General features: G+C 73.8%; 24 protein-coding genes (1 of these 24 running past the window's edge). 18 read left to right on the plus strand and 6 right to left on the minus strand.

Annotation, left to right across the window (positions count from 1 at the left end; genetic code table 11):
* The first annotated feature begins 415 nt into the window (after positions 1–415).
* The 3 genes from ACFVS9_RS05895 to ACFVS9_RS05905 are packed head-to-tail and all read left to right on the plus strand — an operon-like array spanning position 416 to position 2,609.
* A complete protein-coding gene (locus ACFVS9_RS05895; RefSeq protein WP_383114462.1) occupies positions 416–868 on the plus strand; it encodes a hypothetical protein in 453 nt (150 codons plus the stop codon).
* Positions 865–2,256: a hypothetical protein gene (locus ACFVS9_RS05900; protein WP_383114461.1), complete on the plus strand. Its 1,392-nt coding sequence runs from the start codon at positions 865–867 to the stop codon at positions 2,254–2,256. The genes ACFVS9_RS05895 and ACFVS9_RS05900 overlap by 4 nt, the downstream gene beginning before the upstream one ends.
* A complete protein-coding gene (locus ACFVS9_RS05905) occupies positions 2,256–2,609 on the plus strand; it encodes a hypothetical protein (RefSeq protein WP_389930347.1) in 354 nt (117 codons plus the stop codon). The genes ACFVS9_RS05900 and ACFVS9_RS05905 overlap by 1 nt, the downstream gene beginning before the upstream one ends.
* Before the next feature lie 147 nt (positions 2,610–2,756).
* Here ACFVS9_RS05905 and ACFVS9_RS05910 read toward each other — a convergent pair whose 3' ends face one another.
* The 3 genes from ACFVS9_RS05910 to ACFVS9_RS05920 all read right to left on the minus strand — a co-directional run bounded on the left by ACFVS9_RS05910 (position 2,757) and on the right by ACFVS9_RS05920 (position 5,940).
* On the minus strand, positions 2,757–4,757 hold the full coding sequence (locus ACFVS9_RS05910) for a beta-N-acetylglucosaminidase domain-containing protein (protein ID WP_389930349.1): 2,001 nt from the start codon (positions 4,755–4,757) through the stop codon (positions 2,757–2,759).
* Positions 4,758–4,951: 194 nt separating this feature from the next.
* Positions 4,952–5,368 carry a nuclear transport factor 2 family protein gene (locus tag ACFVS9_RS05915; RefSeq protein WP_389930352.1) on the minus strand — a complete coding sequence of 139 codons (417 nt, stop codon included), beginning with the start codon at positions 5,366–5,368 and terminating at the stop codon, positions 4,952–4,954.
* A 140-nt stretch (positions 5,369–5,508) separates the two neighbouring features.
* On the minus strand, positions 5,509–5,940 hold the full coding sequence (locus ACFVS9_RS05920; RefSeq protein WP_389930354.1) for an Rrf2 family transcriptional regulator: 432 nt from the start codon (positions 5,938–5,940) through the stop codon (positions 5,509–5,511).
* Between the two features lie 176 nt (positions 5,941–6,116).
* Between ACFVS9_RS05920 and ACFVS9_RS05925 the strand changes: the two genes are divergently transcribed.
* Entirely contained in the window at positions 6,117–6,758 is a 642-nt protein-coding gene (locus tag ACFVS9_RS05925; RefSeq protein WP_389930357.1) for a TetR/AcrR family transcriptional regulator, read from the plus strand.
* A gap of 86 nt (positions 6,759–6,844) precedes the next feature.
* Here ACFVS9_RS05925 and ACFVS9_RS05930 read toward each other — a convergent pair whose 3' ends face one another.
* On the minus strand, positions 6,845–7,909 hold the full coding sequence (locus tag ACFVS9_RS05930; RefSeq protein WP_389930359.1) for a mannose-binding protein: 1,065 nt from the start codon (positions 7,907–7,909) through the stop codon (positions 6,845–6,847).
* 522 nt (positions 7,910–8,431) lie between these two features.
* On the opposite strand from ACFVS9_RS05930, the gene ACFVS9_RS05935 reads away from it, so the two are divergent.
* The 4 genes from ACFVS9_RS05935 (at position 8,432) to ACFVS9_RS05950 (ending at position 15,259) form a co-directional block, all read left to right on the plus strand.
* On the plus strand, positions 8,432–9,238 hold the full coding sequence (locus ACFVS9_RS05935; protein WP_389930362.1) for a type VII secretion system-associated protein: 807 nt from the start codon (positions 8,432–8,434) through the stop codon (positions 9,236–9,238).
* A complete protein-coding gene (locus ACFVS9_RS05940; protein WP_383114453.1) occupies positions 9,235–10,554 on the plus strand; it encodes a ricin-type beta-trefoil lectin domain protein in 1,320 nt (439 codons plus the stop codon). The genes ACFVS9_RS05935 and ACFVS9_RS05940 overlap by 4 nt, the downstream gene beginning before the upstream one ends.
* A 146-nt stretch (positions 10,555–10,700) precedes the next feature.
* A complete protein-coding gene (locus ACFVS9_RS05945) occupies positions 10,701–14,018 on the plus strand; it encodes a right-handed parallel beta-helix repeat-containing protein (RefSeq protein ID WP_383114452.1) in 3,318 nt (1,105 codons plus the stop codon).
* A complete protein-coding gene (locus tag ACFVS9_RS05950; RefSeq protein ID WP_389930365.1) occupies positions 14,015–15,259 on the plus strand; it encodes a S8 family serine peptidase in 1,245 nt (414 codons plus the stop codon). The genes ACFVS9_RS05945 and ACFVS9_RS05950 overlap by 4 nt, the downstream gene beginning before the upstream one ends.
* A 108-nt stretch (positions 15,260–15,367) precedes the next feature.
* Here ACFVS9_RS05950 and eccCa read toward each other — a convergent pair whose 3' ends face one another.
* Complete coding sequence (gene eccCa, locus ACFVS9_RS05955; RefSeq protein ID WP_383114450.1) at positions 15,368–19,372, minus strand: type VII secretion protein EccCa; 4,005 nt, start codon at positions 19,370–19,372, stop codon at positions 15,368–15,370.
* Positions 19,373–19,807: 435 nt separating this feature from the next.
* Here eccCa and eccD point away from each other — a divergent pair, with 435 nt between their 5' ends.
* From eccD to ACFVS9_RS06005, 10 genes are all read left to right on the plus strand, one after another.
* Positions 19,808–21,214, plus strand: a complete 1,407-nt coding sequence (gene eccD, locus ACFVS9_RS05960; protein ID WP_389930368.1) for a type VII secretion integral membrane protein EccD — start codon at positions 19,808–19,810, stop codon at positions 21,212–21,214.
* A gap of 48 nt (positions 21,215–21,262) precedes the next feature.
* Positions 21,263–22,843, plus strand: a complete 1,581-nt coding sequence (gene eccB, locus ACFVS9_RS05965) for a type VII secretion protein EccB (protein ID WP_383114448.1) — start codon at positions 21,263–21,265, stop codon at positions 22,841–22,843.
* A gap of 451 nt (positions 22,844–23,294) precedes the next feature.
* Positions 23,295–23,630, plus strand: coding sequence for a hypothetical protein (locus ACFVS9_RS05970; protein WP_383114447.1), 336 nt, complete (start codon positions 23,295–23,297; stop codon positions 23,628–23,630).
* 90 nt (positions 23,631–23,720) lie between these two features.
* Positions 23,721–24,029, plus strand: a complete 309-nt coding sequence (locus ACFVS9_RS05975) for a WXG100 family type VII secretion target (protein ID WP_383114446.1) — start codon at positions 23,721–23,723, stop codon at positions 24,027–24,029.
* Positions 24,030–24,169: 140 nt separating this feature from the next.
* A complete protein-coding gene (locus ACFVS9_RS05980) occupies positions 24,170–24,634 on the plus strand; it encodes a type VII secretion system-associated protein (protein ID WP_383115331.1) in 465 nt (154 codons plus the stop codon).
* Positions 24,635–24,756: 122 nt separating this feature from the next.
* Positions 24,757–28,269: an AAWKG family protein gene (locus tag ACFVS9_RS05985; protein ID WP_389930372.1), complete on the plus strand. Its 3,513-nt coding sequence runs from the start codon at positions 24,757–24,759 to the stop codon at positions 28,267–28,269.
* A gap of 171 nt (positions 28,270–28,440) precedes the next feature.
* Positions 28,441–28,893 (plus strand): YbaB/EbfC family nucleoid-associated protein, encoded by a 453-nt coding sequence (locus ACFVS9_RS05990; RefSeq protein WP_383115333.1) that lies wholly within the window; start codon positions 28,441–28,443, stop codon positions 28,891–28,893.
* A gap of 3 nt (positions 28,894–28,896) precedes the next feature.
* The gene (locus ACFVS9_RS05995; RefSeq protein WP_383115334.1) at positions 28,897–29,268 is read left to right on the plus strand and encodes a hypothetical protein; all 372 of its coding nucleotides are present in this window, start codon (positions 28,897–28,899) and stop codon (positions 29,266–29,268) included.
* A gap of 81 nt (positions 29,269–29,349) precedes the next feature.
* On the plus strand, positions 29,350–56,643 hold the full coding sequence (locus ACFVS9_RS06000; protein WP_389930375.1) for a lonely Cys domain-containing protein: 27,294 nt from the start codon (positions 29,350–29,352) through the stop codon (positions 56,641–56,643).
* Entirely contained in the window at positions 56,636–57,226 is a 591-nt protein-coding gene (locus ACFVS9_RS06005; protein ID WP_389930378.1) for a type VII secretion system-associated protein, read from the plus strand. Before ACFVS9_RS06000 ends, ACFVS9_RS06005 begins: the two co-directional genes overlap by 8 nt.
* A gap of 102 nt (positions 57,227–57,328) precedes the next feature.
* Here ACFVS9_RS06005 and ACFVS9_RS06010 read toward each other — a convergent pair whose 3' ends face one another.
* Positions 57,329–57,671, minus strand: partial view of an FAD-dependent oxidoreductase gene (locus ACFVS9_RS06010; protein ID WP_389930380.1) — the final stretch only. The gene runs 923 nt beyond the window's last position; 343 of the gene's 1,266 nt are visible here — the last part of the coding sequence; its start codon lies off the right edge, out of view; its stop codon occupies positions 57,329–57,331.

Genomic DNA, 57,671 nt, shown 5'->3' on the forward strand with positions numbered 1-57,671 from the left:
CGGGCCTCCGGCGGGGGGTGGGCCGCGGCGCGCGGGGGGCCGTCGGGGGGGGTTTCGCCTGGCCTCCGCCGGTTTTTCCCCCGGGGGGGGGGGGGGGGGGGGGGGGCGCGCCCCCGGGGGCCCCCCCCCCCCCGCCCGGCACGACGGGGCCGAAGCAGGGGGGTGCACGCGATGTCACGCCGCTCGGGGGCACTTCGGCCGGCCGCCGGGCGGTCCTCGAACGACCGGCGGACGGCGTGGGCCCTGCCCGGTGTGGGGCCGCGGCTCGCGGGGCATCGACGTGATGACGGCGAACGGCGGGTCGGGGCTGCTGTCGTGGCCGTGCCCTGCCGACGACCGACGCAGAACGGCCGGATCCCCTCGATACGGTCGTTCACCGCACCGTGCCAGGTCTCGGCAACCGCAGGGGGAACGCATGTCGTTCGACGAGGAATGGGCAGGTCTGAAGGCCGAAGCGCTGGAACGCCGCGCCACCGGTATGCGGCTCAACCAGCTCCCGGCCGACCCGGGCGGCGGCCCGGCGGGTGCGCCCGCCGGCGGCACGCTGGACTACAACAGCGACTCCATCAACGGGAACGCCAACCTGTTGATCGAGATCGCGGGCTTCCTGTACGAGGGACGGCCGGACGGTGACCTGTGCACCCTGGCGCGGGAACCACGGGCCCACGGCGACGTGGCCGCACAGGTCGAGCGCTTCGGCAGGTTCGCCGACGACCAGTACCAGGACGCGGTGGCGCTCTACGCCGCCCTCTCCACCCGGCTCAGGAGCACCGGCACGGACTTCGTCACCGTCGACGGGGGCCACGCCCGGGAGTTCCTGGAAACGGTCCTCCGCGACGGCGGTTACGTACCACCGGAGGCGAAGTGAGCGGGCTGAGCCACCGCACCGACGTCGAGTTCCTGGAGGGCTGCAACCCGGCCCTCGTGGAGCGGAACGCCGACGAGTTCGCCAGAATCCGCACCCTGCTGACCGAGGCCGACGAGCCGGCCGAGCGGGCTGAGAAGAAGACCCACTGGCACAGTGAGGGGAGCGCCCGCTACGAGGCCCGTGTCGCCGAGGCGCGCAAACTGGTGACCCATCTCGCCGAGGGGTACGGCAAGGCGGCCGGCGCGCTCCGCGCCTACGCCTACGCGCTGACGACCGCGAAGAGCCACTACTCCAACGGCAAGGCCAGTGAACAGGCTCTGGCCACGCTGATCGCCACCAAGGGCACGGCGATCACCCGCAAGGCCCAGGACGCCGAGCCCATGCGCCAGTGGGAGGACATGCGCGCGACGACGGGCGTACTCGACTTCTTCGCCGAGCTGACCATGGACGTGGACGACATCAAGGACGAGGCCAACCGGCTGCACGACGCCGCCGGGGGCGATTTCGACCTCGCCAGGACGACGGAGAAGGAAGCGCGCGACCTCTGCGTACACGGGATGAAGCAGGCCTACGACCTGCTTCCGGAGTTCCGGTTGCGCAACGTCCCGCGCGTGGACATCTTCTCCGCCATCGCCGCCATGCGGAGCGAGGCCCACGAGGCCAGCGGTAACCCGTTGACCCGTCTGCCCGGCAGCGGACCGAAGCAGGACTACCAGGCGCAGGTCGGCAGCGCTCCGGTCTCGCCGACGCTCCAGGACATCAGAGCGCGGCTCGCCGGCCTCCCCCGGGCCGAGGACAGCTACTGGATCCCTCCGTCCTCGGACGAGGAGAAGAAGGAGTGGATCGCGGCGAACAAGGAGATCATCCAGGCCGCCGCCCAGAACTCCGGACTGCCCCCCGACATGGTCGCCGGCATCGCGTGGAAGGAGATCGCGGGCCAGCCGGGATACGCGGACGACGTGGTCGACACGATCCGTGAGCAGGCCGACGCGCCCTGGGGGCTCAGTCCCGTCTCGCCGGAGAACCTTCCGGGCCGCCTCGGCGGCAGCCCCGACGAGACCTCGTTCGGCCCCATCGCGATCCAGGTCCGACGAGGTGCCGAAGTGCTCGGTTACGATCCCGACGACCTCACCGAACACCAGCGCGCCGTCGTGGAGGAATCCCTCCAGGACCCCGGTCAGAACATCTTCATCGCGTCCGGATACCTGGCCCAGCTCAAGGCGGAGAGCGCGTTCGCCGACGTTCCCGCCGGGGAGATGACGTCCGCCCAGTACCAGGAACTCGCCGCGCGGTACAACGGCGGTCCCTACTGGGAAGGGGACAAGGCCCAGGGGTACGGCCGGGATTTCGCCCACAACCTCGACAACGCCAGGGATGCTCTGAGCTGATGCCCCACCGTTCCGAGTCCGACCGGTCCGGCACCACGCCCGTGCCGCTGCCCCTGCCCCAGGACGACAGCGGCTGCCTCCGGTGGGTGATGGCCGTGCCGTTGACGATCCTCTACGCGATCGCCGCCTTCTGCTGCTATACGGCGCTGATCACCCGTCCCTCGGGGGTCTGGGACCAGGACGCCTACGGCGCGATCTCGCTGATGTGCGGGCTCGCCGTCGCGGCCTGTGTGCTCGGGCTGCTCGTCACGGTGGGCCCTCCCACCGTGCGGCGCGCGATGGGCCCCTGGTGGCTGGCGCCGCCGCTGCTCCTCAGCGTGCTCGCGACGGCGCGGTGGGTCCTGGGGACCTGAGGCGCCCGCCCGCCCACCGGTACGTGTCCGCTGCGGTCCGATGCGCGGCGGACACCTGCCGGGCGTCCCCACGGGGTGCGGCGCTGCCGGCGGCGGGGTGCGCGCCGGAGGCCCCGGGCGCCGGGATCCGGCGCCCGGGGCCGGTTGTCACATGGCCGGAGCCTGGGCGATGAACGTGTCCAGCACCCCGTCCGCGACCTTGACCGTGCCCTGCGGGCGGGTGGTGCCCGGGATCGTGGTGATCGCGGCGGCCTGCCGTGCCAGGCCGGCCGCCCTGGTGAAGTCCGCCTGGCCGCTGCCCGAGTGCAGCTGGGCCCGCAGGCCGTCCAGGGTGGCGTCCAGCGACTGGCCCCAGAGGTCGAGGGCGTCGAGCCAGGGCTTCGTCTGCGCCAGGAAGGCCGGGTCCCGTACGCCGGCGCGGATCTGCCCGGGAGCCCCGGCCAGTACGTCGGCGTAGGCGTCCAGTGTGCGCAGCGCGGCCTGGCGCCGGGGCCGGGAGCCGCTGTCCCACGCCTCGGTGAAGTCCGCCATCCGGGCCGCCAGTCCGGGTGCCTGCGGCTGCCAGTTCGTGTCGCCGAAGGTGGGAGCGAGGTGCTGGGTGTCGAAGAAGGCCAGCAGCGCCCGGGTGGTGGCGGGGTCACCGCCGGCCAGGTAGCCGGCCGCCGCGCGCCAGGTGCGGTCCGGGTCGTAGTCCTCGTCGTTCCAGGCGAACGACACCCCTCCGAAGAGCGCGACCTTGCTGGCCGCGGCCTGGTTCATCGGGTTCAGCACGATGCCGCTCAGCGCCTCGTGTAGTCCGGCCTCCCGCTTGTCGTACGGGGCCATCAGCAAGCGGCCGGTCGTCTGCCCGTAGTCGTTGACCGGGTAGTTGTCCCAGAGGAACACCTTGCGCCCCCACACCGTGGAGGCCGCCCGGGCGTCCGCCACGCTGATCGAGGGCGGCACGACGTCCGTGCCCGTCCACTGCACGACCACCTTCGGGTCCAGTTGCTCGCGCAGCACCGACTTGTACGCCGAGTCGGCCGTGTCGGAGTACTCCGTGGGCACGAACTGGAGCGGCTGAGCGTCCGGGTGGGTGTCGACGAAGTCGTGCTGCACCGCGTTGAGCAGGTCGCTCTGCGCCTGCCCCGCGCTGCCCCTGCCGGGCGCGCCGTACGTGTCCCGGTCGGCGTCGCAGTTCCACCGGGTGTAGCTGATGTCGTCCAGGGCCACGTAGAAACTGCGGGCGCCCTGGTCGTAGAGGGCCCCCAGCTTCGTCTTGAGGGCGTTCACGTCCCCGGGGTCGCTGTAGCAGACGGAGAGGCCGGGGGAGAGGGCGTAGGTGAAGCCGACGTGGTGGTCGGCGGCCTGCTGGATCAGTTCGCGCAGGTCGGCCAGTCGGTCCGCGGGGTAGGGCTCGCGCCACTCCTCCCGCAGGTACGGGTCGTCCTTCGGCGTGTAGATGTAGGTGTTGGCCTTGATGTCACCGTAGAAGGCGAGTTGGTCGAGCCGGTCGGCGTGCGACCAGGGGGCGCCGTAGAAACCTTCGATGCTGCCGCGGAGAGGCATGGCCGGGTGGTCGGTGACCGACACCGCCGCCAGGGTGTGCTTCCCGGTCACCAACTGGCGCAGGGTCTGGGCGGCGTAGTAGACGCCGTCCCCGTCGTTTCCGGCGAGCACGACGGTGCCGTCCCGGGACGCGAGGGAGTAGCCCTCCGCCACCAGGGTGGCGGGCACGGTCCCGCCGGCGGAGCGCAGGGCTCCGGCGACCGCCCGGTCCGTGATCGAACCGGCCACGACGGTCAGCTTCGCCTCGGGGGCGCGCGGCCCCGGGGCCGTGTCCCCGGCCGCGGCGGTGTCGATGTGACGGGCTCCGGCCGACGCCAGAGCCCGCTCGATGACCTCGGTGCTCGGGGCGTCGACGCCGTCACCGAGGACGAGGCGCACGCGTTCCGGCACACGCAGGTCCCGCCCCGCCGAGGTGATGTGACGCGGGGTCGGGGTGACGACGGGCAGAGCCGCCGACGGGCCCGCGCCGGGCGCGGCGGGGGGAGGTCCCCCGGCGGCCTGGGCGGGAACGGAGAGCGTACCGAGCGACAGAAGGACGGCGGCGCCGAGAAGCGGGAGCCGGGGCACGCGGGGCAGACGGTACGGATGACTTCTGGGCATACGGGTCACTGCACCTCCACGGAAGTGGACCATCACGTTCAGGTGGTGGAGTGGTCTAAACCACCACTCGTCGGCGCCGCTGTCAAGATCGCACCCCGGAACGGGTGGAACCGGCGGTGCAGCGCCCCGGGGGGCGACGGCCTCCTGCCGTGCGGTGGACCGCACCCGGGCCCGGCGCCCCGGATGCGGTCCGCTCAGGCGGCGCCGAACGCCTCCCCGACGGCCAGCGTGTCCTCGTACAGGTGCATGCGGACGATCCGGCTGTCCTCGACCGCCAGGTGCATGGCCGCCGGTGTCGTGAACTCCTTCCCGCCGGCCGCGACGGTGTGGGTGAAGACCGCCAGCAGCACCACGTCACCACCGTCGACGACGACGCGTTCCAGCACGACCTCGCTCCCGCCGGGCGCGAAGTGCGGCCACATCGTGGTGAAGTACGGCGCGACCTCCTCCCGGCGGGTGCGCCGCCCGGTCCAGGGCAGCGCGTCACTGCCGGGGACGTACCAGTCGATCTCCTCGGCGAACAGTTCCTGGATGCCTTCGGGGTCCTGCCTGCCGAGGGCGTCCACGAACTTCTGCGCCACGGTCCGCGAGGTCCGGGTGTCTGTTGCCATGGCCTTCGTCCTTGTCCTTGCTCATCGTCTTCATCGGTCGTCCCGAGGGTTCTTCGCCCGGTTGAAGTAACCGTTCTGGTTACGTCAATGGGTGGAAGGCGTTCCCCTGCCCTGCCGGGGGAGTGGCGGGCGGTCCGGGGTCAGGCGGCCTTCAGGACGTCTCTCAGTACGTCCTCCAGCGAGGTCCTGGCCAGCTCCCCGCGCAGGGCGGCCTCCACGTCGTCGTACACGGCGCTCATCGCCGGTCCGATGCCGTGGCCCACGACGCACTCGGGGTCCGGTGTCGCGGGGTGCAGGGCGAAGACCGGTCCCGGTTCGACCGCGCGGTAGACGTCGAGCAGGGTGATCGCCGACAGGTCCCGCGCGAGCCTCCAGCCCGCCCCCGCGCCCCGCCGTGAATCGGCCAGGCCCGCCTTGCTCAGCTTGGACAGCAGGCGGCGGATCACCACCGGGTTGGTGTTGACGCTCGTGGCGATCTGTTCGGAGGTGGCGACCTCGTGGCCGCGCCGCTGGTACAGCCCGATCCATGTCAGGGCGTGCGTGGCGATGGTCAGTCTGCTGTTGGCGCTCATCTCGTACTCCGCCCTCCTCGGTCCGGTCGTAACCATAATGGTTACATCTAGGTGCGGCAAGGGCCGCCGGGTCCGGTGGTGCGGGCCGGGTGTTCATTCACGGGCGTAAGCAATCGGCCGTAGGTCGCGTGGGCGCGAGGGCGGAATCCATAAGGTTCGCGTTGTAAGGTAACGGCATGGGAGACGACACACCGACGACACGCGCCCGCGTCCGCAACCGTCGCGGCGAGGGTGGCCGGCTGCGCGACGAGATCGTGGAGGCGGCGGTCGAGCTGCTCGACGAGAGCGGTGACGAGAGCGCCATCACCCTGCGCTCCGTCGCCCGTCGTGTGGGCATCGCGGCCCCTTCGATCTACCGTCACTTCCCCGACCAGCCCGCCATCATGCTCGCCGTGGTGCGCAGTGCCTTCGCCGAGCTGGACGAGCGGCTGAGCACCGCCGTGGACGCCGGGGGGGACGCGCCCCGTGGCCGGCTCATGGCGCTGTGCGAGAGCTACCTGCGGTTCGCCCAGGACCACCCCGGGCGCTACCGCACGATGTTCGGCGGGCTCTGGATGCCTGACCTGAGCGAGAGTTCCGTGACCGAGGAGGACATGGTCGCGCTGGGGCAGGTGAGCATGCGGCGGCTCGCCGAAGCACTCGAAGGGTGCGTGGCCGCCGGCTGTTCGAGCAGTACCGACGTGTCCGCCGACGCGGTCGCGTTGTGGCTCGGGTTGCACGGACTCGCCCATCAGCGGGCGGTCTCCCCGTCGTTCGCCTGGCCGCCGGGCATCGCCGCACGCGTGATCACCTCGCTCGCGCACCTCACGGAGGAGTGAGACGGCTGTCGCCGGGTGCCGGTCCGGCTGTCCGGACCGGCCCTCGCGTCCGCCCCGTCCCGCGAGCGGCCGCGCCCTGCCCGGTGTCACGTCGACCAGATGACCGTGCCCCTGTCCACGACGACCACCTTGGCGTCGGCGCGCAGGACCAGTTGGGCACCGGGGTGATCGTGGGTCTTGGAGGCCCAGATCGCCCGGTCGTCGCCGTTGTGGATGACGAGGTTGCCGTCGGGCTGGAAGATCGCCCGGTGGTTCTCGCCGAAGGTCATGGCCGCCCAGATCGGCTTGCCCTCCTCGTTCAGGACCACGAGGTTGCCGTCCGTCTGCATGACCATCTTGACGCGGTTGGTCGTCCAGGCCTGGTTGACCTCCAGCACGCTCGGCGCCGAGACGGTGACGGTGGTCCACTCCGGCTTCGGGGCCGGCTTGGGCTCGGGCTTCTTCGAGGGCGTGCTGCTCGGCCTCGGTTCCGGCGCGTGCGCCACCGGCTCGGGCGCGGTGGTCCTCGGGGGCTCCGGCTGCCGCGGCTTCTCCTTGCTGGGGGACGGACTGGGCTTCCCCGCCACGTAGTCACCGAGGTCCGCCGGGCCCGACCCCGGGTTGAGCACCGTGTCGGCGCTTGCCGCCGCCGGTCCGGTGGCCCGTTCGTCCCGCCTGTCGTCGTCCGCGCTCCCGACCAGCAGCAGGGGTATCGCGATCAGGGCGGCGCCCACGAAGGCGGCCCCCGCCAGGACGGGCGTACGGGGGCGTGTGCGGTCGACGCCGGTGACGGTCCTGGTCCCCGGTGCCGTCGCGACGGCCGCAGCCACGCCGACCGCCTCCTCGGGTGCCTCCGCCGCCTTGGTGGTGGACGGAGCCTCGGCCGTCCCCGGTGAGGATCCCTCGCCTGTTCCAACAGCAGCCCCCTCCACGCCCTCGGCAGACGCGGACGCAGGTGCGGACACGGTGCCGGAGGCCGGAGGCTGCGCCGTACCGGCCGTGGCGTTCGCGGCCGTTGCGGTGCCGGCTTCCGTCTTCGCCTCCGCCGTCGGGAGGGCGGCCGGCGCGGGCCCCTCCTCCGCCGGTGCGGAGGGCGCGGGTCCGGGCTCCCGCGGGTCGGGGACGGCCGCCGTCCTCGCGTTCGCGCCGGGGGTGGGGTGCTGGGGGGACATGCGGTCACTCCTCATGGGGGCGGAGCTGTCGGTGTGCAGGGGCCGAGCCGGACGAACACCGCTCAGCCCCTGGAGTGTCGGCGAGCGCCGCGTCGAGGCGGGCCCGGGACGGCCCGGTCCCCGTCGTGGGTTCCCGCTCGCTCCCGCACGGTGGCGCCGGCTGTGGATCCTGGCCCTGCCGGACCGCGACGTACCCGGTACGCCGCGCTTCGGATGGGAGGGCCGCAGGGTCCCCGTGCGCCGAAGGGGCCGATGGCGTACCCAACGTAGCCCGTCGTGGAGCCGTGCCCGCCCCCGCGCGCGGAAACGCCCCGGCGCTTTGTCCTCCCGCGCCTCACTCCTCCCGGAACGTTCTCCGTCCGGGCGGCCGACGGGCGCCGGGGAGCCTCATTCGGGCCGGTGGGCGGCGCCCACGGATGGGGCTGATGTGGCATCCTGTTGGCTCGGTTTGATCAATGTCGGCGTGCGCTCATATCGTTCGGCACTCAAGGATTCGTACGGAACCCAAGAGTTCAGGTGGAGATGCGGCCCGGAGAACGGCAAGAGGGCGGGCAGGGCGCTCTGTCCGCCGTTCCTGATGCCCCGGCAGCCGGTCCCGGCTCGCCGGGGACCGTCACGGACGCCGCCGCCGACCTCCCCGAGATACCCGAGGCCGTGAGGGACGCCGCCCGCCAGGCCCCCGGGCACTGGATCGGCGTGGTGGACCCGGAGTGGTCCGAGGAAGGCACGCCGCCGGAGTGGGCGGTGCTGGGCGAGTGGCAGTCGGACGAGCAGGGGGGCGTGGGGGAGTACCGCGCGAACCCCGCGTACCGTCCCTCGGCGCGGATGCTCGGCTGGCCGGAGCCCACCGATCCGGTGGACGCGGCGGCGCAGCGGGCCGCCACCGGGTACGGCTCGGTGGAGGCGGCGCTGACGGCGCTCGCGGCGGCGGACATCACCGTGGTGCGCGGTCCGGACGGCGGGCCGCTCCTGGCCGCCGGACGGGACGGGGCGCCCGTGGTGCTGTTGTTCACCTCACCGGTACACGCGTTCATGTCCGAGGCACTTCACCATGACACCCTGTCGGCAGGGGAACTGGCCCGCTCCCTGAGCGTTCCCGGCACCCTGCTGATGATCAACGCCGGGGCCGCGGCCCCTCTGCTCGTCCCGGCGGACCGTCTGGCCGGCCCCGTCCGCGAGGCGGACGACGGGAGGACGACCGCGCGGGAGGGGCCCGAAGGCCCCTCCGGTGCGGCGGACCGCACCGGTGTTCCGGCCGCGGCCCCCTCCGCGGACCTGGCCGGCAACCCCTTTGAACCCTGGCCCCACACCACAGGGAGAACCCCGTGACGCGTTCGGCTCAGCAACCTCCCGCCTCCTCGCGGGCTCGCGTGGAATCCGGTTCCGAGAGCGAGGAGACGGCCGCGGCCCCCCTTGCCGGGGCCGGGACCACCGCCGAGGCCGGATCCACCGGCAAGCCCGCTACCGGGCCCGATCCACAGCCCGGGTCCGCGGCCGTGTCCGAACCGGACCCGGCGAAGACCGGGGCCGGGGCGAAGACCGGAGCGAAGACCGCCGGCGAGGCCGGGAAGACGACCGGGTCCGCCGCGGCGGAGACGCCGGAGACCGCCGAGGCGGAGAAGACGCCCCAGGCTGCCGCCGAGACCGGTGAGGCCGCGAAGGCCGGAGCGGCGGCGACCGCGGGGGACGGTCCGGAGGCCGGTACCGGGACCTCCTCGGGGAGCCGGTCCGAGGCCGAGACCGACCCCGGCGCCGTGGCCGCAGCCCAGAGCCGGCTGCCCGGGCTCGTACGGACCATGACCGCGACCGCGATCGGAAAGCCCCAGCAGACCGGGCCGGTGGGACGACCGGGCAAGGCCGTGCTGGCCGGGGCCGCGGTCGCCGGAGCGCTGCTCGTGTCCGTGCCGTTCCTGGTGCTGGCCACGGACGACGACAAGAAGCCCGAGCAGCCCGCGGTGGCCGCCGGAACCGTGCTCACCGGGAACGGCCAGGAGGCGCCCGGGGAGTTCGCGGTGACCCCGCCCGAGTCCGATGCCCCGCAGGAGGCCACGAAGGGCCCCGTGACGTCCGAGAAGCCCGCGAAGCCCGTGCAGCCGGTGCGGCCCGCGCCGGACTCCGCCGCGGCTCCGGACGCGGACAAGGCCGCGGAGGCGGCGAAGAAGGCCGCGGCCGACAAGCCGGCCGCGGTGAAGAAGGAGACCACCGAGAAGAAGTCCGAGACCGTCAAGAACAGGACGGCCGCCGCTCCGGCCGTCACCCTCAGCGGCCCCGTCTCCTTCCGCAGCCACCTCTCGGGCCGTTGCATCGACGTACCGGGCCACGACTTCAGCGACGGCAAGGCGCTGCACATGTGGGACTGCAACAACGCCCCCGCGCAGAAGTGGCAGTTCGCGTCCGACGGCACCATCCGCATCCAGGGCCTGTGCCTGGACGTCGCCAACGCCAACTTCAGTGACGGCACCGTCATCCAGATCGCCCGGTGCAACGGCAACAACGCCCAGAAGTTCGCCCTGAACGGCGCACACGACCTGGTCAACACCGTCGTCGGCATGTGCGTCGACATCGCGGGCGCCAACCGGGAGAACCGGGCGGCCCTGCAACTGCTGAAATGCTCGGGCAACCCCGCCCAGAAGTGGAGCACCTGACCACGGCCCTCGGTCCCCGGAGCGGTGCTCCACGATCCGCACGCCCCGGGGGACCAGGCATGATGGCACCGTCGGCTCCCCGACACCCGGCCCCCGCCCCGCGGGGGCGTCCGCTGAAGACGTTGCCGTAGCAAGGAGGTTGGTGCGTGTCGCGCCAGGTACTGTCGGTCGGTCCCGATAGCAGGGACCGCTACCGGACGATCGGCGAGGCACTCGCCGCTGCCCGTACCGGTGCGCTCATCAGCGTCCGGCCCGGAACGTACGCGGAGAACCTCGTCATCCACACGCGGGTCACCCTCACCGCCGCCGAGGGACGCGGCACCGTGGAGATCCGGCCGCGTACGGGCAGCGTGGTCGCGCTGCGCGCCGACGCCGTGATGCTCTCCGAGCTGACCCTGCGCGGCGGTGACGCCGAGCTGCCGGCCGTGGACGTCCGGCGCGGTCAGGCCGCGTTCGACGGCTGCGAGGTGGTCGGGGCCGCGTGGACGGCGATGCTGGCCGGGGGCACGGGCTCCCTCGCGCTGCGCGACTGCCGGGTGAGCAACCCGCAGGGCGCCGGCATCGTGGTCACCTCGGCGGCGCCCACCACCGTGGAGTCCTGCACGTTCGAGCACCTGGGCACCAGCGGCCTGGTCCTCGCCGAGCAGGGGGAGGCACGCATCCGTGACTGCACGGTGCGCGGGGCCCGCGGCAACGGCCTGCTCGCCAACGGCGAGACCCGGGGCAGCGTCGAGGACTGCGACATCTCCTCGACCGACAAGCCCTCCATCGCCCTGGAGGAGAACTGCGCCGTCACCGTGGTGCGCACCGTGGTCCACGACACCAGCACCGGGGTCCACCTGAGCAGCGCGGGCCGTACGACGCTGGAGGACGTCCGTGTCACCGGCGCCTCCGGGAACGGGATCACCCTGGCGGGGGGCACCGACCCGGTGCTGCGCCGCTGCCGTGTCTCGCGGGCCCGCGGCCACGGCGTGCTGGTCACCGACCGGGCGCGCGGCACCTTCGAGGACTGCTGGGTGGACGGCGCGCAGGGCGCGGCCGTACGGGTCGCCGGGGCCGCCTCCCCGGCGCTCACCGGACTGACGGTCCGTGACTGCGAGGGCGCCGGACTGCTCCTGGAGGAGGACTCGGCGCCGGAACTGGACCGCCTGGAGGTGATCGGCGGTTCGCCCGCCGTCGCGGTGCTCGGCGGCGCCAACCCGCTGCTGCGCCGCGCCCGGCTGGTGGAGCCCGCGGGCGACGGCATCGCGGCCTCCCGGGACGCCCGGGGCCGAGCCGAGGACTGCGAGATCGTCAGACCCAAGGGGGCCGGCGTCCGCGTGGCCTCCGGCAGCACCCTCTACCTGGCCGGCGGCGGGGTCTCCGACACCGCCACCAGCGGCCTGGTCGTGGAGGACGGGGGCAACGTCACCGTCCGCGACTTCCGCGTCGAGATATCCGGCGAGGAGGGTGTGGTGGTCGCGGCGGGCGGCGAGCTCACCGCGAACCGCACCGCGGTGCACGCCGCCCAGGGGCACGGCTTCCTCCTCCGCGAGGGCGCGCTCGCCTCGCTCAGCGGCTGCGAGGCCACGGGCGGCACGCAGGACGGCTTCCGGGTGGAGTCCACCGCACCGGTCTCCCTCGTCAACTGCCTCGCCCGGGAGAACGAGGGCGGCGGCCTGGTGCAGACCGCGCCCGGCGAACGGCTCGCCGTGGACGGCCTGAACAGCGTCGGCAACGGCAAGCGGGACGCCTGGGGCACCGGCAGCGCCGAGAACACCGACCCGGCCGGTTCGGGCGCCGCGGACGCGCCCCCGCCGGACCGCGCGGACGGCCCGCTCGGCGCACTCAACGCGCTGATCGGCCTGGAGAACGTCAAGCAGCAGGTGGGCACCCTGGTCAACCTGACCCAGCTCGCCCAGCGCCGCGAACAACTCGGCATGCCCGCACCGCCGATGAGCAGACACCTGGTCTTCGCCGGCCCGCCCGGCACCGGTAAGACCACCGTCGCCCGCCTCTACGGGGCGATCCTGGCCGAGCTGGGTTCGCTGCGCAGCGGGCACCTGGTGGAGGTCTCACGCGCCGACCTGGTCGCGCAGATCGTCGGCGGAACCGCGATCAAGACCACCGAGACCTTCCAGCGGGCGCTCGGCGGCGTCCTGTTCATCGACGAGGCGTACACCCTCACCTCGGACAGCGGCAACGGCGGCGCCGACTTCGGCCGCGAGGCGGTCGACACCCTGCTCAAGCTGATGGAGGACCACCGCGACGACGTGGTGGTGGTCGCGGCCGGCTACTCCCGGGAGATGGACTCCTTCCTGGGCTCCAACCCGGGCCTGGCCTCCCGCTTCTCGCGGACCGTCGAGTTCGAGAACTACTCGGTGCCCGATCTCGTCGCGATCATGGAGAGCATGTGCGTCCAGCACCAGTACGAGCTGGGCGAGGGCACCGCCGAGGCGCTCGCCGCCCACTTCGGGGCGATGCCCAGGGACGCGGGCTTCGGCAACGGCCGTGCCGCACGCGGGGTGTTCGAGGAGATGGTGGACCGGCAGGCGGTCCGGCTCTCCACGCAGCAGCAGGTCGGCGAGCGTGACCTGCGGCTGCTGCTCCCGGAGGACGTGTCCGTCACCGCCGCGGCACAGGCGGGCGAGTCCACCGCACCGGACGACGACCCGCTGACCCGCCTGGGCGACATGATCGGCCTGGCCGAGGTGAAGCGCGAGGTCGCCGACCTGGTCAACCTCATCACCACGGCCCGGCACCGGGCGGCCGCCGGGCTCCCGGTGCCCTCGCTCAGCAACCACCTCGTCTTCACCGGCCCGCCCGGCACCGGCAAGACGACCGTCGCCCGTCTCTACGGCGAGGTCCTGACCCAGCTCGGCATCCTCGACCGGGGCCAGCTCGTCGAGGCCGCCCGCGCCGACCTGGTCGGCCGCTACATCGGGCACACCGCCCAGCTCACCCGCGAGGTCTTCGAACGGGCCCGTGGCGGTGTGCTGTTCATCGACGAGGCGTACACCCTCACCCCGCGCGGCAGCGGTGCCGACTTCGGCCAGGAAGCGGTGGACACCCTGCTGAAACTGATGGAGGACCACCGCGACGAGGTGGTCGTCATCGTCGCCGGCTACACCGACGAGATGGAGCGCTTCCTCGCCTCCAACCCGGGCCTGGCCTCGCGTTTCCCGCGACGGATCGCGTTCGCCGACTACTCCTCGGAGGAACTGGTCACGATCGTCCGCGCCCAGGCCGCGAACATGGGCTACGAGTGCGGACCCGGTACCGGCCCGCTGCTCAAGGAGTACTTCGACTCGCTGGTCCGGGACCGCTCCTTCGGCAACGCCCGCCTGGCCCGCCAGGTCGTCGAGTCGATGGTCACCCGGCAGGCGGGACGGCTCAGTTCGCTGGCCGCGCCCACCCTGGACGACCTGCGGATCCTGCGCCCCGAGGACGTCACGGCCGTGGCGCCGAAGGTGGCTCCCCGATGAGGCCGCCCGCCCGCGGGACCGCCCGCCTGCTGTCCGGTGCCGGCCTCGCCGCCGCCCTGCTGCTGCCCACGGCCGTACAGGCCCAGGCGGCGCCCCCCGCACGCGTACCGGCGGCCGACGGGGGGAAGGGCCAGGAACTGCCCGGGATGCCCTCCGCGCTCGATCCGAAGGCCGACCAGGCTAACTGCACGCCCGCTTCCCGGGAGAAGGCGAAGAAGCAGGACTGGTCGCGCCAGCGCCTCGACCTGAACCGGCTGCACGGGCACAGCACCGGTGAGGGCGTGACCGTCGCGCTGATCGACACCGGGGTCGCCAAGGATGCCGAGGGGCTCGACGGCCGGGTCTCGGCGGCGGGCGCGGCCGGTGACGACTGCGTGGGGCACGGCACCTTCCTGGCCGGGCTGATCGCCGGGACGGGCGGGGACGGCGCACATCTGGCCGGAGTCGCCCCGGACGCGAAGATCCTCGCCCTGCGCGGCACCGACCAGCGCGGACAGGCGAGCGCCGCCCTGGTGACCGAGGCGGTGCGTGAGGCGACCGCCGCCCGGGCCGACGTGATCGCGGTCGCGGTCGCCCTGCCGCGCCGGGACGCGGCGCTGACCCGTGCGGTCGCCGACGCCCGCCGCGCGGGCGCGGTGGTGGTGGCCGCGGCCACCCCGGACCCGCCCCGCAGCGGCACCGACGAGATCCCCTCCCGCGTCTACTGGCCCGCCGGTGAGCCCGGTGTCCTCTCGGTCGCCGACATGCTGCCCGCCGGTGTCCGCCCCGACAGCGCCCTGCCCACCGACGGCATCGACCTGGCCGCCCCCGGCGCCGGGGTCGTCTCCGGCGGTCCGCGCGGCGACGGCCACTACCTCGGTGCCGGCGCCTCCGTGGCCGCCGCCTACGCCGCCGGGGCCGTCGCGGTGGTCCGTTCCGCCTACCCGGGAGAGGCGCCCGAGGACGTCGTCCGCCGTCTGACCGCCACCGCCTACCCCGCCGACATCCCGCAGCTCGACCCCTACGCGGCCGTCACCACGGTCCTGGGAGCCCCCGCCTCCACGACCGGAGCCGGGCACGCCACGGACCCCGTGACCGTGCGCGACACCGCCGCCGCCGACCGGGCCACCGGCCGCGCGACCGTCCTCGTCCTGCTGGGCTCCGCCGCCGTCCTCGCCGTCCTGTGGGCGGGCTTCGCCCTCTCCCGGGGCCGCGCCCGCGGATGGCGTCCGGCGGGCGCGGGCGGCACGGCCGCGGAGTGAGCCGCGCGCACGGGGCCGACACCCCGCGTACGTAGGCCGGGGCACGAAGCACGACACCCTCCCGCGGTGTTCCGCGGGAGGGTGTTCTCGTTCGCCGTGCCGTCGGTCCTACGTCCCCTGGCCCTCCTCGACCAGTGCCGTCTGCATCAGCTGCGGCTTGCGGCGGGCGATGTGCAGGGCCCGGCCGGGCGGCAGGTTGAGGGGCTTCGCGTTGCCGAAGAGCCGGCCCTCCGTGGGCGGGCAGGAGAGCAGGACGGCGGGGTTGTTGGCCTCGTCGAGGCGGCGGATCAGAGCGTCGCTGAGGCCGCGCCCCGCACCCATCGCGCTGCGGGCGACGATCACGTGCAGGCCCATCTCGAAGCCGAGGGTCAGACTCTCGAAGAGCGGCTCGAAGGGGCTCTGGAAGGAGTTCCCGGAGACCATGTCGTAGTCGTCGACCAGGATGAAGAGCCGCGGACCCGTCCACCAGTCGCACTGGCGCATCCGGCCGGGGGCGATGTCGGCTCCCGGGACGCGGGTCTTCAGCGCGCGGGCGGCGCCGTCGATGGTGTCCTTCAGGTTGTCCAGCGAGATCACGTGCCCGATGCGGTACTCCTCCGGGACCGCGTCCACCAGGGTGCGCCGGTAGTCCACCGCGATGATCTTCGCCTCGTGCGGGGCGTAGCGTGCGGTGATGCCCTTGGTGACGAGGCGCAGCAGGTTGGTCTTGCCGCTCTCGGTGTCGCCGACCGCGATGAGGTGCGGCGTACGGCTGAAGTCGTGCCAGACCGGCTCCAGGGAGTCCTGGTCGATGCCGAGCGGGAGGCGCATGCCGCCGCCCTCGGTGGCCTCGGGCGCGGGGAGTTCGGCGAGCGGGAGCCGGTGCGGCAGCATCCTGACCTGCGGGGCGGGTGCGCCGGACCAGTGCCGGGAGACTTCGGCGACGAGGTGCGCGACACCTTCGCCGAGGTCCTCCAGGGAGCCGCTGCCGTCCAGCCGGGGCAGCCCGGCGAGGAAGTGCATCTTGCTGTCGGCGGTGATGCCCCGGCCGCCGCTGCGCGGCACCGAACGGGCCTTGCGGGTGTCGATCTCGGAGTCCATCGGGTCACCCATCCGCAGTTCGAGGCGGGTGGCGGCCTGGTCACGGACCTGGGCGGACAGCTCCACCCAGCGGGTGGTGGTGATGATCAGGTGGATGCCGTAGTTGAGCCCGCGGGCGGCGAGTTCGTTGAACTTCGGGATCAGGTCGTCGTAGTCCTGGCGGACCGTGGACCAGCCGTCGACCACCATGAACACGTCCCCGAAGGGCTCGTCGGGGAACTCCCCGGCGGCCCTGCGGCGGCGGTAGGACTGCATGGAGTCCAGGGTGTGGTCCACGAAGAACTGCTCACGGCGGGCGAGCAGCGTCATCACCTCGGCGACGGCCCGCTGCACCCGCTCCGGGTTGAGCCGTGCCGCGACCCCGCCGACGTGCGGGAGGGCGGCGAGCTGCGAGAGGCCGCCACCGCCGAAGTCCAGGCAGTAGAACTGGATCTCGGCGGGTGTGTGGGTCAGGGCGAGAGCCGTGATCAGGGTGCGGGTGAGGGTGGACTTGCCGCTCTGCGAACCACCCGCGACGGCCACGTGGCCGCCCGCTCCCGAGAGGTCCACGACCAGCGGGTCACGGCGCTGCTCGAAGGGCTTGTCGACGAGCCCGACCGGCACCCGCAGCTTGCCGTTGCCGGACCAGCCGGCCGCGCTGAGACCGCGCTCCGGGTCGGGGGCGATGCCCGACAGCAGGGCGTCCAGCGGAGAGGGCTCCCGCAGCGGCGGCAGCCACACCTGGTGGGCGGCGAGTCCGGAGTCGCGCAGCCGGTCCAGGGCCACGTCGAGCAGGGCCTCCTCGTCGCCGGTCTCCTCGGTCTCCGGCTCCGGCCCGGGGGCGGCCTCCAGGGTGCGCGGCACCACCCAGCCGCTGGTCCACGGCACCACCTGGCTTGCCACCCGGGCCTGCACCACCGCACCGGTGCGACGCCGGTACGTCCCGGAGGAGTAGGCGGCGCGGAACCGGGTCAGCGCCTCCACACCGGACTTCAGGTAGCCGCTGCCGGGCTGGGCCGGCAGTTCGTAGGCGTCCGGTACGCCGAGCACGCCGCGGCTCTCCATGGCGGAGAAGGTCCGCAGGCCGATGCGGTACGACAGATGGCTCTCCAGCTGGTGCATCCGCCCCTCGTCCAGGCGCTGCGAGGCGAGCAGCAGGTGCACCCCCAGGGAGCGGCCCAGACGGCCGATCATCACGAAGAGGTCCATGAACTCACGGTGTGCGGAAAGCAGTTCACTGAACTCGTCGACCACCACGAACAGGCTCGGCAGCGGGGCGAGGTCCGTCCCGGCGGCGCGGGCCCGCTCGTACTCCAGGGCGGAGGTGTAGTTGCCCGCGGAGCGCAGCAGTTCCTGACGGCGGATGAGTTCACCGTGCAGGGCGTCCTGCATGCGCTCCACCAGGGCGACCTCGTTGGCGAGGTTGGTGATGACGGCGGAGGTGTGCGGGAGTTCCTCCAGGCCGAGGAAGGTGGCGCCGCCCTTGAAGTCGACCAGGATGAAGTTGAGGGTCTCCGAGGAGTTGGTCAGGGCCAGCCCGAGCACGAGGGTGCGCAGCAGCTCGCTCTTGCCGGAACCGGTGGCCCCGATGAGCATGCCGTGCGGGCCCATGCCGCCCTGGGCGGACTCCTTGATGTCGAGCTCCACCGGACGGCCGTCCACGCCGACCGCGATCGGCACCCGCAGCCGTGCGGAGCCGCTGTGCTTGTTGAAGAGGGTGTGCGGATCGTGCCGGTGCAGGTCGGGGATGCCGAGCAGGGTGGTCAGCTCGACGTCGGTGTCCATCGGCTGCGCGATGTCGGCGCCCAGGCTCATGCGGCGCGAGGAGATCAGCCGGGCCAGGGCCTCCGCCCCGAGCGGGCCGAGCCGGTCCGGCCGGCCGAGGGGCACCGAACGCTCCTTGCGGCTGCGGTCGGTGCGCACCAGGTTCACCTGGCCGGGCCCGACGGTCAGCCGCAGCGTGTTGCGGCCGGGCCGCCAGCGCATCGCACCGGAGATGTCCAGGGCCAGCGCGTTGCGGTAGCCGTGGCCCTCCCAGCGGTGCCCCTCGGGCACGGCGACGCCGTCCAGGACGACGACCGTGTAGGGCTCGTCGCGGCCGGGGCGGGCGTCCGGGTCGAAGTCGGGGCGCTCGGCGAACTCGGCGCCGAGCAGGTCGTCCAGCTCGTTGAGGTCGGCGGTGATCCGGCGCACGTGGCCGGCGCCGTCCTCCTCGTGCGGGTCCAGCGCGTGCGGGAGCCACTTGACCCACTCCCAGTCGGCCCGCCGCTCGTCGCTGACGCAGAGGGCGATCCACAGTTCCTCGGGCGCGTGGAACACCGCGAGCTGCCCGAGCACCGCGCGCGCCAGGGCCCGTACCGCGTCGCCGTCGGGATCAGCGGTCCGACCGCCCTCCGTCCGCGGCGCGGCGGCCGTCCCGGCGGACTCCTCGGGTTCCTCGTCGGGGCGCACCAGGATGCGGGCCGAGGAGCGCAGGTAGAGGCCGAGGGGCTGCTCGGGGATGGTGGAGTAGGCGCGGATGAAGCGGCGCAGCGCGTGCGCGCAGAGGGGTTCCAGGTCCTCCACCGGGCGGGTGGAGACCGGGTCGAGGGTGAGCGCGAGCTGCTGTTCACCCACCGCGAGACGTACCTCGCCGAAGTCCTCGTCGGCCGGACGCCTCTCCCACAGCCGCGAGGTGCGGGCCAGCGAGCGGAGCGACCTGGGCTCCGGGTGGCGCCAGGCGAGCGCCCGCTGCTGCTCCGCGATCGTCGTCCGGACCCGCTTGCGGGTCTGCGCCAGGTAGCGGAGGTAGTCGCGGCGCTCGCCCTTCAGGCGCTGCTTGCGCTCGCTGGAGCGGCGCATCAGCTGACCCAGCAGCATGGCACCGGCGGAGAGCGCCATGACGCCCATCGCCAGATACATGAAGACGCCGTTCCCGCCGCCGGGCCGCAGGAACATCAGCATCATCGACACCGACATCAGCGCCATCGGCAAATAAGTCCATATGGCCGAGGTGTCCGGAACGGTCTCGGCGAGGACCGGCGGCTCCTGGAGAGTCAATTGCCCTTCGGGCATCTCCGGTCCGCGGCGGCGGGCCGGACGGCGAAACAGCACCACACTCAAGGAACAGAACCTCCGGTTTTACGGCTTTCCGGCCCGTACCGAATACCGGTGCACCCGGTAGTGGGAAAGACCGCACCGCGCTGATTCTCCGGGTCCCGCGTGCCGCGGTGAACGCCGGGTGAATGTTTCGGGCGGACAGTGGGGGAGGAGCAACTCCCTTGATGGCCAATTGCATACCGGATAGTGAGTCCGATCCGCAATACGACCCGGTGGTCGTAGGCAGTAGTCTGCATTCACGGAACGCGAACTGTCCACGCGGGAGCGGCCGTCGCGGCGCGCGCGGACGCAATTTCCCTGCCGTACGGACCTTCCGTACTCTTCGCACACCCCCTCTCCCGAGGGGGAGCGCCCCTGTCAAAGCCCCCACGGAAGCCGAGAGTTCAGCTGATGACCGACAGTGCGGTGGCCGAATCGTGCCGCCTGACCGTACGTGCGCCGAGCGTCACCGTTGATCTGGCGGTGCCCGCCGACGTCCCGGTCGCCGACCTCCTGCCCACCCTGCTCCGCTACGTCGGGGAGGAAGCCGAGGAAGCCGGGCTCGACCACGCCGGCTGGGTGCTCCAGCGGCTCGGTGACGCCCCGCTCGACGAGGAGACCACCCTGGCGGGCGCCGGTCTCTCCGACGGCGCCGTGCTCTACCTGCGTCCGCACACCTCGGCGCTGCCCGAGGCCCGGCTCGACGATCTCGTGGACGGCATAGCCGAGACCGCCGGCCGCCGGCTGCACACCTGGCATCCCGGGGCGGCCCGGGGGCTGCTGGTGGGCACCACGGTGGCGACCGTGGCGGTCGCTCTCGTCCTGGTGTTCTGGCCGGGGGTGAACAGCTCCGCCTCCGTCCGCGCCGCCTGCGCGGGCGTGGCCGGCCTGCTGCTCCTCGCCGGCGCCGGTTCCGCCAGCCGCGCGGTCGGTGACCGCCTCTCCGCGACCGCGCTCGGCCTGCTGGTCGCGCCGTGCCTGGCACTCGCCGGCTGGGTCCTGCCCGGTGGCGACGTGACCGGCCCGGACGCCGCGCAGGTCGTGGGCGCGCGGCTGCTCGCGGCGGGCGCCGCCGGTGCGGGCGGTGCGGTCATCGCGCTCGCCGCCACCGCGGTCGGCGCCCCGGCCCTGCTGGCCACCGCCGTGGTCTCCGTGGCCGCCGCCGTCGCCGGAGCCCTCATGGGGTACACCGGCCTGGGCGCGCCGGCCGCCGTGGCCCTGGTGGCGACGGTGGTGGCGCTGGCCGCCGGAACCGTCGCACCGTTCGCCTTCAAGCTGGCCGGCATGCGGATGCCGTCCCTGCCGTCCTCCGCGGGCCAGCTCCAGGAGGGCATCGATCCGTACGCGGGCGACGAGGTCGCCGAGCGCACCGAACTGGCCGGACGCTGGGTCGCCGCGCTCTTCGCCGCCACCGGCGTCATCGCCGCGGCCGCCCTGGTCGTCCTCGCCGAGCACCCGGACCTGGCCGAGGTGCTGACCGCGCTGGCCCTGAGCCTGCTCCTGCTCCTGCACTCCCGGGGCCTCGTGCACATCGGGCAGCGGCTGACCCTGGCGGTGCCGGGAATCTGGGGCCTGCTGCTGCTCGTCCGGGCCTGGGCGGTGGACAGCGACAGCACCGGACGCCTGGTGGTCTTCGCGGTGCTGCTGGCAGCCGCCGCCGGCCTCGTGACCGCGTCCTGGACGGTGCCCGGCCGCCGGATGCTGCCGTACTGGGGCCGGGCGGCCGAGCTGGCCCACACCCTCATCGCCGTCGCGCTGCTCCCCCTCAGCCTGTGGGTGGCGGGCCTCTTCGGCTGGCTTCGCGGCCTGTTCGGCTGAGTACACCCGCACGCCGGCACATGGGCAACGAGAAGTTGAGGAGAGGCAGTGCAGTCCAAGCGCGACCAGGTACAGGCCCACAGTTTCATGATGGGGAGGCTCAGTTCCGGTCTGCTGACGGCCGACCCGGACGCACCGGAGAGCCCGCTGGGGCGCACCACCCGAGGAGTGGTCTTCGGCCTGCTGGTGACCGTCCTGCTCGGTGCCGGCGCCACCGTCTTCGGGCTGCTGCGCCCGGGCGGGAACGACGGCTGGCGGGACGGCAAGCATCTGGTGGTCAACCGTGAGACCGGTGCCCGGTACCTGTGGACCGGAACCGACGGCGTACTGCACCCGGTGCGCAACTACGCCTCGGCGAGGCTGATCGGCGGTTCCGACCTGGCGACCTCCGACGTCGCCACCGCCTCGCTGGGCGGTGTCCCGGTGGGGGCACCGGCCGGAATCCCCGGCGCTCCTGACGCCGTGCCCGGACCGGGCGAGCTCGACGACGGGGCCTGGCACATGTGCGTCACGGGTCCGGACGGGGCGCTGCCCAGCACCTCCGGCGCCGTGGCGGACACCGGGGTGGACAAGCCGGGCGCCACCACCGTGGTCGCGGGGGCACCCCTGGACTCCCGGAACGTCGGCGGGGACCGGGGGGTGCTGGTCAGCGGCCCGGACGACAACGAGTACCTGGTGTGGCGGGGCAGCAGGCTGCCGCTGGACCGCGCCTCGGACGCCGCCAACGCCCTCGGCTACGGCTCGGAACGGGCGATGCCGGTCTCCGCGGCCTTCCTCGACGCGCTCGCCCCCGGCCCGGCCCTCAAGCCGCCCGCGGTTCCCGGGCGCGGTCAGGAGGGCCCGGACCTCGGCGGCGGGGCGAGCCGGATCGGCCAGGTGTTCAACGTCAGCGTGCCCGGCGGCGGCAGCACCTACCACCTGCTGCGGAAGGAGGGGCTGGTGCCGCTGACCCGGCTCGGCGCCGCCCTCGTGCTGGGCGACCCCGCGACGCAGAAGGAGGCCTACGCGGGGAAGTCGCCCGAGGCGCGCTCCGTGGGCGCGGACGCGCTGCGCACGCACGGGGCGAAGGACCCGGGCCCCGCCGTGTCGGCGGAGCTGCCGGACGCACCCCCGGCCCCGCAGCCGGCGCCCCGCGGCACCGCTCTCTGCGCCCAGGTGGACGGCGACGACGGCGGCACCCGGATCAGGTCGGTCCTGGTCCCGCTGACCGCGCTCGCCCCGGTCGTGGTCTCGGAGGGAACGGCGCAGCCGCTCAGCCCGGCCTGCGTCCGGACGGACGCCACGGTGGTACGGCCAGGGCGCGGAGCCCTCGTCAGGGCCCTGCACGCGAGCGGCGCCGCGCACGCCGGCACGACCTACCTGGTCGCGGAGAACGGCGTGAAGTACCGGGTTCCGGCCAAGGACGCGCTGGCGGCGCTCGGTTACGCGGCCGGAGACATCGGCTCGGTCCCGGCCCCCCTGCTCGCCGCCCTCCCGACCGGCGCGGACCTCGACCCGGCCGCCGCCTCCGGCATCGCGAAGCCCCGTGTCACGGCCCCGCGGTGCGAGGCCGAGGCGCCGAAGGAGAGCGGCGATACGGACAAGGCGGACGCAGGGGACGGTCCCGGCGCGGCCGACTCCGCGTCCTGATACAGGTGAAAACGCACATACGGCATCGAACAAAGGGAAAAGCGGCGGACGGATTGATTCGCACCGGCGGGCGGTGGATTTCCCGCGACCCGAACGCACGGGGAAACCTCAGATAAAGCTCAGATATTCGGGTCGCGGGCGGCCGTGAATCCCGTCGGTCCGTGCGGCGTGCCTGGAACGGGCCGCCCGGGTGACCGTTCGCCTTCTTCGGCTGCCCGTTTCCCGGCCGTATCCGCCGCCCGGCGGGCGGTTGCGGGTGCGGCCGGAGTGCGGCTCACGAGCGGCGGGTTCATCCCGAGGAAACATTGCGACAACTCCGTTGCCATGCAGGGATTCCGTCGACTGCCCTATGCTCAAATCTTCCCCACACGCGTTGCGCGGAACGCTGAGTTCTCTTTAGCCTCAGCGGGCAAGTGTGCAACGAGACCGGCCTGAACGAAGGGAGCGCGACATGGCGGACAGTGCCGCGAGGAAAGCGGATTATGCCAAGGGCTTGGGAGGTGTCTCCTCCCTGGAGTCGGCCCGTAGCTCTGTCGAGAAGATCCAGAACAACGTCGCGGAGATCGCGGCGCGTTCGGGCGTCGGCGGCGACGAGGGCCAGGCCCTGCTGAAGCTCTTCCGCAGCTGGAACGGCGAGGCGCAGAAGGTCGTCGTCCAGATCAGCAAGATGGTCGACGCGCTCCAGGAGAACGTGACCTCGGCCAACCGCCTGGCGAAGGAGAACCAGGACCTGACCGAGGTGCTCAACAGCAAGACCAGCCAAGGCGTCTTCGAAGCGCTGCGCTGACCCCCCACAAGCGGTGCCGGCTCCCTTCGGGGGGACCGTGCACAGAGAGCGGCCCGGGCCCTGGAGCCCGGCCACCCGAGAGGAGATGTCATGGCTGACGGCATCATCGACGTGCAGTACTCCACGGTCCGGAACGCGATCGAGGAGCTGAAGGGCCAGACCCAGCAGATCATCACCACCCTCAACAACCTGGAGGACGAGCTGAGGCCGCTCGTCGCCTCATGGGAGGGTGACGACCAGCAGATGTACCGCGGGGTCCAGGCGGAGTGGGACCAGGCCACCAAGAACATGGCGCTGCTCCTCGGGGACAGCGGTGAACTGGTGCAGAGCATCCACGACAACCACTCCCGTGACGAGCGCAAGAGCGCCGACAACTGGGGCAGCGTGCGGGCTCGCTGAGGTTCCTCCGTCCTGATCGTGCCGGGGCACGCGTGCCCCGGCACGATCAGGACGGCATCTCCTGGGCCCGGCCGGATCGCCCCCGTACGTCCGGCCTGCCCGTAACCCCGGTCCGGCACCGAACGGCAGGAGGACGTCCCATGGCCGCTGACAAGGCCGACGTCAAGCATTTCGACTTCAAGCAGATGGAGAACTTCCGCGACAACGAGGTGCACCCGGTGTACACCGCCGCGAAGAAGCACCGCGAGGACGGCAACGGATCCGATGTCCGGCCGCTCGGTGACCTCATCGACGGGCACACCACCGAGGACAACCTCGACCAGAGCCAGCAGCTCCTGCGCATCGGCAAGATGGCCACCGAGAAGCTGGTCTCGGGACCGACCCTGCTGGAGGACGTCCGCACGGCCGCCACGGCCATCGACAAGCTGCTCGGCGACCAGATGAAGCTCTTCAAGGAGCTGAAGGAAGCCCTCACCGAGACCATCGACGACGCGAACGAGACCAAGAACAAGAACCTCGACGCGATCGACGCCCAGACGCTGCTGCAGACCTTCGAAGAGGTCGACACGCTCACCAGCGGCTCGTCGGGCGAAAGCACCACCTGAGCCCGTACCGCACGGGCCGGCCGGCGCCTTCGCCGCCCGGCGTGTGAGAGACAGCGGTCCGCGCAGCCGCGCGGACGCGTGGTGTGCCCGTACGACAGACAACCGACCAGAAAGAGCGCCCGGTGGCAAAAGGGTACGATGAGCACTCCGGCGACCACGTCGCCGAGTACGCAGATGTCAAGGAAACGCCGGCCGACACCTGGGCCGCTCTGGTCACGCACATCACCGGCTATCCGGTGCCGGACCGCAGCACGATCTTCGACACCCTCCGCTCGGACCACGGCGGCAAGCTCTTCCGGATGGACATCCAGTCCAAGAGTCTCGACATGCTCACCAAGGACTCCGGGTTCCTGATGAACAAGGGCGAGGACTACGACATCTGGTTCTTCGACAGCGGCAAGAAGTACTCGATCCGGCAGGCCCGGATCGTCTTCGAGGGCCGCGTGAAGGCCGGTGACGAAGTCATCTTCGCCAGTCCCAACTCCGACAACGTCCACGACGCGCAGGTCCGGGGCGGCAACGAGTTCACGGACTACAACAAGGACAAGATGAGTACCGTGGCGCTCGCCCGGTACATGAACGGGCCCCGGGCGGCGCTCCTCGAACTGCTCACCGGCAACACCAAGAACGCCCGGTTCAGTGACCTGGGCGTCCCCGAGGCCGGGGTGGTGGACCTGACCTCCTTCAACAAGACGGGCGACTCGTTCGACTTCGCGGCCAAGTTCTTCACGGACCACGCGGGGGTGCTGAAGGACTGGGAGGACCGCTTCGGCGGGGACGGCGCGAGCTGGAAGGGCGAGGCCGCCGAGGTATTCCGCAGCCTGCTGAAGAAGATCCGTGAGAACTACGACAGTTACGTCGAGACCTTCAAGGCCACGTCCAGCACCGGCGACGAGGCGGTGGCCGGCAAGACGGTGTACTCACAGGCCCTGTCCCTGGGGCGCACCTACCTGGAGAACGCGGCCAACGACCTGCTGGACGCATGGCTGAAGTGGGCCAACTCCCCGTACTACGACCCGCACCAGGTGCTGCGCTACATCCTGGACGAGCTCGCACGGTGGGTGGACAAGGAGAACGTCGACCGGACGGAGATCCAGTCGTACACCTCGCAATACATCACGACCATCAGCCACAAGCCGAAGGAGGGGTTCACCCAGGTGCACCCCGAGTACGGCGACCTCACGGACATCGCGAACTGGGCGAAGGTCGGTGACGCGGCGGTCAAGCTCTGGTCCCAGGGAGTGGACGACTACCTGACCAAGCCCGCCGCGAAGGTGCAGTCCGCCCTGAACAACCACTTCCTCGACCTGGGCAAGGACTTCTCCGACAACATCCCCGAGCCGAAGTCGACGAGCACGGCCTCGGAGGAGTACGAGAAGAAGAAGCTCAAGGAGGAACAGGACGAGGCCAAGGCCCAGCGCGACAAGGACAAGGCCGACGCGGACAAGCTGCGGGACGAGGCGAACGCCCAGCGCGCGGAGGACAAGGCCGAGGCCGACAAGCTCCGGGCGGAGGCCGAGGCGCAGCGCGCGGAGGACAAGGCCTACGCCGACAAACTGCGGGCGGAGGCCGAGGCGCAGCGCGCGGAGGACAAGGCCGAGGCGGACAAGCTGCGGGACGAGGCGAACGCCCAGCGCGCGGAGGACAAGGCCTACGCGGAGAAACTGCGGGCGGAGCAGCAGGCGGAGGCGGACGAGGCCAAACGCCAGGCCGACGAGCAGGCCAAGGCGCTCGGCGACAGTCTCGGCGGTCTCAACGGCCCGGGCGGCGGCAACGAGGTGAACCTCGGCGGACTGGACGACCTGCTGAACGGGAACAAGCCGGTCACCGAGAGCCTGGGCAGCCTGGGGGACGTGAACAACCCGGGCGGCGACGGCAACGGTGCCGTCGGTGACGCGAACAAGGCGGTCTTCGAGAGCCTCGGCGCGCCGGGGGACCTGAACAGCCCGGGCGGCGTGGACGGCAACCAGCAAGGCCCCTCGGGGGGCCCGCTGCCGGTCAGTCAGAACCTGGGCGGTCTCGGAGCGGTCAACGGCGGCGCGGGCGGGACGAACAAGGCCGCGAACGACGCCATCACCCGGAACCTGGGCGGTCTCGGCGACCTGAACACCGGCGGCGGCTCGCCCCTCACCACCCCGACGGGTGGCAACACCCAGCTCGACGACGGCAGGCTCACCACGGAGTTCCCGGACGGCAGCCGCAGCACCTTCGATCCCGACAACGGGCTGCTCACCACCACCCACCCGGACTCCGGCGTCACCACGCAGAACCTCACCGACGGCATGAAGGTGACCAACCCGGACGGCTCGGTCACCTCGCTCGGTGACGACGGCAAGCTGACGACCACCTTCCCCGACGGCACGAGCCAGGTCGTCGACCCCGCGACGGGCCAGGCCGTCACCACCGACCCGGACGGCAGGACCACCACCCAGAACCTCGGCAGCCTCGGCAACCTGAACAGCCAGGACATCCTGGGCGGGCCGTCGGACACGGGGGGCCTCGGTGACCTCAACTCCGACCTGCCCACCGAATCGATCGGAGACCTGGGCGGCCTGGGGAACCTCAACTCCTCCCTGTCCGGACTGGAGACTCCGACCGGCGGCCACACCTCGCTGGTGAACGACGACTTCAGCACGCTGTTCCCGGACGGCAGCAAGGGGGTCTTCGACCCGAACAGCGGATCGTTCACCATGACCGGCCCGGACGGCTCGACCGTGACCACCGACCTCACCCACGGGGCGACGGTGAACAACCCGGACGGCTCCACCACCGCCCTGGACAACGGACAGCTGACCAACACCTTCCCCGACGGCAGCAAGCAGGTCATCGACCCCGACACCGGCATCGCCACCATCACCGACCCGCAGGGCCAGACCCGGACGGTGGACCTGCACGACCTCAACACGGGCGGCGGCAGGGACAGTTCCGGCCTCCTCGACGGCCTCGGCGGTCTCGGCGGCCTCAACGGGTCGAGCGGCCTCGACGGTCTCGGCGGTCTGAACGGGTCGGGCGGCCTCGACGGTCTCGGGGGCCTGAACGGGTCGGGCGGTCTCGGTGATCTCGGCGGTCTGAACGGGTCCGGCGGCCTCGGCTCGGGCGGTGGCACCACCACCACGGGGGACGTGCAGTTCTCCAACCTCGGCAGCGGCGGCGGTCAGACGGGCACCTCGGGGCTCGGCGGCGGCCTCTCCCCGGACGGGGCCGGCGGCTCGGTCGACCCGCTCTCGGACGGTGCCACGAGCGGCACGGGCAGCCCGCTCGCCGCATCCGCCCAGTCCGGCACCCCTGGCGCCCCGGGCACGCCCGGCAGCCCGGGCATGCCGATGGGCGGCGGTATGGGCGGCATGGGCGGAGGCGGCGACAAGGGCAACGGTGAGCGAGTGCGCGCCGTCCTGGTCGACGCCGCGGAGGAGAGCGAGCGACGCAACCGCCGCCGCCGCAGCCCGTGGAACCGTCAGGAGGACAGCGACACCTTCCTGGCGCCCGCTTCCCGGGTGGCGACCACCGGCGGCGAATCGCCCGAGGAGAAGGCGGAGCCGGGCCGCAAGGTCACGACGTCCGCCGACTACCTGGAGGAGGACGCCGATGTGTGGGGCACCGAGGAGGGCGGCACACCGTCCGTCATCGGCCGGTGAGCGGCGCCCGGTCGCCGCGTACCCCACCGGCGGGACGGACACAGCCCACCCCCGCCTTCCCGTGGCGGGCGCCGACCAGGCAAGATCGGCGGAGAAGCTGAGACAACGCGCAGGACCGTACGCCCCGGACGGGGCGTACGTGGGGACCGACGGAGAAGGAGGGGAACGAGCGTGACGGAACCGCTGGAGAAGCGCCTGGAGAAGGCCATGGCCGAACTGCAGGCGGCCCAGGAGGCGGTGGCGCGTACCGAGCGGGAACTGCGGACGGCGTCGTTCTCGTCGCTCTCCTCCGACCGCGCGGTCCGTGCCACCTCCGGCCCCCAGGGCGAGCTGGCCGGGATCGAGTTCCTGGAGAACAAGTACCGCGACATGTCCCCCCAGGAGTTGGCGGCCAGCGTCCTGGAGGCGGCGAGCGCGGCGCGCACGAAGATGAACCGGCACGTGATGAAGGCGATGGCGCCCTTCGCCGAGCCCAGCAGCGACGTGCCGGAACTGAAGGGCTTCGAGCTGGACTGGGAGCGCATCTTCGGTCCCGAGGTGCTGCGGGAGGACGAGGACACGGCACGCGGAGGCCGTGGGACCCCCGCATGGCGGGACGCACTCGGCGAAGAGGGAGGGGACTGAGGGATGGGACAGCGTTACTACGCGGACCCGCAGCGCATCGAGGCTCTGGCGAAGCAGCTGGAGGAGATCGGCACCCTGACCAGAAGCATGACCGAGGAGTTCCTCGACGAGCTGGCACCCACGGTGAACTGGCCCGGCACGGAAGGCGACTTCGCGGAGAAGGCCAAGCCGCAGGAGCAGAAGGAACGCCAGACCACCAAGGACACCATGCTGTCCATCCGTGATGCGCTGGTCGGCATCACCGACGCCACGGTCAGTCAGGTCCGGATGATGAAGGACACCCGCGACCACAACATCGAGCAGGTCGAGAAGGGCACCAGCCGTATCGAGACCGACGGGATCGGCGACAGCTCGGGCGGGCATGGCCGCCGCTGACCGCCGCTCCGCCGGCCGCTCCCGCACCGCACGGGGAGCGGCCGCTCCGTCCTGCCCGCACGGGCTCCAGGACGGCCCTCGATGAGCATCAAGGTATCGCCCGAGGTCAACGCGATGATCTTCATCCTCACCGGGGAGAAGCTCATGGACGCCGACGAGGACCTCGCCTTCGACAGCCGGCTGCCCTACTCCGGCCTGGGCCGCAAGCTCACCAGGCTGTCGTCGCTGATCGACAAGTCGATCCACGACATCGGCGAGTCCATGCCGGACGACCTGTCCAAGTCGTACGCCCAGGCCATGGGCATGCTCATCGACGACGGCGGTAAGAACTACCTCAAGGACTTCTCCGAGCAGCTCGACAAGATCGCCGAAGGCCGGCGCAAGACCTCCATGGACATCATGGAGTCGAAGTGGCAGGTCATCGCCGAGATCATCCGGCTGCTCATCGAGATCGCCATCTACCTGGCGATGTCCTTCTTCACCGGTGGCGCGTCGGCCAGCCAGATCATGATGGCCAAGCTCCGCAGCCGGTTCTTCATCCTCACCACGCTCAGCCACCTGCTCCAGCGGCTGCACCTGGCGCCCTCGCTGACCGAGGCGTTCGCCGAGGCGTTCACGACCTTCGCGGTGCGGCTCGCGATGATGAACTTCGCCCCGGACGGCCGCCGTCCCGACGGCTTCGACTGGAACGACATCCTCAAGTCCGCGGCCTTCGGCGCCGCGGCGGGATTCTTCACCAGCGTCTTCGACCATTTCGCGAAGAACATCGTCAACGCGTACAAGCACAACTTCCTGAAGAACGGCCCGGACCTCGAGTTCAAGAACAACCCCGACCTGAAGAACACCCCGGGCCCCGACCTCAAGAACAACGGCCCGAGCCCCAAGCCGGACCCCGTCCCCAGCCCGAAGCCCGACGGCCTCCCGTACGCACCCGGCAACCCCAAGCCGTACGGGAGCGGCCCCGATCCGTACACACCCAAGCCCAAGCCGTACGGGAACGGACCCGACCCGTACGCGGGCGGACCGAAGCCCTACGGGAACGGCCCCGATCCCTACGTGCCCGGGCCCAAGCCCTCGACCGGTCCGGGAGTCACCCCCAAACCGCCGGTGACCTTCCGGAACGATCCGCTCTCCTTCCAGAACAACCTCAGCCTGTGGCGCAACAGGACGATCCTGCGCGACAACGCCGACCGCCCGGGCGCCCTGACCGGGTACTACACGCTCAAGCTGACGAGCGACTTCCTGGCCTCCGGCTCCGGTGAGGCGGCCGGCGAGGTCCTGATCAAGGGTGCGTTCGACGGTGACTGGTCCACCAGCTGGACCACCTTCGTCGGCGCGGGCGTCAGCAACCGGGTCGAGGGCACGCTCACGGGCGCCGCGGTGAACAGCGGCGCCGAACTGCGCCACGCCATCGACAAGATGGGCAACCCGCCCACCGTCTCCGGTGGCATCAGCGACTCCGGCGGGTCCTCGCGCTCGGCCGACGCCAACGGCTCCGACAGCACGAACGGCTCCTCGCACAGGGACACCACGGGCGGCGGCGGGCCCGCGACGGACCCGTCCTCGCCCACCGGCGGGCAGGCCACCGGACAGGGCGGCGTCCCCGGCGAGGCGCCCCCGCCCTACGTCGCGGAGAGCCCGCCGTACACCGGCCAGACCCCACCGCCCTACACCACCGTGGACCCGCCGGCGTACTCCCCGGGACCGCTGCCGGTGACCGCCGCCGAGAACGAACTGTGGCAGCAGGTCCACACCGGCTCCGCCGAGGTGCGCGAGCAGGCTCTGAACGACCTCGCGACCCTGCGCGGCGCCCAGCCTCCGGGCAGTACGGAGATCGGCGTCCGCGACGGTCTGCGGGGCGACCTGTCCCAGGTGCCCGAGGTACGGGTGGTTCCGGCCGGGGACAGTCCCGCCGCCCACATCGACGCCGACGAGGTCCGGCGCGCCCTCGACGGCTTCGGCACCCCGGTCACCGTGGACCCCCCGCCCGCCGTATCCCCGGGCCCCGGTGCCGGTACACCGGCTCCGGCACCGGCCGACGCGGCCGGAGGCCCCGCCCGAGGGGACCTGCCGGGAGCCGCACCGGCGCCCGCACCCACCCCCGGACCGGCACCGGCTCCGGCGCCCGCACCGGCTCCGGCACCCGAAGTGGCGCCGGACAGCACGGCGGTTGACGTGCCGGAAGCCCTCGGCGGTACGTCGCCGGACGGCTCCGGCGTGGTGTCGCCGGACGGCTCCGGCGCTGCGCTGCCGGGGGACTCGGGTGCGGTGTCGCCCGAGGACCTGGGCGGTACGTCGCCGGAGGGTGCGGCTGTCGCGTCGCCGGAGGACCCCCGGAGTGTCGTCGAAGGTACCCCGAACGACTCGGCCGGGTCGGCCGGGCAGGGCGACCCCGCGGCCGCGCCGCCTGTCCAGGCGGGAGGCGCTCCCGTCTCCTCGGGCGGCCCCACGAGCGCCGCGCCCGGCGCGGGCAGCGCCGCCCGCCCCGGTGGCGTACCCGCCGCCGGAGGTACCCAGGCCCCGTCCGCCACGCCGCCCCAGGGCTCTCGGACCCCGGACGGCACCGTCACGGGTGAGGGCGCACCGACCGCCACCGGCGAGTCCGGACCGGCCGCTCCCGCCCCGGAGGCCACCGGCCCGAACGGGGCGGAGGTCACGCCGGGCCCGGGAGAGGGCGTCACGGCCCCCGACGGTGGGGTCATGACGGCCCCCGACGGTGGGGTCACGACCACGGACGCCGACACGGTCACGAACACGGGCCCCGGCACCTCCCCGGACGCCGACCCCGCCACCACTCCGCCGAAGGTGGGCACCGTCGGCTCGTTCACCGAGACGGGGGACACCGGCGCCGCCAGCAACGCCAGCAACGCCAGCAACACCAGCAATACCGGCAACCCCAGCAACACCGGTGACACGCGCGGTCCTGCCGGCACCACCGACGTGAAGTCCGGTGCCCTCAGCACCGGGAACCCCGGGGTCACCCAGGCGCCCCCGCTGACGATCGTGGTGTCGGACGCGCCGCCCCCCGGGGAGGGATCGCCGGAAGCGGCCGCGCTGCTGGACGGGGCCGGGACCGACCGGGCCGTCGTGCTGGGGCCCTCGGTAACTCCGGACGGGGCGGGGCGCCCGGTGCGTGCCGCCGTCGAGCTGACCCGCGAGGGGCCCGGTGCCCCGGTCCGGGTCCGGCCGCTCGCCGGCCCTGCGGCCGACGGCACCACGGCGGACACCGCGTTCCCCGGCGCCGACGTGCTGCTGCCGCTCGCCGACGCCCTCGGCCCGATGCCCCGTCCCGCCACACAGAGCGGTGTGACGACCGAAGGAGCCCCGCCCCTCGCCTCGAAGGCCACGGGCCCGACCGGGCTCCCGGACACGCCCCGCCCCGTGCCCGGTACCACCACGGGCCCGGACTCCACGGCCACCGGTGCGCCCGCCCCGGCCAAGCTCGCCACCTTGTCCCGTCCCTGGACCGAGACGGCCACCGACCTGCACCTGGAGTCCGCGCAGGGCGAGACCGACGGCCCGGGAACCGGCGGGCGGGGGCCCGGTACCGGCGGCGGGCGGGGGCCCGGCAGCGGTGGTACGCCGCCGCCGCTCACCACGACACAGGACACCCCCTCCGCCACACCCCCGCCCGTACTCCCGACGGGTGGACACATCGTCGTGCGCCCGGCGGACAGCGGCCCCGTCCCGGGCAACGGGAACGGCCCGGCACGGTCCTCGGGGCAGCCCGGCGTGACCACCCTGGACGGACGTACCGTGCCCGTCGCGCAGCTCCGGCGCTGGATGCCGGACGCCGCCGTGAAGCCACTCCCGGGCCGTGCCGTGCAGACCCTGACCGTCTCGCAGAGCCGGGCCGAGGACGGCACCGCCCGTGCCGAAGGGCGCCGGGGGCTGCTGGGGGAGGACACCTTCCGCGGCGTACGCACCACCTCCGAGGCCCCGGCGCAGGGGACCTCGCCGGTTCCGTCCGCCCCCCGTACGGTGTTCACGGGCCCGCCCGCCCCCCTGCCCGGTTCGGGCACCGAGCTGGGCGCCGACTACTTCGTGGGACACGGCACCTCCCGTACCGTCACCCTCGGAACCGAGGACGCGGGCCGGCCCACCGCCGAGGTCAGCGGTGTGCAACTCGGCGAGGTGCTCAACTCCTGGGCGCAGGACGGGCACCAGAACCGGCCGCTGGTGCTGTTCTCCTGCGAGACGGGACTCCAGCCGAAGGTGGCGGGGCTGCCGGTGGCCCAGCACGTGGCGAACCGGACCGGCCGCCCCGTCCACGCGCCGACCACCGAGGTGGGTACGGCGAAGGACGGGGAGGGCAACGTCCGCGCGGTACTCGCCGAGGGCCCCGACGGGCCGGGGCGGTGGAGGCTCTTCACCCCGGAGCCCAGCGGCGCGGCCCTGGACGGTCTGGCGCGCGACGCGGGCCTGCACGCGGGCCCCGATCCGGCCGACGCCTTCGCCCTGACGCGTACGCTCCAGCAGGTCCGCACACTGCGCGAGGTACTCGGGCCGGACGCCGAACAGCGTCCGGAGAACAAGGAGTTGCTCGGCGGTCTCGCCTTCGTGGACGGTCTGCGCTGGCGCAGTCCGGGTGCCGCGGCCCGCTACGGCGACGGCCGTATGACCCCGGACCTGCTGCGCCGGATGGTCATGGACCACCGGGGTGCCACCACCGGGGACCCGGCCGCCGAGCCCACGGCCGAGCAGTACGGCGCCTTCCTGAGCGACGCCGCCGTGCTGCGTGCCACCGCGGGCCCCACCACCACGCTCGACGCCCTGCTGCCCCCGCCGCCGCTCGCGCTGCCGCCGACCGCCCTGGTCTCCCAGGAGGACGTACGCGGTCTCTCCTACGCGCCCGTCGCGCAGGTGACCTGGTCCCTCTCCAGCGACCTGCTGCCCGTCTCCGAGCTGGGCCTGAGCCCCGACGACGCCGCCGAACTCGCCCGTCGCAGGCCCGACCTGGCACCCCCGCCGAGCCGTTCGGAGAGCCTCGCCGGGGACCTCACCGTGCTCAGCAAGCCCGCCACGACGCCGGGCCCCGCGGACACCGTGCACGCGGACGGCCTGGCCTTCCGCCGGCTGGACACGCCGGGTGGGGGGAACTGCCTCTTCCGGTCACTGCTCGACAGCGCGCGGAGCCAGGACATACCGCCGGCGTGGGCCGCGCGGAACGTCGCCGGCCTGCGCCGCCTGCTGAACGACCGGATCACCGGGTCGGAACTGGGCGACGCGGTGGCCCTGGCGATCCCGGACCCGGTGTTCGGCGTCGTGGACGACCTCCGGATGCGCGCCGTCACCGGTGTGGGGGACCCGGCCGAGCTGGACCGGATCACCCGTCAGTGGAACCGGATCGCGCAGGACGTCCTCACCGGCGGCGATGCCGCCCAGTGGCAGCGCATCCTCCGGGACAGCGACTACCCGCACCTGGCCGAGGTGGCGCCCACCCCGGCCGACGCCCGGCGGCTCGGCACCAAGGGGCTCGTCGCCGCGGCGGCCGGACGCCCCGCCCTGTGGGCCTCCCCCTTCGCCGACCTGCTGCCGGAGGCGCTGGCGCACACCCTGGACCTCGACCTGCGGCTCGTCCAGCCCGATCTGCGGTCGCCGGGGAGCACCTTCGTCAACACCCTCAACCCCGGGGGCCGGGGCGGCACCCTGCACCTGGCCTACAACGGCACCGACCACTTCGACGCCCTGGTCCCGGCCTCGGCCCCGGTCACGCCCGCACCGGCTCCGGGCACGACCCCGGGCCTGGGCACGACGCCGGGCCTCGGTACCACCCCGGGCCTGGGCACGACCTCGGACCTCGGTACCACCCCGGGCCTGGGCACGACCCCGGACCTCGGCACGACCCCGGTTCCGGGTACGACCCCGGCCCCGGGCACCACCCCGGCCCCGGACGGTTCCGACCCCCTGGGGGAGTGGCTGCGCAGCATGGGCGGGGTCACCGACCTGGACGCCCCCGACAGCGAAACCCCCGACAAGGGCGACCCCGTACCGCTGGAGACACAGCTCGAACGGCACCGGCCGGCGCGGCTGATGACCGGCCCGGACGCCCGTCCGCCCGGCCCGGCGCCCGCCACCGTCACCTTCGAGGACGGCAGCCGGCTCCCCACGGTCCTGATCAGCCCCGACGCCGACCCGGACGACGGCGCACCGGGCAGCCGTACGGACGGGGCGACGCCCGGTCCCCGCCGGACCGGACTCTTCACCGGTCTGGGCAAGGCCGGCCTCCGCTCGCCCGAGCAGGTGGCGGCCGAGATCCTGGGCAACCTGCCGCCGCGTCTGCGCTCCCAGTTCGACGAGGCGGACCTGCTGCGTCTGCTGACCGAGCAGCCAGGCGCCTTCACCGCCCCGCGCGGCGCGCGCTTCGTGGGCCGGGAGAAGTCCGGGATCGGTCACGAGATGACGGTCGAGGCCGTTCCCTACCACCGCTGGGAACGCTTCTCCGACGTGGACGGCGCCACGGTCCGGCTGGACACCATGCGACGCGGCCAGGCGGGTACCGGCGGGGGGCGCAGCGTCGGCTTCGGGCGGCGGATCGCCGGCGGGCTGAGCATGGGCCCGCCGCTCAACTGGCTGCTGAAGCTCGGCTTCTCGCTGGGCTGGACCCGCAGGACCGACTACACGCAGGGCACCCAGGCCTACACCCAGTCCGAGTGGCGCAACTGGGAGGGCTCGCATCTGCACCTGGACGACGTGTACTACCGGGTGCGGGTGGACCGCGTCACCGAGGCGCCTGCGACCACCGGCCCGGCCGGCAGGGCGGACGGTGCCACCGGGCGGACCGGCCCGGCGCCGTCGAAACCGAACTGGCAGCGCAACCAGGTGCACAGCGCGGAGTTCGCGATGCGCGACGGCCTGAGCTGGCGGATCCCCGACGACCTCACCGTGCCCTACAAGGGCCCCCGGCGGGCTCCGAGCACGCTCACCTTCCCCGACGGTGTGGAACCGCGGATCACCGACACCACCGGGCTGCACCTGACCGATTCGCCGGAGGACGTGGCCATCGCCATCTCCGGTGCCCGTCCAGGGAGTTCGGCCCACCGCACCCTGGTCTCCTACGTGCGGCCGACACGACTGCTCCCGCTGTTCGGACGGCTCTCCGGACCGGTCACCGGGCCCGAACTCACCAAGGGCAGCGGCCAGCACCCGCTGGGACACCTGATCGTGGAGCGGTCGGTGCCGCACCGGGCCACCCTGGTCACCGAGTCCGTCAAGACGGAGCTGCGCGACCTCACCCAGACCACGTACCAGAACGAGCGCGGCCACGTCCGTGACACCCGTGTGGGCTTCCAGGTCACCGCGGGGCCGAACTACCAGCTCAGCGGGCCGGTGACCGACGTACGGTTCCAGGGCGGGCCACTGGGCCGTGTGGACGTCTCCGGCGGGCGCGGGCACTATCTCGGTGTCGACGCCGCCCGGAAGACCACCGGCCGTGTCCGCAACCACCCCGTCGCGCTCTACCGGGTGGAGCGCACCCTGATGGTGCGCAAGCCCGGAGAGCTCCCGTCGGCGGCCCGCCCGGTCCGGGTGGTGACCCTGGACTGGATCTCCACCCAGGACGCGCGCCGCCTCGCGGGCTGGGACAGCCGTACTCCGGGCCAGGCCGGTCCCGACCCGGACGCGGAGCCGCCGCTGCCCTGGTACCTCACCCGGGAGGACCCGGTCCACCTCAGCGGCCAGGTCCGGGCCGAGGGCTTCCGCCCCAGCCGCCCGCAGCCCCAGGTCCAGCCGCCGCCCCCGGGGGACACCCAGGGGCAGGACCCGGCCCAGGACCCGCCGCAGCCGCCGCCCGGCGGGACGCAGGTCCAGCCGTCGCCGCAGGCCCGGCCCCCGGCCCCGCAGGACCCCATGCGGGCCTTCGCCGACACCGTCCTGGACACGCTGCACCGGTCGTACCCGTCGCTGTTCGTCCCGCCGCTCATGCTGCGGCACCCGCGGCTGGCCACGTTCTGGTACGGCGACGGGCGGATGCGGACCGCGCTGCACAACGACCGCCAGGTGCGCGAGGCGCTGAACCGGCCCAGCCTGGCCCAGAGCCTGGACGACCTGACCACCACCGGAGTGCCGGTCACCCTCACCGAGGACGGGAAGGTACGCCGGGGCCACCACACGCTCATCCTCAGGGCGCGCCTCACCGACCGGCGGTTCGAGAGCACCATGAGCGAGCGCTCGCTGCGCAACGCGGTGATCGGCACCGAGGTCTCCGGCCAGGGCCAGCAGGCGTCCGTCACCCTCTCCGGCGGGGTGGAGCTCGGGATCTCGCCGCGCGACCACGACAAGGCGCCCGAGGCCGGACTGCCGCGCCAGACGGGCAGCGTGGCGGTCGGCGCCCGTCACGCGAGGACCGACACGAAGGCCACCAGGAACACCGTGGCGGTCACCCACGACCACCTGACCTTCCAGACCGGAGCCGACCTCTACAGCTACCAGGTGGAGTTGGGCGCCACCTTCGAGGGCCACCGCCGGCCGCGCGGCTGGGCCCGGCTCGCGTCGGTCGGACTGCTGGGCGCCGGAGTCTTCGTCAGCAAGGTCGAGGAACGGCCGCTGTTCACCCGGGGCAACGAGACCGTGGGCCGGGTGGAACTGGCCGTGCCGGCCGCGCACGGATCCGAGCGCCACGCCCCCGCCGACCCCCCGGCGGCCGGACCGGTCACGCCACCGCCTGCCACCCCCGCGCCGAGCCCGCTCTCCGCCACGGAGGCGGACCAGCTCCTGGACGGCGTGCGCCCGCTGTCGAGGACGGACCCGGCCGACCGGCGGCTCACCGAGAAGCTGCTGAGCGCCCCGCACGCGGTGCTCAGCGCCGAGGGCGGCCCCCAGCGCCAGCAGCTCATGCAGGACACCGCCGACCGTGCCTCGGGCGCGTCCTGGCACGTCAGCGCACCCGGCGCCCCCGTGCGAACGGCGCTGCGCCGGGCGATGGCGAACCTCAGCGTGGCCGGTCAACTCGGCCAGTACCTCGGGCCGTTCGGTACCCGTGTCGCCGGGCTCAACGGTGCCGGACCGTTCCGGACGCACTACCTGAAGGCCGCGGTCCGCGGTGAGCTGAGCAACTTCCGGGTCAAGAGCGACCCGAAGCCCGGCAGCCTCGAAGCGACCGTCGGCAACGAACACCGGGTCAACGGCACCGCGAGCACCGTCTCGCGCACCACCCTCGGCCTCCAGGGCGCGGCCATGCCGTTGCAGCAGGCCCCCGGCCGGTCGGCGGTGGTCGGCTCCTACTCGACCGCCCTTCAGTACGCCTGGGGCAAGGGCCGCAGTGTCTCCCAGACCCTCACCCGGGGACGCAACACCACCCTCACCTTCGCCGGGCGGATGTACCTGGTGGTCGCCGACACCGCCGAGACCGTCGCCGTACGGGACCGCTGGACGGCCGTGATGGGCGCGGTCGGCACCCGCGCCGGGAACGGGATCAGCTCCCTGGCCGGACGGCTCTCCGAAGGCCTCGGCACCAGCCTGGCCCCGCGACGGGCAGCCGCCGCGCTCCAGCGCATCCGCGACGCGGTGATGTTCCACCTGCCGATCCAGGACGCCATCGAGGCCGGGCTCGCCCCGGACGGCCTGGCCACGACCACCCCGCGCAACCTGGGCGGCGGATACCGGGTGCCCCCCTACCTGCGGGGCCGCCGGTTCCCCACCCACCCGAGCGGACAGCTCGACGCGGGCCCCGCGGCGCGGCAGCTGATGGGACAGCTGGAGAAGGCCGGAGTGCCCTCGCACGACCGCGAGCAGGTCCTCCAGCGGCTCTCCCCGGACTTCCTCGCGGCCCACCTGCACGAGCTGACGACCGACGGGATGAGCCTGCCGGTCCGCTACCGCACCTGGTCCCACCCGTTCCACCTGCCGGCAGGTGGCAGCCCCGGGCAGGTCACGTTCCGGCTGACCCCCGTGACCACCACGGTCGACAGGCTGCGTACCGGCTTCGAGCTGGAGGACTACCGCACCACGGCGCGCGACGCCGCGGCCGGGGCCGCCCAGGACCGCGGCGCCGACGTGACGCTCAGCGGGGGCCAGCGCGCCGCCGACAGCGGCATCCTCATCGCCAATCCCTCGCTCCAGGGCACCGCGGCCAAGCAGCGGTCGAGCGGCAGGACCCAGACCACCGGCACCACCTCGATGCCGAACATCGCCACCACCCAGGCGCACGCCGAGATCGTCACCGGTTACACCCTGACCGTCACCATGGCGGACTCGAAGGGCGACGCGCTGGCCCCCGCTGCCACCGCCGTACCCGTCGGCAGCCTCCACGAGATCCTTCCGGCGAGCCTGCTGACCCCGGAGGGCCGCGGTGCCGACGGCGCGCTCACCGAGCAGGACGTCCCGGAACCCGAGCGCGCGGTGCGGATGCTGACCGCGGAACAGGCCCGCCCCGACGCCGTCGCCGCCTGGCGGACCTCCACGGACGCCACCGGCACCGCCGATCCGGACATCCTGCCCCTCGACGACGTGGTCGGCTCCGGCATCCTGGCCGTGGACATCCGCGGCGCCGCCAACGTGCGGGACGCCCTCACGCTGGCCACCGCCCGCGCCGACGGCCTCGGCGACACCGACCTGGGCCGACGGCACACCGGCGCGGTCCTGGACGGACGGGTGCGCACGGCCCGCCTCACGCCGCTCACCGGCCTCGGCACCGCTCCCGCCCAGGCCCAGCAGGAGGCCACCACACAGGGCGGCCTGACCTCCGGCTTCCGCGAGGCGCTCGGGCCCGGCGGCACCTCGCTGCCCACCCAGGCATCCGCGCACATCTTCGGCCAGTCCCACACCGCCGACTCCCGGCTCTACGCGAAGATGCACCGCGGCGGGAGCCGGCTGCTCGCCGTGGAGAACAAGCCGCGCATGGAGGCCATGCAGCGGGCGAAGACCTCCGACGCCTCGGAAGCGGGCATCACCGACAACGTCGAGGGGGCGGCGGGCACCGCGCCCCTGGCGGGCAACAGCAACGCGGGCGTCACCAACCCCGGTGCCACGGTCCCGATCGGCGGCTCCGGGGACGGCACGACGCTCAAGGGCACCACGGACACCACCCTCGGCACCCACATCAAGGTCGTCACCGACCGGAGCATGCTCTTCGCGGTGCCGGTGACCTGGCTGTCGGTGGCCGAGGTGGACCACCGGTTCACCGACAGCCGTGCGATGTACGCCCTCGGCAAGGCCGAACGGGGGCCGCGCGCGGTCGAGGCGGAGACCACCGCCCTGGTCTGGCTGCGCGAGGACATCGCCCGTGACTACGGGCTCCTGGACGGATCCACCTTCACCGACGAGGTCCTGGTGGCCTGGGACAACCAGGCCAAGGCGGCAGGCGACCTCGCCACGGCCGAGAAGGGTTACTACGACGCCAGGGCCCGGGCCAGGGAGACCTGGCTCGACCTGGGCGCCGACGAGCGGGCGGCGCTCGGCCCCGACAACTCCGGCCAGGCCGTGCCCCCTTCGCCGGCCGTCACCGCCTGGCAGGCCGCCCGCGACGAGGTGAACCTCTGGGAGCAGCGCACCGACACCGCCGCCGCCGACCACCACCGGCTGCACCTCGCGGCCTCCCGTCTCACCGCCCACCACCAGGGTTCCGTATCGGTCCCGGTGAAGGACCTTCCGCAGGAGTACACCGAACCCGCGTGGCGCTCGGAGGCGCCCGAGCCGTACACCGTCACCGACGCCACCGGCCCCACCCCGCGCACCCTCACCTCGCCGGACGGCACCACGGTGCGTGAGCTGCACGAAATGCCGCACGACGGCGCCTCGTTCTTCCACGCGCTGCTCGCCGCCGCCCAGGACCTGGGCCGGCTGTCCCACCTGCTCGAGAGCGACCTCGCCGGCCGGTTCGCGGCGGACCCCGGCAACCCCGCGGTCACCGCCGAGGCCGTCGGCGCCGCCCGCGACCGGCTGGCCTGGGCACTGGGCCAGGACGGCAACGAGGACCTGCTCGACGCCCTGGCCCTGGACGTCGCCGACACCTTCACCCAGGACGAGCTCGACTCCGCGGGAGTGCGGCTGACCACCGCCCAGCAGGCCGAGTTCGACGCCTTCGGACGCCTCCCGGTGACCTTCTGGCCGACGCCCGCGCAGCGGGTGGCGCTCGCAGCTGCGGCCCTCTCCCGCCCGTTCGCGAGCGAACCGCGGCAGGACGCCACCTCCGGGGAGCCCGCCCCGCCCGAGCGCCGGGCGGGCGACCACGGCGGCGCCGACCTGCTTCCCGCACTGGCCGCCAGGGTCCTGGGCACCCCGCTCACCGTGGTCACCGGCGAAGGCCGCGACCAGCTGTTCCTGCCGCGCGGAGCCGACCCGGCAGCCGTGGACCCGGCAGCCGATCCCGTCCTCTTCGCCGACGGAGGCTTCTTCCACGCCGCCCTCCCGCCGGGCGCCCCGGCCCCGGTCGTCGCGCCGCTGCCGGCCCCGGCGACCACGGACAGCGCGCCCCCGCCGCCCGCGGGCCCGGCCGCTCACCGTACCCACGCCACCCCGCCCTGGATGCCGCCCGCCGACGGCACGGGCCCGCGCTACCGTCTCGACCGCGACGGCGTCCTCACCGCCCCCGACGGTGCCACCTACACACAGGGCACCCCCACGGGCCGGGGCAACGGCTTCTTCGGCGCGCTCACCACCGCCCTGCACACGGCGGCCGGCCGGCCCGGCACGGACGGCCACGAGGCGGCACGGCTGACGAGGCGTGCCGGGATGCCGCCCGCCCAGCTGATGCGGCTGAACGGCCTTCCCGGCGTGCCGGGCGAGCGCGAAGCCCTCTTCACGCCGCCGCCGATGAACCAGCGCCCCGGCGCGCCGAGCCCGAGCGACGACGCCCGCCTCGGGCACCTGCGCCGTCATCTCAGCACCGCGCCCTGGGGCCCCGCGGCCGACCGGGCCGTCGCCGAGTGGGCTGCCTCCGCGACCGGCACCACGGTCACCCTGGTGGAGGAGAACGGCACCGTCCACACCTACCCCGGCCCCTCCACCGACAGCCCGGTGCTCCGGCTCCGCCGCCGGGGCGGCGACTTCGTACCCCTGCTCCCGCACACCCCGGCCCCTCCGCCGAAGACGGACGTGACGCCGAGGACGGACGTGACGCCGAGGACGGACGTGACGCCGAAGGCCGGGGAGACGGACGGCACGCCGAAGACGGGGGAGACGCCGAAGGACGGGGTCACGAAGGAGCCGCCGACCGCTCCGCCCGTACCGCCGCCGACCCGGCCGGAACCGGCTCCGGTCCCGCTTCCGCCGTCCTCCGACTCCCCGGCGGGCGACGACCTCCCCGGCCTTCGGGGCGAGGAGGAGGCGTACGAGCTGAGCACGCTGTCCGGCGCCGAGGCCGACGCGCTCGCGCGGTTCCGCTTCACCGACGACTCCGACACCGAGGCGCTGGCGCAGTTCCGCTTCCACGACGACACGGGTGACTCCGGGAGCGAGGACAGCGACTCCGACAGCGAGGACGACGCCGCGGATTCCATGCACGAGGAGTGGCTCGACCTCCTCTTCGGGCCCGCAGCCCGGGACAGCCACTCGCCGGAGATGCTCGTCGGTACGGCGCTGTCGCTGCGGGAACTGGCCCAGCGGCACCCGTTGCCCGCGTCCGTGGCCACGGGCAACCCCCTGCACTCCCTGACCAGGAGGGTGCTGAACCTCGCACCCGGCGTCGCGGTGAGCGAGCAGCACCTCCTGCTGCTCGGGTCGCTCGCCCTCAGCGCCTCACCGGCCCAGCGCGCCGACGAGGCCTCCCTCACCTCGTACCTGACGAGCCATGACGCGGCCCTCGGCCGGAACACCCGGTTCGTGTCGGAGACCGGCCGCGGGCGGAACTGGACCGGCACCGGCGCCGAGGTGCCGCCCCTCGACTCGTACGCGGTCGAGGGCGAGGACGGCCTGCTGAGCACCTGGCCCGCACCGTGGTCGGCTCCGTACACGGTCCTCGCCCAGGGGGACGCGGACTCGGTCCAGCTGAACACGCCCAGGGGCACGCTCACCCTGCACGACCCGGGAGAGCTCGCCCGGCTCATCGCCCGGGACCCGGCCCGGCCCCCCGGCGCCGACATCGTGCTGGCCGTGCCCCACGGTGACATCGAGTCCCTGGCGCGGCACGTCTCCGACCTGACCGGCGCCCGGGTCTGGTACTCGGAGCACGGCCCCCGGCCCACCACGGACTGGCGTACCGGTACCGACCACATGACGCTGGGGCCCCTCGGCGACGGCGACGGCATCGGCACGGTCTGGGCATCCGTCCAGCCGGACGACGACTCGGGCAGCGACCAGGACGTCTCGGACATCGTCGGCCTGTACGGCAGCGGTTCCGACCGCGCCGAGGGAATCGACGCGCGCAGGCCCGAGCCGCTGACCACGACGGACTACGGCATCGTCAACGGCCGCGACACCGGCGTGATCTTCCGCAAGCCCGGCGGGCTCCAGGGCAGCTGGCAGACCCCGCGCGCCCTGACGGGCACCCAGGACGCACCCGAACTCGCCATGTCCGTGCAGGAGTACCACGAGACGCTCGTCAGCGAGCGGCCCGTCCTGCGCATCTCCTCGGACCGCACGCTCGCGGTCGAGAACGGGATGTACGGGCAGCAGGTCTTCGCGACCGAGGAGGCCGTGGCCCGTGCCTCGGTCAAGCTGGCGCGTGCGGGCGCCGCCGTGCGGCTGCGCGCCGAGCAGGACCTGAGCGTCATCCTGCCGACCCCGGAAGGGGGCAGCAGGAAGCTCTTCCTGGTGACCCCCGTCTTCCTCACCCGCTCCGGCCAGTCCACGGAGGAGATCTGCCGGGACTTCGCCGACATGCTCGCCGACACCTCCCGCACCTCGCACATGGTCTTCCGGGCACCGGAAACCGGCCTGGTGGTCACCGCGCCGGTCAACGCCTCCGACGGCGCGGAGGTCACCGGCACCCACCACCTCGCCGACGCGCTGGGCCACCTCGCCGACGGCGACACGGCGCCCGAAACGGCGGACCCGGGGTGGGCGGCCGGTCTCGTCCGCCAGGACGACCGCCCCACCGGCGGTGACGGCGGTCTCCTGCCCGGCCGCGCGTACGGCAGCGCGTTGAGCCTCGCCCAGGAGGACGACCCCCGGCGCGACGCCCTGTCGGACGCCGCCGGCCGGATCGGGGTCAACGAGCACGCCTGGGCCGACGTCGGCGAGGGCTACGTCGTCCAGTCCGTCGCGGCCGCCGGGGAGCAGGGGCAGCCGAGCCTGGAGCACAACTACGCCAAACCGCAGGCGGGTTCCGGCGGAGCACACTTCGGCTACCACTTCGTCACCGTGGTCCTGGCCAGTGAGGACGGCAGCCACCAGATCTCCCTGGAGAACCACGCACGCGCCTCCCAGCGCAACCACCGGCACCGCAGGGCGGCCCAGGCGAACCTGCGCAACCACGACCTGGACGAGCTGCGGGACATCGCGTCGCGACTGCGCCGGGAGATCGAGGGGCGGCCGGAGGGCGGCGACGACAAGGAGCTGACGGAGCTGCGCGGCTACCTCGACCTGACCCTCGCGCTGGTCAAGGCGAAGCAGGCCCAGACGGAGATGAGCGCCACGCCCGCCGGCTCACCGGAGCGCGCCGCGGCCGAGAAGTCGCTGGAGGGCGCCACCCGTGCCGCCGCCACGCGCATCGGGCAGCTCGAACCGGTCATCGCCGGCAAGAACCAGTGGTACATGCGGATGTACTCCAAGCGTCCGGGCGAGTCCGCCCACGACACCAACGCGGAACTGCTGGGTGACAGTCCCTCCGCCGAGGCCAACCCGCTCACCGCCGTCGTCCTCCGAGGCCAGCAGGCGCTGCCGGTGGCCATCTCCTTCGACAAGGGTGTCCAGCAGACACCCGAGGGCGCCAAGCACCCCCTCCGGTACCTGGCCAAGGTGGTGGCCAGGGCGGCCCTGTGGAACGGAGCGAACGGGCTGCCGCTGCCCGACGTCCAGGTCACCGGCCACCGCACCGGCCGCTTCACCGGCCGGGACATCGCCAAGGCGCGCGCCGAGGCGGTCGCGGCGTCCTTCCGGCAGGAGCTCGCCGAAGCCCTCGCGGGGCTCCAGGCCGGCACCCCGCAGCCGCACGTCACCGCCGACCGCTTCACCGTGGAGCCGGTCTCGGTGCACGACCGCCGGACATCCACCGACGCGAGTGCCTCCACGGTGAACATCACGGTCGAGGACCACCGAGGGGGACAGCGCCACATCGCGACCCGCGGTCCCGGCAGTGCCTCCCGGCCGGGGGGCCTGCCCGGCGGCTCGCGCGAGGACGGTCTCGACCCGGTGGCGGAGCAGTGGCCGATCGGCCGCCCGATCACCGTCATGCGGCCCCGCTTCGGCGGTGTCGACCCGGACTCCGTCGTGCCCGTCACCGAGGTGCCCGCCACCGGCCCGGCCCCGGACACCTCCGGCCCCGGCACCGGGAAGGGCAAGGACCGGGCCGTCACGACCCCGGACGACGCACCGGTCACGGCCGGGCCGCAGCCCACCCGGTGGTTCACCTACACGCGTGCCGCCGAATCCCGCTCGGAGCCGTTCGGTTACGAGGTCGCCGACACCGGGCACATCAGGCTGCCCGACGGCGAGGTCATCCCGCCGGACGGGTGGACGCGGTTCGGCCACGACTTCGTCCACGCGACGGGTGCGATCCTGCGGGGCGACAGCGGCTGGATCGGCCGCGTCGCCAACATGGACACCCTCGCCCTCGTGATGGCGGACCTGGACCAGCAGGCCTCCCCCCACCGGGTCGTGGCGGACTCCTCGTCCCTGTACCTGGTGCCGTCGGACGACGGCGGTACGGCCCTGCGCGTCCCGCTGCGGGAGACGCCCGGCGCGGACCTCCCCGGCCCCGATGTGCCCGGCGCTGATGTGCCCGGCCCCGACGTGCCCGGCCCCGACGTGCCCGGCGCTGATGTACCCGGCCCCGATGTGCCCGGCGCTGATGTACCCGGCCCCGATGTGCCCGGCGCTGATGTGCCCGGCCCCGACGCGCCCGGCCCCGACGTGCCCCGCCCCGATGCGCCCCGCCCCGAAGTCCCGGGCCCGGACGGCCCGCACGACGGCGCCCCCGCGGACCCGTCCACCACCCGGGAGCCCGCGCCGGCCCCGGCGGCGGAGCCCGCGCCGGCCTCCCGGGCGCCCCGCGCCCGCCTCGACCACCGGCCGCGCGTCGTCGTGCGCTCGGCGTTCGACGTACGGCGCTTCACCCACGGCGGCGAGACCGTCACCGACCTGACCGTGCGGCTCGCCTTCCGGCACGGCGACACCGGCACCGACACCGACGCCGTCACGGCTCGGGTGCTCGAAGGCGTGGAGGAGTTCTACAACCGGCCGGGGCACAGGCTGCCCGACGGCGACCGGCTGCACGTCACCGTCGAGATGGTCCGGCCCGGCGACGACCCCCACCTGACGGTCGAACTCGTCGGCCGCGACCAGCCCATGAACCAGCGGGCGTGGTGGGCCGACGCCGACCCGGTGGAGTTCGCGCACGAACTGGCGCACCAGCTGTTCCTGCGGGACGAGACACGCGACGCGAGCAACCCCCGCCGCCTCGACGCGCCGGGCAGCCTCCTCGGCCCGTTCCGCGAGCAGGCCCCGGACGGCCTCACCCGGAGCGGCCTGCGCCCCCGCCACCTCCAGCTGTGGGCCGCGGTGGCCGGGAAGATCACGCCGCACACCCCGCCGGACGGGACGAGCTGGGCCGACGCGAGGAACGGTGCCGCGGCGGAACTCCGGGAGCCCGCGTGGGTCGACCCCGTGTCCCTCCCCGGCCCTTCGCCGCAGACCGGCCCCGACGGCGCCGTGCCGCCCCCGCTGCCTCCCGGCGAAGCCCTGCCCACGCTGGCCGAGGCGTCCGACGAGTCGGACTCCGAGTCCGACTCCGACGACGAGTCCGGGCACCAGGTCTGGGCCGACCCCGGCTGGCTGAACACCCTGTTCGGCTCCCTGACCGGCGTCGTTCCGCGTGACCGGCTGCGGGAGACCTCCCAGGCGCTGTACGGTCTCGTCCTCGCGGAATCGGGCCCGCACCCGGCGACGGCCGAGCTGCGCGACGGCCTGATCCGCGTCGCCCGGCAGGTCCTGCACATGGAGCGCGGGGCCGCGCCGCGCGCCGCGGACATCCAGCTGCTCGGCTCGCTGGCACTCGACGCCTCGTCGGACGACCTCGCGAGCACCGACGACCTCGCCCTGTACTTCATCGACCGGCAGATCGAGACGGGCCGGGGCGCCCTGGACGAGGCCACGCTGCTGCGCGACGAGGAAGGCGACCCCGCCGGGCGCGACTTCACCGGGTCGGGGCGGCCCGCCCCCGAGACGGACTCGTACGCCGTGCGGGGCCGCAGCCGGGTCATCCGGCGGAACGCGCCGTGGCGGAACCCGTACCTGGTGGTCGCCGACGGAACCGGCCACGGCGTCGAACTCGCCGTGCCGGGGCGGACCTTCCGGGTGGACACCGCCGAGGAGCTGGCCAGGATCGTCTCGTACGACTCCCGGCGTCCCCGCGGCGCGGACATCGTCCTGGCGCTTCCCCCGCGGTACGCCGCGGCCGTCGCGCCCCTCGTCGCCTCGACGACGGGCCGCCGCGTCTGGTACCCCGAGGCGCCGGTCGGTGTGGCGACGCACCCGGCCGACGGGACCCGCCACCTCATGCTGGACCTGGACCACGGCGCCACGGGCGCGAGCTGGGCCTCCGCCGACCCGGCGGAGGACGGCGGCCTGCCCGGGGCGCGCGACCTCAGCAGCGGCAGCGACACCGACAGCGTGTCCGACGACGACCGGTCCAGCACCGACGGGGACGCGGAGTTCGACCGCCTGGCCGACCAGGCGGTCCTCGAACGGCAGATCGAGGCGCTGCGCCCGCGACCGCTGACGACGCGTGACTACGGCGTCATCGACCGGCGCGGCACCGGAGTCCTGTTCAGCCCGCCGCTCCCGCGGACCGTCGGTGAGGTCGGGGCCGGCTCCGACTCCCTGGTCATGCCGCGCCAGGACCACGCGGACGTCCTCATGGCCGACCGGCCGCCGCTGCACATCTCCGAGGACCGGACGCTGGCGCTGCACGCGGCAGGCGAAGGCGGGACCGGCCTCGGCCAGCAGGCGTACGCCACCCGCGCGGCGATCGAGCGGTCCTCGGAGCTGCTGGCCGCCGCCGGAGCGGGTGTGCGGCTGAGGGCCGACGAGTCGGTGGGTGTCCTGCTGCCGAAGGAGGACGGTTCGTACGGTGAGCCGCTGTTCCGGGTGGAGCCGGAGTTCCTGACGGCCTCCGGCGGTCCGGAGCACGCCTTCACCCGGGACTTCGCCCGGACGGTGGCCGGAGCGACGGCCGCGCCCCTGTCCCACATCGCTTTCCGGAGCCCCTCGGGCGCCGTCACCACGGCCCCGGTGAACGGGCTCCACGGCCGCGAGGTCACCGGCACCCACCACCTGGCCCAGGCCCTGGCCGAGGCGGCCTGGGGCACGCACCCCGCCACCGACATCACCCCGCGCTGGGCCGCCCGCCGGACGGCCCTGGACAACCGCTTCACCGGCGGCGTGGTCGGCGCCCCCACGCCCGGGGAGGCCTACGGCCGTGCCCAGAGCTACGAGCCGAGGGACAATCCGCAGCGCACCCGGCTGGCCTCGGCCGCGCGCCGCATCGGTGTCAACGAGTACGCCTGGGCGGGGGTCGGCGAGGGATACCTGATCCAGTCGGTCAGCACCACCAACGACAGCGGCGCGCAGCTGTTCACCCACAACCACGCCAAGCCCGGCGACCCGGTGGGCCCGCACGCCCCGTACCACTTCGCGCAGGTCGTGCTGGGCAGCGAGGACGGCACCCACCAGATCACGCTGGAGAACGAGACCCACTCCCGCGGCGAGATCCCCGCGGAGGTCCTCGACGACGTCATCGACGAGAACCTCGACCGCTACGGCGACGACGAACTCACGCGGCTGGCAGCCGACACGGGGCAGCGCGCGGCCGAGGCGCGGCGGACCGGGGCGGACGCGGCGGAGATCGCGCGCCTGGAGGGCTTCGCGCGGGTGGCCAGGGCCCTCGCCGAGGTCCACCAGGCCGAGCAGCTGCCCTGGTACTTCGACGAGGACCGCCCCGAGCACGCGCTGGCGCTGCGCGAGGTGGACGGGGCGCGCTCCCGCGCCAGGGACCTGATCCGGGCCGCCGCTCCGGTGATCGAGAGCAAGGACCTGTGGTCCTTCCGGTCCTACAGCAGGCGGCCCGGGGAGTCGGCGCACGAGGTCAACGCGGCTCTGCTGTCGGAGAGTTCGCCCGCGGTGGCCAACCCGCTGACCACGGTCGTGCTGCACGGCCACACACCGAGGCGGGACCAGGGGACGGTCCGCTTCGAGGAGAAGCGGCACGACCTGCCCGCCGACGCGGACGACACGATCGACGCCCTGGCCCGGACGCTGGCCCGTGCCGGACTGTGGAACCGGGCCCACGGCCTGCCGATGCCCGCGGTCACCGTCACCGGGCACGGCAACCGCTCGCAGGCCAGCGGCCAGGCCCGCGCCGACGCCGTCACCGCGGCACTGGCGGCCGGGCTGGCCCAGGCCCTGACGGACTTCCAGGCCGGCACGAGCGGACCGCGCGTCGGCGTGAAGGACTTCGGCCTCACCAAGTCCGCCGTACGGGTACGCAGTGCCACCGACCCGGCACGGGGGCGCGTGGTGACGATCGGGATCGACGACCGCCGCGCCGTGTCGCCCTCGGGCTCGGGCCGCACCACACCGGCCGGCGCACCGGTCCGCCCGGAGGAGTCCGGCACACGGCCGACGGCCACCACCGCCGAGACCACCACCGGTCCCGCGACCGCCGAACCGGAGACGGTCACCGGGCCCGCGACCGCCGACGGTTCCCCCACGACCGCCGCGCGGACGGATGCCCGGCCCACGACGGCCGGGTCACCGGGCACCAGCGAGCGCTCCCGGTCCCGGCCGCCGGGCCGGTCCCCGCAGCCGAGCCCGGAGCGCAGGAACAACGAGGCGCCGCCCTGGGTCATGGCGCGCATCCGCTACGCCGAGGAGTCCGTCGGCTTCGACCGCCGGCTGGGCGAGTACCTGGCCGAACACGAGGCGGTGACCGAAGAGTTCAGGAAGATGGCGAATGCCGCGTGGGCGGCGGCCCGCCGCCGGTTCCCGCGCGCGCTGGCGACGTTCGGCGACGTCAACAAGGCCAAGGCGGGTGTCGTCGGCACCTCCCGCGAGGCGCTCCAGCGCGTGGTGCGGAGCGGGAACCTCCGGGAGCTCGTGGGCCTGCTGTACGAGGGGATCTCCAGCGACCTCGTTCCCGAGATGCTCGGCGGCGCGGAGGAGATGCACCCGGAGATCACCGCGGAGCGCCCGAGCCGGCGCCAGCGGGAGGTGTACGCCGAGTTCATGCGGAAGGCCATGGAGGTCCAGGCGTCCGACATGCCCCTCGCGGAGAAGGAGGCCGCGGTCGCCGAGCTCCAGCGCTCGGTGGTCACCCCGGCGGACCCGGACACCGCGCGGCCGCCGTTGAGCGCGGCCGAACGCCGGATCGCCGTCAGCGAGGCCGGGCTGAGCTGGATGCCGGCGTCGGCGGTCTACGACCTGTCGATGGACACCGGCTTCCAGGGCACTTCCGAGGACTCGGGCGGCCTGGTGGCGACCGGTACCGCGGGATCCACGTACCGCTTCATGCTCCAGGCGGCCCGGATGCGGGAGCAGTGGGGCGTCGACCTCGACCTCGGACTGATCCGGGCCGGGATGCTGGCCATCTCGCTGACGGTGGGCCACCACACCGTCCACGAGGTGATGCGCGGTGCCCAGCTGGCGCTGAACGACACACCCGGCCACGACCCGGCCCTGGACTACACGGACAACTGGGGCCGTTACTGGAACATCCACCCCCTCACCGAGCGGGAACTCCGGGAGAACGTCGCCCGCGACGGGCTCTTCCCCGACGAGCACGCCCAGGCCCTGCTCGACGAGCTGGACGAGAGGTCCGGTACCGGTACGCGCGGGGGCGGCGTCACCCGTGCCGTGCTCCCGCACCGCCCGGCCACCGGGGCGAACCCCCCGCTGCCGCAGTCGGCGGCCCCGGTCCGGGACCCCGGCACCACGCGCCGGACCGTGCCGTCCGGCGGGCAGGCGCCCCGTCCGGCCGCTCCTGCCCCCTCCTCCGCCACCGCGGAGCTCACCGCCGCCTGGGACACGCACGCACGCGGGCTGGCGGCGCTGGCCGAGGCAGCCGACGGCGCGGCGGCGACGGAGCGGGCCGGTGGGGACACCGACGCCGTGGCGCAAGCCTGGGCCGAGGCCGACGAGGCCCGCCGACGGCTGGAGGACACCGAGGCGCGCCTGCTGACCCTGGGTGTCACCCCCGGCGCGCTGGGCGCGGCGAGGGACACCGGCCGTCCCGGCGCCCCGGTCGTCCCCCGGGACGACGACGGACGCCGGTGGATCGCCGGACAGCTGACCGAGGGCGACCTGCCGCCCGACCCGCCCGCGCACGACACGGACGGGACCGTCGGGCTGGACGAGCTGGGCGCCGTGGGCATCACACCGTCCCAGGGGCAGCGCACCGAGATGATGGTGCGCGGCGACGGCCGCCTGCCCGTGGACGAGCTGTCCCCGCTCGACCTGGCCCGTGTGCGGATGGCGCGGCCCGACGCGTGGACGGCCGCGCTGGACACCGCCGCCGCGAACGCGTCACGGCGGCTGTGGGCGGACGCGTACACCGGCTTCGCGGGCACTGCACCCGAGGCCACGGCGGAGGCCGACACCACCCGCGCCTGGGCCGCCGCCGTCTCGCTGGTGCTCCCCGCCGAGCCCCACGCGGTGCTCGCCGACTCCCGGTACGCCGGTGACGACTTCCGCGACGCGGTGCGCCGGGTCGCCGGCCGCCTGCTGGGCGACGGCGCCGGGACCGCCCCGGAGTCCGCCGCGGAACTGGCCGACGGCCTCCGCTCGGACCTGGGCCTGCGGCAGCGCTGGACCGTACCCGGCCCGGAGGCGGCGGCCCCGGACAGGACGCTGCCGTCGGCCCAGTCGGGGACCGGCGCCGACATGCCCGGCTTCGATCTGCCGTCCATGGACGACATGGACCTGTCGGTCCTGGACGGCATCGTCCTCGACACCTTCGACTTCGACATGCCGGGACCGGGCTTCACCGACCTGGACATGACCGACCTGGACATGACCGATCCGGCCCCGGTCCCCCCGGACCTGACGGCACTGACCGCGGGCAGCGGACAGCCCGTGTTCGTCGCACCGGCGGCCGCCTCCTCGGCCGGGCCGCTCGCCGCACTGCCCCGGCTGAGCCTCGTGACGTTCGGAAGCGAACAGACGAGCCCTTCGGCCGACGCGGCGGAGAGCCTGGAACGCCTGGCGTTCCAGGTGGCGAAGGCCGGTCTGCGCAACCGGCGCACCCGGGTGCCGCTGCCGAGGACCGACATCGCCGGGTACGGCGCCGACGCCCGCAGGGGCGGCACCGCGCAGGAGAGGGCCGAGGCCGTCCGCGAGGTGGGTGAACTGCGTGCGAGGGCCGCGCACGAGCTGTTCGTCCGGAAGCTGGACCACGCGCTGCGCGTCCTCCAGGAGAACCTGCCCGCGGGACACACGCGGCTGACCGCGCAGGACTTCAGGATCACCTCCCGAGGCCGTACGAACGTGCCCGGCCAGGGCGCCACCGTGGGCTCGTCCGAGCAGGTCAGCCGCGCGGACCTGGGGCGTCAGGCCACGATCGCCGTCACGTCGCCCGGCCACGCGGCGGCGGTGGAGGCCCTCGACGCGCTGCGCCGGACGGACCGGGCGCTGCGCACCGGAGGGTTCGACGTGGACGCCGTGGCCCGCCGGATCCTCCACCTGGAACCCTTCGTGCTCGTCGACCCGGAGATGCGCAGGGACCTCTACCGGATGGTCGAGCGGGCCATCGCGGCCGGCCGGGCGTCCGGCGCGGCCACGCTCACCGCGTTCCACCTGGAGGAGCAGGGCGTGCTCGCTCCCGGCCGCGCCCAGCACATCTCCCTCAACGGGACGCGGCTGCCGGGCCTGACCTGGACCGGCCCGGACGTGGCCGAACTGAGCAGCCTCTACGTCGATGACCTCACGCCCGACCAGGCCGGCGGGTTCGTCCCCGCGGGAACCATGGACCTCTCCCCCTGGCCGTGGCAGGAGACCCCGTACCTCGTCCTGGCCGAGGGGCGCCACGACATGGTCACGGCGCGGCTGCCCGACGGGACGACGCAGGATCTCGACGCCGACGAGTTCGCCGAACTGGTCGCCGTTGACCTGGCACGGGAGGGGCTGCCGGTCACGACGCCGGTCGTGCTGGCGGTCCCGTTCGCCGGTGACCGGTACCTGGACCTGCCGAGGAAGCTCGCGGAGCGCACCGGCCACACCGTCTGGGTGCACAGCGGCCTGGCCCGGCGCCACCCCGGCCCGGCCGCCGGTCAGAGCACCATCGCCGTGATCCGGCGGGACGGGCTGCCGCACGGCTCCTGGGTCCCGGTCGGGCCCGGCCTGGCCCCCGACCCCGAGGACGGAGCCCCGGACTGGCACCGCGACGTGGTGACCCAGGCCATCGTCAGCACACTGACCGGGCAGCAGATCGGCCGCAGTCTGCACGAGCCCGCCGAGCTCGCCTCCTCGCGCGAGGACAACTTCAGCCACCTCGACCGGATGACGGCCTACGTCCACTACAACCCCGCCACGGGCACGTTCTCCCCCCGCTTCCCGCTGGAGGACCCGGGTCCGAAGGAGAAGGCCTACTTCCTGGCGGGCCACGGCACCACGGGCCGCCTGACGCTGCCCATGGCCGACGGGACGTCGAGGACGGCCGACCGCCGTGAGGCGGGGGAGTGGCTGCGGCGGCGCAAGAGCCTGTCGAGCCTGCCCAGGGACCACTGGATCGACCTGGTGGTGTGCAGCGCCGCCACCCTCCGGGACCCGGCCACCGAGGACCTCTCGCAGCTCGGCGCCTCCTTCGCCGTCCCCTTCGCCGCCGATCCGCTCGCCGACGACGCGGCCTCCCTGGGCCAGCACCTGGCGAACGTGACGGGGCGCACGGTGCGGCTGTCCTACTCCCTTCAGGGACCGCACCGGCTCGACGACGAGTACGTGCGCGTGCTCTTCAACGACGCGCGCGGACAACGGACGTGGTGGGAGACCAGCCGTCCCGAACCCGGGGACGCCGAGCTGGACCGGCTCGGCCTGGAGGCCGGTTTCGAGGGCGATCCCACACCCGGCAGGCGGGCGGAGACGCTGCGCCTGGTCCGCGCCCTGCGGATGCTCTTCGGGCACGACGTGGAGGACGCCGACGACTTCGCGACGCTGATCCGGGGGGCCGGTGCGGTCGACAACATGTGGCACGTCGATCCGGACCTCGCCCGGACCGGCCCCTTCTCCACGGAACTGCTGCGCCGGGTCGTCGCCGCGCGCCCGGAGGCCGCGTCCGGGGTGAGCCGGCAGGTCACCCGGGACGTGCTGGCCGCGGCCGCGCTGGCCTGGCAGTCGGGTCCGGCGCTGCCCGTGAGCGGGTTCGCGGACCTGCCCGTGCTGCACACGGCCGCCGGATGGCTCCAGGACACGGCGGCGGTGGACGAGGCCGCCGTCGCCGCGCTGGACCTCTCCGACGCCGGTGAGGTGGGCGCCGCCGAGCGGGCACGGATGTTCTGGGCAAGGGTCAGGGCCGAGGAGACCCTGCACGCGGCCGGGACGGACGCGGACACGCTCACCGCGAGGGCCCTGCACCTCGACCCCGCCGTCGAGGTGAACGACGCACTGCGCGCAGAGGCGCTGACCCGGCTCACCGAGGGCTTCGCCGTGGGCCGGCACATGGCCGACCCCGACGTGGCCGGGGCGTACGACCTGCGGGAGCGCGGTGCCTTCGGCGAGCCCATGCTGCCGTCCGGCACGGGATCCGAGAGCAGCGGCGGCCGTGACTGGAAGGACGGGACCGTCCTCCTGCCCGACATGGCGCGGTTCCGGGCACCGGAGGGGACCTTCGACGCGCCGTGGGCCGGGAAGGACTCCTCGGGCAAGGACAAGCCCGTCCCCTACCTGGTGCGTGCGTCCGTGGACTTCGAGGACAGCGACCACCTCGACGTGAGCATCGACGGCACGTCGTACCGGGTCCCCGCAGCGGAGTTCGCCGAACTGCTCGCCTCCGACGCCTCGTTGCGGGAGCTGACCCTGAAGACCCCGGTCCTGCTGGTCCTCGAGGGGCTCGGCGGACCCGCGCCCGGAGTGGCGGACGTGATCGCCCAACGGCTCGGCCGGAGCGTGTGGTGGAGCCCGTTCCCGGTGGAGATCTCCACGCCGGACGGCGCGGACTCCCCGATGCCCACGCTGACCGACTCGCTGGCCACCATGACCAGTCCGACGTCCGCCGACTGGCGCGAGGCACGCCCCGTGGACCCGGCCGGGGCCCCGGAGGGTCCGCGCCCGGTCGAACCGCCGCTCGCGGCCGCGCCGGGACCCGGCACCCCGGGCCCCGGGCGGGAGACCGCGGCTCCGGCCGGACGGCCCCTGCCCTACTCGGCGGACGGCCGGTTCGACGGGCGCTTCGCGGCGACGCTGGACGAGTTCCCGGTGGCCGTGTCCACCGACCGGTACACGGTGTGGGGTTACGGCCAGGACGACCCGGACTTCCACGTGTTCGTGGCCGAGGTGCCGTCGCTCGGCCTGCGCGGCGAGTACACCCCCGACGGGCCCTCCGCCGGGCGGGTCACCGACATGTCCGGGCGGTTGCACGCGGAGGGTCCGGCGTGGGACTGGTACCTGCCCGGCCGCGGACTCGTCGCCTCCTCCCGCCTCCTGACGGTGCCGCTCGGCACGGACGCGACGGACCCCTCCGCCGTCCCGGCCGGCTGGCCCGCCACCGGCCCGGTGAGCCCCGTCCCGGCCGTCGCTCCGGCCACCGTCGCCGCGGACCCGTCCGCGCTGGCGGGCAGCACGCTCCCCGAGGCGCTGTGGCGCGACCACGACGGCCCGCTGTACCGCTTCAGCCCCGACGGGCCCGAGCGGATCTTCCGCGACGGGCTCATGCCGTACGGCTCCGACATGGTGCACCTCATCGACCACGTCTACGGGGGCAGTGCCCAGGTCCCGGACACCGTCTTCGCGAGCGCGACCGCGAACCGCGACTACGTGCGCGACAGCGCCCGCGCGAACCCGATGGGCGCCGGCGCCCTGCACCACCGCTACCGCTGGCGCTACGACCTCCAGGTCCCCGGCGGCATCGACGTGAACGCCACCCTCGGCCTGGCGTCGCCCTTCCCCGACCAGGAGGAGGTGCTCTTCCCCGGAGGCGTCGACCGCCGCTACATCCGGGGCGCGCAGCCGATGGCGTACGGCATACCGGTCGGGGCGTACGTGATGAACCCGCACTTCGCACCGCCCGTGCCGGACGGCGAGGCGTTCCGCACGGCCGGCCCGGACACCCCCAGCAAGCGAGGAAACGATGAGTGAGACCGGTGCGGGGAACCCCGTCGCGCCCCTGGACCCCGCCCCGCCCGAGGAGTTCGTCGAGGCCGCCAGGCTGGCGCCCGACCACTGGCTCTACCTGGCCGATCCCGGCTGGCGGGGGGAGGGGCCTCCGCCGTCCTGGGCCGTGGTCGGCCAGTGGCGGTCGGACTCCGGGGGCCGGATCGTCGAGTGGGAGGACAACCCGGACCACCGTCCGTCGCCCGAGGCGCTGGGGTGGCCCGAGCCCGCCGACGACGTGGACCGCGCCGTGCAGCTCGCCACCACCGGGTACGGACCCGCGGAGGACGTCACCACCGCCCTGGCCGGGGCCGAGGTCGCGGTGCTGGTCACGGCGGACGGCGAGCCGGTGAGCGCGTCCGCCCCCGACGGCACGCCGGTGGTCCCGGTCTACACCTCCCCCCAGTACCTCCGGGCCGCCGGGCGGCTGGGGTTCGAACGGCTGCCGGTCGCGGACCTCCTCGGCCGGATCCCCCCGGGCCACGGCCTGTACCTCAACAGCTCCGCCCCGGCCGGCCTGGTGCTGGCCACCGACGGGCTCGCGGAGGCGCTGCACGCGCCGTCGTGAACGGCCGTCCGGGAGAGGGGGACTGCGTCGGCCCGCTCCCGCAGGGGAAAGCGGGCCGCCCCGCGCGGACGGCTGCCGCTCGCGCCGTTCACCCCGTGCCGCCTACGCCTCCCGCGCACCCGCCCCCGCTCCGGTGTCCGCCGAGGACAGCGGGACCGGGGTGAACATCGGGGGCTCCTCGTCCACGGTCAGGGCGGTCGGGCCGTACAGCCAGTCCACGAACGCGTAGTCGTAGGTGTCGCGGGCGCGCAGCAGCGCGTCGCGCTGCTCGCGGGCGACACCGTCGAGGTGCCACAGCTCGCCCCACGAGCGGGACGTGGTGAGCACCCGGCGGCAGTGCTCCGGGCGCACCGCCTCGTACGCGAAGAGGGCCGCGTCCCAGTCGACGGTGCCGTCGGCGCCGCGGTTGCGGCCGACGTGCTCGCCCAGCACCCAGCCGTCCTCG

Source organism: Streptomyces sp. NPDC058008 (assembly GCF_042886395.1).
GTDB lineage: Bacteria > Actinomycetota > Actinomycetes > Streptomycetales > Streptomycetaceae > Streptomyces.

Coding starts and splice junctions, on each gene's coding strand:
- ACFVS9_RS05910 (WP_389930349.1), bottom strand. CDS start 4,757: ATGCCCAGAAGTCATCCGTACCGTCTGCCCCGCGTGCCCCGGCTCCCG.
- ACFVS9_RS05925 (WP_389930357.1), top strand. CDS start 6,117: ATGGGAGACGACACACCGACGACACGCGCCCGCGTCCGCAACCGTCGC.
- ACFVS9_RS05935 (WP_389930362.1), top strand. CDS start 8,432: ATGCGGCCCGGAGAACGGCAAGAGGGCGGGCAGGGCGCTCTGTCCGCC.
- ACFVS9_RS05905 (WP_389930347.1), top strand. CDS start 2,256: ATGCCCCACCGTTCCGAGTCCGACCGGTCCGGCACCACGCCCGTGCCG.
- ACFVS9_RS06005 (WP_389930378.1), top strand. CDS start 56,636: ATGAGTGAGACCGGTGCGGGGAACCCCGTCGCGCCCCTGGACCCCGCC.
- ACFVS9_RS05920 (WP_389930354.1), bottom strand. CDS start 5,940: ATGAGCGCCAACAGCAGACTGACCATCGCCACGCACGCCCTGACATGG.
- ACFVS9_RS05930 (WP_389930359.1), bottom strand. CDS start 7,909: ATGTCCCCCCAGCACCCCACCCCCGGCGCGAACGCGAGGACGGCGGCC.
- eccD (WP_389930368.1), top strand. CDS start 19,808: ATGACCGACAGTGCGGTGGCCGAATCGTGCCGCCTGACCGTACGTGCG.
- ACFVS9_RS06000 (WP_389930375.1), top strand. CDS start 29,350: ATGAGCATCAAGGTATCGCCCGAGGTCAACGCGATGATCTTCATCCTC.
- ACFVS9_RS05915 (WP_389930352.1), bottom strand. CDS start 5,368: ATGGCAACAGACACCCGGACCTCGCGGACCGTGGCGCAGAAGTTCGTG.
- ACFVS9_RS05895 (WP_383114462.1), top strand. CDS start 416: ATGTCGTTCGACGAGGAATGGGCAGGTCTGAAGGCCGAAGCGCTGGAA.
- ACFVS9_RS05980 (WP_383115331.1), top strand. CDS start 24,170: ATGGCCGCTGACAAGGCCGACGTCAAGCATTTCGACTTCAAGCAGATG.
- ACFVS9_RS05995 (WP_383115334.1), top strand. CDS start 28,897: ATGGGACAGCGTTACTACGCGGACCCGCAGCGCATCGAGGCTCTGGCG.
- eccCa (WP_383114450.1), bottom strand. CDS start 19,372: ATGCCCGAAGGGCAATTGACTCTCCAGGAGCCGCCGGTCCTCGCCGAG.
- ACFVS9_RS05950 (WP_389930365.1), top strand. CDS start 14,015: ATGAGGCCGCCCGCCCGCGGGACCGCCCGCCTGCTGTCCGGTGCCGGC.
- ACFVS9_RS05970 (WP_383114447.1), top strand. CDS start 23,295: ATGGCGGACAGTGCCGCGAGGAAAGCGGATTATGCCAAGGGCTTGGGA.
- ACFVS9_RS05975 (WP_383114446.1), top strand. CDS start 23,721: ATGGCTGACGGCATCATCGACGTGCAGTACTCCACGGTCCGGAACGCG.